55 protein-coding genes, 1 tRNA gene and 1 pseudogene are annotated in these 57,671 nt (G+C 37.7%); 41 read left to right on the top strand and 16 right to left on the bottom strand.

The window, feature by feature from the left end; translation table 11 throughout:
* Positions 1-413: 413 nt before the first annotated feature.
* From CBF29_RS10345 to pgmB, 12 genes are all read left to right on the top strand, one after another.
* Positions 414-857, top strand: coding sequence for a transposase (locus CBF29_RS10345; protein WP_126809651.1), 444 nt, complete (start codon positions 414-416; stop codon positions 855-857).
* Positions 858-1,105: 248 nt separating this feature from the next.
* Positions 1,106-1,762: a deoxyribose-phosphate aldolase gene (gene deoC, locus CBF29_RS10340; RefSeq protein WP_245987351.1), complete on the top strand. Its 657-nt coding sequence runs from the start codon at positions 1,106-1,108 to the stop codon at positions 1,760-1,762.
* A 255-nt stretch (positions 1,763-2,017) separates the two neighbouring features.
* Positions 2,018-2,299 (top strand): hypothetical protein, encoded by a 282-nt coding sequence (locus tag CBF29_RS10335; protein WP_126809649.1) that lies wholly within the window; start codon positions 2,018-2,020, stop codon positions 2,297-2,299.
* Positions 2,300-2,805: 506 nt separating this feature from the next.
* Positions 2,806-3,723, top strand: a complete 918-nt coding sequence (trxB, locus tag CBF29_RS10330; protein WP_126809648.1) for a thioredoxin-disulfide reductase — start codon at positions 2,806-2,808, stop codon at positions 3,721-3,723.
* A gap of 123 nt (positions 3,724-3,846) precedes the next feature.
* Complete coding sequence (locus CBF29_RS10325) at positions 3,847-5,016, top strand: nucleotidyltransferase (protein WP_126809647.1); 1,170 nt, start codon at positions 3,847-3,849, stop codon at positions 5,014-5,016.
* Between the two features lie 18 nt (positions 5,017-5,034).
* Positions 5,035-5,376: a thioredoxin family protein gene (locus CBF29_RS10320; RefSeq protein WP_126809646.1), complete on the top strand. Its 342-nt coding sequence runs from the start codon at positions 5,035-5,037 to the stop codon at positions 5,374-5,376.
* 176 nt (positions 5,377-5,552) lie between these two features.
* Entirely contained in the window at positions 5,553-7,328 is a 1,776-nt protein-coding gene (locus CBF29_RS10315; protein WP_126809645.1) for a glycoside hydrolase family 13 protein, read from the top strand.
* A gap of 106 nt (positions 7,329-7,434) precedes the next feature.
* Positions 7,435-8,730, top strand: coding sequence for an ABC transporter substrate-binding protein (locus tag CBF29_RS10310; protein WP_126809644.1), 1,296 nt, complete (start codon positions 7,435-7,437; stop codon positions 8,728-8,730).
* Between the two features lie 65 nt (positions 8,731-8,795).
* A complete protein-coding gene (locus CBF29_RS10305; RefSeq protein ID WP_126809643.1) occupies positions 8,796-9,656 on the top strand; it encodes a carbohydrate ABC transporter permease in 861 nt (286 codons plus the stop codon).
* Complete coding sequence (locus tag CBF29_RS10300; RefSeq protein ID WP_126809642.1) at positions 9,656-10,471, top strand: carbohydrate ABC transporter permease; 816 nt, start codon at positions 9,656-9,658, stop codon at positions 10,469-10,471. The genes CBF29_RS10305 and CBF29_RS10300 overlap by 1 nt, the downstream gene beginning before the upstream one ends.
* A gap of 21 nt (positions 10,472-10,492) precedes the next feature.
* Positions 10,493-12,814 (top strand): glycoside hydrolase family 65 protein, encoded by a 2,322-nt coding sequence (locus CBF29_RS10295; RefSeq protein WP_126809641.1) that lies wholly within the window; start codon positions 10,493-10,495, stop codon positions 12,812-12,814.
* Complete coding sequence (pgmB, locus tag CBF29_RS10290; protein ID WP_211334277.1) at positions 12,814-13,473, top strand: beta-phosphoglucomutase; 660 nt, start codon at positions 12,814-12,816, stop codon at positions 13,471-13,473. The genes CBF29_RS10295 and pgmB overlap by 1 nt, the downstream gene beginning before the upstream one ends.
* A 103-nt stretch (positions 13,474-13,576) precedes the next feature.
* Here the strand turns inward: pgmB and CBF29_RS10285 are convergent, their stop codons facing one another.
* Positions 13,577-15,193: a sulfatase family protein gene (locus CBF29_RS10285; RefSeq protein WP_126809640.1), complete on the bottom strand. Its 1,617-nt coding sequence runs from the start codon at positions 15,191-15,193 to the stop codon at positions 13,577-13,579.
* Positions 15,194-15,491: 298 nt separating this feature from the next.
* On the opposite strand from CBF29_RS10285, the gene CBF29_RS10280 reads away from it, so the two are divergent.
* The 3 genes from CBF29_RS10280 to CBF29_RS10270 all read left to right on the top strand — a co-directional run bounded on the left by CBF29_RS10280 (position 15,492) and on the right by CBF29_RS10270 (position 18,803).
* On the top strand, positions 15,492-16,259 hold the full coding sequence (locus CBF29_RS10280) for an ABC transporter ATP-binding protein (protein ID WP_126809639.1): 768 nt from the start codon (positions 15,492-15,494) through the stop codon (positions 16,257-16,259).
* Between the two features lie 3 nt (positions 16,260-16,262).
* Positions 16,263-18,095 (top strand): FtsX-like permease family protein, encoded by a 1,833-nt coding sequence (locus CBF29_RS10275; protein WP_126809638.1) that lies wholly within the window; start codon positions 16,263-16,265, stop codon positions 18,093-18,095.
* A 180-nt stretch (positions 18,096-18,275) separates the two neighbouring features.
* The gene (locus tag CBF29_RS10270; protein ID WP_126809637.1) at positions 18,276-18,803 is read left to right on the top strand and encodes a hypothetical protein; all 528 of its coding nucleotides are present in this window, start codon (positions 18,276-18,278) and stop codon (positions 18,801-18,803) included.
* 88 nt (positions 18,804-18,891) lie between these two features.
* Here CBF29_RS10270 and CBF29_RS10265 read toward each other — a convergent pair whose 3' ends face one another.
* Positions 18,892-19,518: an NAD(P)-dependent oxidoreductase gene (locus CBF29_RS10265; RefSeq protein WP_126809636.1), complete on the bottom strand. Its 627-nt coding sequence runs from the start codon at positions 19,516-19,518 to the stop codon at positions 18,892-18,894.
* 383 nt (positions 19,519-19,901) lie between these two features.
* Here CBF29_RS10265 and CBF29_RS10260 point away from each other — a divergent pair, with 383 nt between their 5' ends.
* Both CBF29_RS10260 and CBF29_RS10255 read left to right on the top strand, forming a co-directional pair.
* On the top strand, positions 19,902-20,345 hold the full coding sequence (locus tag CBF29_RS10260) for a MarR family winged helix-turn-helix transcriptional regulator (RefSeq protein ID WP_170170046.1): 444 nt from the start codon (positions 19,902-19,904) through the stop codon (positions 20,343-20,345).
* 118 nt (positions 20,346-20,463) lie between these two features.
* Positions 20,464-21,582 carry a VanZ family protein gene (locus tag CBF29_RS10255; protein ID WP_126809634.1) on the top strand — a complete coding sequence of 373 codons (1,119 nt, stop codon included), beginning with the start codon at positions 20,464-20,466 and terminating at the stop codon, positions 21,580-21,582.
* 126 nt (positions 21,583-21,708) lie between these two features.
* On the opposite strand, the gene CBF29_RS10250 is transcribed toward CBF29_RS10255, so the two are convergent.
* On the bottom strand, positions 21,709-22,485 hold the full coding sequence (locus tag CBF29_RS10250) for a glycyl-radical enzyme activating protein (RefSeq protein WP_126809633.1): 777 nt from the start codon (positions 22,483-22,485) through the stop codon (positions 21,709-21,711).
* A gap of 134 nt (positions 22,486-22,619) precedes the next feature.
* Between CBF29_RS10250 and CBF29_RS10245 the strand changes: the two genes are divergently transcribed.
* The 5 genes from CBF29_RS10245 to CBF29_RS10225 all read left to right on the top strand — a co-directional run bounded on the left by CBF29_RS10245 (position 22,620) and on the right by CBF29_RS10225 (position 26,819).
* A complete protein-coding gene (locus CBF29_RS10245; protein ID WP_126809632.1) occupies positions 22,620-23,363 on the top strand; it encodes a DeoR/GlpR family DNA-binding transcription regulator in 744 nt (247 codons plus the stop codon).
* A 182-nt stretch (positions 23,364-23,545) separates the two neighbouring features.
* Positions 23,546-24,535: a sugar-binding transcriptional regulator gene (locus tag CBF29_RS10240; protein WP_126809631.1), complete on the top strand. Its 990-nt coding sequence runs from the start codon at positions 23,546-23,548 to the stop codon at positions 24,533-24,535.
* 369 nt (positions 24,536-24,904) lie between these two features.
* Positions 24,905-25,369 (top strand): PTS sugar transporter subunit IIA, encoded by a 465-nt coding sequence (locus CBF29_RS10235; RefSeq protein WP_126809630.1) that lies wholly within the window; start codon positions 24,905-24,907, stop codon positions 25,367-25,369.
* Positions 25,370-25,387: 18 nt separating this feature from the next.
* A complete protein-coding gene (locus CBF29_RS10230) occupies positions 25,388-25,696 on the top strand; it encodes a PTS fructose-like transporter subunit IIB (protein ID WP_126809629.1) in 309 nt (102 codons plus the stop codon).
* Positions 25,697-25,721: 25 nt separating this feature from the next.
* A complete protein-coding gene (locus CBF29_RS10225; RefSeq protein WP_126809628.1) occupies positions 25,722-26,819 on the top strand; it encodes a PTS fructose transporter subunit EIIC in 1,098 nt (365 codons plus the stop codon).
* 76 nt (positions 26,820-26,895) lie between these two features.
* On the opposite strand, the gene CBF29_RS10220 is transcribed toward CBF29_RS10225, so the two are convergent.
* The gene (locus tag CBF29_RS10220) at positions 26,896-27,660 is read right to left on the bottom strand and encodes a DeoR/GlpR family DNA-binding transcription regulator (protein WP_126809627.1); all 765 of its coding nucleotides are present in this window, start codon (positions 27,658-27,660) and stop codon (positions 26,896-26,898) included.
* Positions 27,661-27,853: 193 nt separating this feature from the next.
* Here CBF29_RS10220 and CBF29_RS10215 point away from each other — a divergent pair, with 193 nt between their 5' ends.
* The 4 genes from CBF29_RS10215 (at position 27,854) to CBF29_RS10200 (ending at position 33,052) form a co-directional block, all read left to right on the top strand.
* Entirely contained in the window at positions 27,854-30,202 is a 2,349-nt protein-coding gene (locus CBF29_RS10215; RefSeq protein WP_126809626.1) for a formate C-acetyltransferase, read from the top strand.
* Positions 30,203-30,218: 16 nt separating this feature from the next.
* Positions 30,219-31,001 (top strand): glycyl-radical enzyme activating protein, encoded by a 783-nt coding sequence (locus tag CBF29_RS10210; RefSeq protein WP_126809625.1) that lies wholly within the window; start codon positions 30,219-30,221, stop codon positions 30,999-31,001.
* A 172-nt stretch (positions 31,002-31,173) separates the two neighbouring features.
* Positions 31,174-31,854 carry a fructose-6-phosphate aldolase gene (locus CBF29_RS10205; protein WP_126809624.1) on the top strand — a complete coding sequence of 227 codons (681 nt, stop codon included), beginning with the start codon at positions 31,174-31,176 and terminating at the stop codon, positions 31,852-31,854.
* A gap of 103 nt (positions 31,855-31,957) precedes the next feature.
* Positions 31,958-33,052 carry a glycerol dehydrogenase gene (locus CBF29_RS10200; RefSeq protein ID WP_126809623.1) on the top strand — a complete coding sequence of 365 codons (1,095 nt, stop codon included), beginning with the start codon at positions 31,958-31,960 and terminating at the stop codon, positions 33,050-33,052.
* Between the two features lie 61 nt (positions 33,053-33,113).
* On the opposite strand, the gene CBF29_RS10195 is transcribed toward CBF29_RS10200, so the two are convergent.
* A complete protein-coding gene (locus CBF29_RS10195; protein ID WP_126809622.1) occupies positions 33,114-33,485 on the bottom strand; it encodes a hypothetical protein in 372 nt (123 codons plus the stop codon).
* Positions 33,482-34,816 (bottom strand): Y-family DNA polymerase, encoded by a 1,335-nt coding sequence (locus tag CBF29_RS10190; RefSeq protein ID WP_126809621.1) that lies wholly within the window; start codon positions 34,814-34,816, stop codon positions 33,482-33,484. Before CBF29_RS10190 ends, CBF29_RS10195 begins: the two co-directional genes overlap by 4 nt.
* Positions 34,817-34,987: 171 nt before the next feature.
* Between CBF29_RS10190 and CBF29_RS14300 the strand changes: the two genes are divergently transcribed.
* A complete protein-coding gene (locus tag CBF29_RS14300) occupies positions 34,988-35,071 on the top strand; it encodes a 23S rRNA methyltransferase attenuation leader peptide (RefSeq protein WP_126809653.1) in 84 nt (27 codons plus the stop codon).
* A 122-nt stretch (positions 35,072-35,193) separates the two neighbouring features.
* On the top strand, positions 35,194-35,970 hold the full coding sequence (gene erm, locus CBF29_RS10180) for a 23S ribosomal RNA methyltransferase Erm (RefSeq protein ID WP_126809620.1): 777 nt from the start codon (positions 35,194-35,196) through the stop codon (positions 35,968-35,970).
* A gap of 150 nt (positions 35,971-36,120) precedes the next feature.
* On the opposite strand, the gene CBF29_RS10175 is transcribed toward erm, so the two are convergent.
* The 9 genes and pseudogenes from CBF29_RS10175 to CBF29_RS13785 all read right to left on the bottom strand — a co-directional run bounded on the left by CBF29_RS10175 (position 36,121) and on the right by CBF29_RS13785 (position 40,544).
* Complete coding sequence (locus tag CBF29_RS10175) at positions 36,121-36,384, bottom strand: hypothetical protein (protein ID WP_126809619.1); 264 nt, start codon at positions 36,382-36,384, stop codon at positions 36,121-36,123.
* 152 nt (positions 36,385-36,536) lie between these two features.
* The gene (locus CBF29_RS10170; RefSeq protein ID WP_170170045.1) at positions 36,537-36,983 is read right to left on the bottom strand and encodes a universal stress protein; all 447 of its coding nucleotides are present in this window, start codon (positions 36,981-36,983) and stop codon (positions 36,537-36,539) included.
* A gap of 177 nt (positions 36,984-37,160) precedes the next feature.
* Positions 37,161-37,340, bottom strand: coding sequence for a hypothetical protein (locus CBF29_RS10165; protein WP_126809617.1), 180 nt, complete (start codon positions 37,338-37,340; stop codon positions 37,161-37,163).
* A 130-nt stretch (positions 37,341-37,470) separates the two neighbouring features.
* Positions 37,471-37,692 carry a hypothetical protein gene (locus CBF29_RS10160; protein ID WP_126809616.1) on the bottom strand — a complete coding sequence of 74 codons (222 nt, stop codon included), beginning with the start codon at positions 37,690-37,692 and terminating at the stop codon, positions 37,471-37,473.
* Between the two features lie 654 nt (positions 37,693-38,346).
* Positions 38,347-38,523 (bottom strand): annotated as a pseudogene (locus tag CBF29_RS14295) (tyrosine-type recombinase/integrase); the annotation flags it as partial.
* A gap of 187 nt (positions 38,524-38,710) precedes the next feature.
* A complete protein-coding gene (locus tag CBF29_RS10150; RefSeq protein WP_126809614.1) occupies positions 38,711-39,229 on the bottom strand; it encodes a hypothetical protein in 519 nt (172 codons plus the stop codon).
* 92 nt (positions 39,230-39,321) lie between these two features.
* The gene (locus CBF29_RS13790; protein WP_170170044.1) at positions 39,322-39,498 is read right to left on the bottom strand and encodes a hypothetical protein; all 177 of its coding nucleotides are present in this window, start codon (positions 39,496-39,498) and stop codon (positions 39,322-39,324) included.
* The gene (locus CBF29_RS10145; protein WP_126809613.1) at positions 39,488-39,925 is read right to left on the bottom strand and encodes a helix-turn-helix domain-containing protein; all 438 of its coding nucleotides are present in this window, start codon (positions 39,923-39,925) and stop codon (positions 39,488-39,490) included. Before CBF29_RS10145 ends, CBF29_RS13790 begins: the two co-directional genes overlap by 11 nt.
* Positions 39,926-40,447: 522 nt before the next feature.
* Positions 40,448-40,544: transfer RNA gene (locus CBF29_RS13785), tRNA-Sec, on the bottom strand.
* 171 nt (positions 40,545-40,715) lie between these two features.
* On the opposite strand from CBF29_RS13785, the gene selB reads away from it, so the two are divergent.
* Both selB and selA read left to right on the top strand, forming a co-directional pair.
* Complete coding sequence (selB, locus tag CBF29_RS10140; RefSeq protein WP_126809612.1) at positions 40,716-42,614, top strand: selenocysteine-specific translation elongation factor; 1,899 nt, start codon at positions 40,716-40,718, stop codon at positions 42,612-42,614.
* A 25-nt stretch (positions 42,615-42,639) separates the two neighbouring features.
* A complete protein-coding gene (selA, locus tag CBF29_RS10135; protein WP_126809611.1) occupies positions 42,640-44,022 on the top strand; it encodes an L-seryl-tRNA(Sec) selenium transferase in 1,383 nt (460 codons plus the stop codon).
* A gap of 96 nt (positions 44,023-44,118) precedes the next feature.
* Here the strand turns inward: selA and CBF29_RS10130 are convergent, their stop codons facing one another.
* Positions 44,119-45,027 carry an acetamidase/formamidase family protein gene (locus CBF29_RS10130; RefSeq protein ID WP_126809610.1) on the bottom strand — a complete coding sequence of 303 codons (909 nt, stop codon included), beginning with the start codon at positions 45,025-45,027 and terminating at the stop codon, positions 44,119-44,121.
* Positions 45,028-45,512: 485 nt separating this feature from the next.
* On the opposite strand from CBF29_RS10130, the gene CBF29_RS10125 reads away from it, so the two are divergent.
* The 11 genes from CBF29_RS10125 to rplS all read left to right on the top strand — a co-directional run bounded on the left by CBF29_RS10125 (position 45,513) and on the right by rplS (position 57,444).
* Complete coding sequence (locus tag CBF29_RS10125) at positions 45,513-45,926, top strand: GNAT family N-acetyltransferase (protein ID WP_170170043.1); 414 nt, start codon at positions 45,513-45,515, stop codon at positions 45,924-45,926.
* 495 nt (positions 45,927-46,421) lie between these two features.
* The gene (gene parE, locus CBF29_RS10120; protein WP_126809608.1) at positions 46,422-48,512 is read left to right on the top strand and encodes a DNA topoisomerase IV subunit B; all 2,091 of its coding nucleotides are present in this window, start codon (positions 46,422-46,424) and stop codon (positions 48,510-48,512) included.
* Between the two features lie 21 nt (positions 48,513-48,533).
* Complete coding sequence (gene parC, locus CBF29_RS10115; RefSeq protein ID WP_126809607.1) at positions 48,534-51,005, top strand: DNA topoisomerase IV subunit A; 2,472 nt, start codon at positions 48,534-48,536, stop codon at positions 51,003-51,005.
* Between the two features lie 406 nt (positions 51,006-51,411).
* On the top strand, positions 51,412-52,581 hold the full coding sequence (locus tag CBF29_RS10110) for a pyridoxal phosphate-dependent aminotransferase (protein WP_126809606.1): 1,170 nt from the start codon (positions 51,412-51,414) through the stop codon (positions 52,579-52,581).
* Between the two features lie 284 nt (positions 52,582-52,865).
* Positions 52,866-53,204: a putative DNA-binding protein gene (locus CBF29_RS10105; protein WP_126809605.1), complete on the top strand. Its 339-nt coding sequence runs from the start codon at positions 52,866-52,868 to the stop codon at positions 53,202-53,204.
* 11 nt (positions 53,205-53,215) lie between these two features.
* A complete protein-coding gene (gene ffh, locus CBF29_RS10100; RefSeq protein WP_126809604.1) occupies positions 53,216-54,655 on the top strand; it encodes a signal recognition particle protein in 1,440 nt (479 codons plus the stop codon).
* A 274-nt stretch (positions 54,656-54,929) separates the two neighbouring features.
* Positions 54,930-55,205, top strand: a complete 276-nt coding sequence (gene rpsP, locus CBF29_RS10095) for a 30S ribosomal protein S16 (RefSeq protein ID WP_126809603.1) — start codon at positions 54,930-54,932, stop codon at positions 55,203-55,205.
* Between the two features lie 13 nt (positions 55,206-55,218).
* Positions 55,219-55,458 carry a KH domain-containing protein gene (locus CBF29_RS10090; protein ID WP_126809602.1) on the top strand — a complete coding sequence of 80 codons (240 nt, stop codon included), beginning with the start codon at positions 55,219-55,221 and terminating at the stop codon, positions 55,456-55,458.
* A gap of 223 nt (positions 55,459-55,681) precedes the next feature.
* Positions 55,682-56,206 carry a ribosome maturation factor RimM gene (gene rimM / locus CBF29_RS10085; protein WP_126809601.1) on the top strand — a complete coding sequence of 175 codons (525 nt, stop codon included), beginning with the start codon at positions 55,682-55,684 and terminating at the stop codon, positions 56,204-56,206.
* Positions 56,196-56,963: a tRNA (guanosine(37)-N1)-methyltransferase TrmD gene (gene trmD, locus CBF29_RS10080; RefSeq protein ID WP_126809652.1), complete on the top strand. Its 768-nt coding sequence runs from the start codon at positions 56,196-56,198 to the stop codon at positions 56,961-56,963. The genes rimM and trmD overlap by 11 nt, the downstream gene beginning before the upstream one ends.
* Positions 56,964-57,096: 133 nt before the next feature.
* A complete protein-coding gene (rplS, locus tag CBF29_RS10075) occupies positions 57,097-57,444 on the top strand; it encodes a 50S ribosomal protein L19 (protein WP_126809600.1) in 348 nt (115 codons plus the stop codon).
* The last annotated feature ends 227 nt before the right edge of the window (positions 57,445-57,671 follow it).

Below are 57,671 nucleotides of genomic sequence, written 5' to 3'. Positions count from 1 at the left end.
TTCAACCACAAAAATAATTAGTTCAACGTCAGTTTTATACCGTACAAATGATTTAAAACGAGTAAAATGGGCACCTAAAACATTCCGTTTGAAGAGTTAACGACATTATCGTCATGATAAAGACAGATGATATATAGCTAGGTGAGCTAATTTCATAATTATTAGCCCGTGCTGTATCAACGTTTTAAAAACCATAAAAAAAAGAACCTCCCCATCTGTTACAATTAGGTTGTCGGACAGACAAGTAAACAGAAAAGGAGATTCCTATGTCTATCATACAACAACCCACTTTATTTGACATCCAAATTTTACAAGAACTTGAGATTGAAGACCGATATCAAGAAATTTTCTCCCCATGGATCTTTTACCTTTAGTCACTCTCTTCCAAAAAGAAAAAAACGGTCGGTGCTTCTATTACGGTGAACTATGAAGCGGCTATTCGCGCACTGATGATTCATTTTTTAGAGGAGATTCCTACCATCAAGGCTCTTGTGACGAGAATTAAACAAGATATTCGCTTCAAGCTTAGCTTGGGATTTCTTTATGGAGACAGAGATCCCTCAGAAGCGACTTTTTCCCGTATTCTACAAACATTAAGCGAGAATATTGAGACGCTTGAACGCCAAAATATTCTTCTCTTAAAGGCGATTGATCAAGAGTTTGGTATTTTGGAAGAGCCAGTGGTCATTGATGCTAAGGCTGTCGAACGAATTAATGATTATTTGAAAGAACACATGAAACTAAATAATAGCACTCACTATAAAGCCAACATCGTTCAAACAGAAATGTTACTCATACAACTGACCTATAATTTAAAAACATACGCTGCACAACGATTGAATCAAAGAAACTTCTAAAAGAAATAGTCGCATAATTTCAAAAAACAAATCCTTTGAAATTGGTCGAGTGTTTGCTTTTATAAAAAGTGAATTATGAAATTAGCTCAGTTATTACGCCATATTGTATTTCAATTGAGAAATAAATTTGAGTATAATTTTTCGTTTAGTTTTGTGAATTGAAAGTATGAGATAATGAAGGCAAAATAGAAGAAAAATAGGAGGGAATTTCATTGACATTTAATTTATCAATAGACGAATTGGCGAACATGATTGATCATACACTTTTGAAAGCCGATGCAACAAAAGAAGGATTTAAGCAGTTATGTCATGAGGCAGATAATTATGGTTTTAAGATAGTGGCTATAAATTCTTCACCGGTCAAATTGTGTGCAAAATTATTAAAAGATAGTTCTGTACATGTTGGGGCAGCCATAGGTTTTCCATTGGGACAAACGACGATTGAAACGAAGGTTTTTGAAGTTGAAGATGCAGCAGCAAATGGAGCAGATGAAATTGACTATGTGATTAACATTGGTGAGTTAAAGGATGGAAATACTGATTATATAAGGGAGGAAATGGAAGCGATTGTCTCAGCTAGTAAAAAACATGGGATGTTAAGTAAAGTAATTTTAGAAAATTGTTATTTGACTGATGATGAAAAAAGAAAAGTATGCGAAATTGCTAGAGAAGTTTTACCGGATTTCGTGAAAACATCTACCGGTTTTGGAACAGGCGGCGCAACAATTGTGGATGTAGCATTGATGAAGGAGGTTGTTGGTGACAAAGTAAAAGTGAAAGCAGCCGGTGGTATCCGTGATTTTGAGACAGCTGAAAAGATGATTGAAGCTGGTGCAGAACGAATAGGTACAAGTTCCGGCATCAAAATTATCGAAGAATATAAGTCGGTGCTAAAAAAGAAGTAATAGCAGTTGAGTTTGGCTGATTAATTTTTCCCAAAATAATCGGAAATCAAACGAATTTAGAAAAATTTTAAAGTTAATCAGTAATTTAGAGCATTACAGGTCAGGTATTTAAATTCCAGAAACACAAGGGGATGTTCGGATTAGTTTCTTATCTGATAAAACAACCTTTGCTTTATCCTCTGTCCAAAAGTATACTTAGTTTGCCTTTAAGCTGCTCTATCTGCTATCCTTAAAATAAAAAAGAGGGATTTTAAAATGATTAAACAAAAAATAGACATGATGACTATTATTTCTTATGTTTTAAGTTTAACCGCATTAATCATTTTTATTTTAAATTGGCAAGAACTGTCGCGAAACCACATGCGTATCATTGTATTATTAGAATTTATTTCGATTATAATTTCTTTTCTTCAAATAAAAAACCGTAAAAACACTAAACTAAACATTTTAAACATCATTATCGCTTTTTCACCTTGGATAATGATGCTCCTGTTTTTGATAGCCTTACTCATTTTCAAACCGCCTTTAGCTCCCTAGAATCCTTTGCATATAAGGGTTCTTTTTCTATTAATAAGCAATTACTCCTGCTCCGCCATTTGAACTGGCAATGAACTCTTGACCCTCCAATCTGCTCATGGACCATTTTTAATATGTGGATGTGCGTCTCGTTCAGCATCTATACCGGTTATTTTAGTATTGTTTATTTTTTTTGAAAGTTTATTGTGGGCCATTCGTACAATTCTTTATCATTTTTAAATGTTTTTGATATTCCTCTTTACTGATTTTATTTAGTTCAGGAATCAATTGTGCCTGAGTGTTAGTTTTTGTCATGCCTATTGGAGAGGAATTCATGAGATTCGTGAATGTCTTTTTTCTCTTATTTTAACTAAATAGCTGCTTTTAAATTAAAAGACTGCAGGATTTATAAAATTATGGATTTCTTTTTTACATCCCTTTTGTCGCAAGCAAAAGGTTGGACAAACGAAGGTGAGATGAGTAAAGTTATATCTAGACAACAAGTTTTAGAAAGAGGGAGTAAATACATGTATGATGTAATCGTAATTGGAGCAGGTCCCGGCGGCATGACTGCGGCACTGTATGCTTCACGTGCTGATTTAAAAGTTTTGGTTTTGGAAAGAGGTATTTATGGCGGTCAAATGCAAAACACTGCTGAAGTTGAAAATTTTCCCGGTGCTGGTTTGATTACTGGGCCTGAGCTTTCCGAAAAGATGTACCAAGATTCAACAAATTTTGGAGCAGAACATGGGTACGGCTATGTGACAAATGTAGAGGACCATGGGGATTATAAGACAGTTATTACCGAAGATACTAGTTATGATACAAAAGTAGTGATCATTGCTACAGGTGCAGAGCATCGCAAGTTAGACATTCCTGGAGAAGAAGAGTATGCCGGCCGAGGCGTTTCTTATTGTGCCGTATGTGACGGAGCTTTCTTCAGAAATCAGCCGCTGGTAGTGGTAGGTGGAGGAGATTCTGCCGTAGAGGAAGGAATTTATTTATCACAATTAGCTGAATCTGTTACGATTATCCATAGACGTGACGAATTGAGATGTCAGAAAGTGGTGGCTGGTCGAGCATTCAATAATGAAAAAATTAATTTCTTATGGAATAAAGTAGTAGAAGAAATTGAAGGCGACGATCAAAAGGTTCGCACGCTTAAATTGAAAGACACCAAAACAGGTGAGATCTCTACGCTGGAAACAGGCGGTGTTTTCATCTATATCGGTGTGATTCCGATCACTGAAGCTTTTTCTTCTCTCGATATTTTAGACGGGGAAGGGTGGGTCGTGACTAATGAAAAAATGGAAACGTCCGTCCCGGGAATTTATGCCGTCGGAGATGTCCGACAGACAGTGTTGCGTCAGATCACCACAGCTGTTGGAGATGGAAGTATTGCTGGACTGGAAGCTTACAAGTATATCGAATCATTAAAAGATTAATAGGATGATAAAGATTGCGGGAAGGCAGAAACTGTCCTCGCAATCTTTTTCTATCGCGACTTTTAGTGTAAAATGGAGATAGAGAAAGAAAATTACAGGGGAAGAATGGAAAGGAGAAACAGCATGAGAAGTTGCGGTATTGTAGCAGAGTATAATCCTTTCCATAATGGTCACCGCTATCAGATTAGTAAAGCGAAGCAGCTGAGTCAGGCAGAGGTGATGGTCGCAGTAATGAGCGGGAATTTTCTGCAACGGGGAGAGCCGGCAATCATCGATAAGTGGGTGCGGGCTGAATTAGCTTTACACCATGGCATTGACTTGGTGATTGAATTACCCTTTGCTTACGCTGTTCAGTCTGCGGACTACTTTTCAAAAGGCAGTATTAAACTACTACAAAATTTAGGGACAGAAGCTTTATCTTTTGGGACGGATTATTCTGGCGAGATAGATTATCAGGAGTTTGCAAAATTTCAGCTTGAAAATCAGAGAGAAATCGATGACGCGTTTAAAAAAATCCAGAATAACGGCATGAGCTATCCGCAACAGATGACAGAAGTTTATCGCCGTCTATATCCTGAAATGACTTTGGATTTTAACTCGCCCAATCATATTTTAGGCATGGGCTATGCGAAAGAGAACATTTTGCATGCTCGGCCAATGGAATTATTCCCGATTCCCCGCAAGGAAAGTGAACATCATCAGACAGAAATCACACAGGGGAATTTTGCCAGTGGAACGAGTATCCGGCAACACGTGAAAGAAAAAAAATGGCGTGAAATAAAGTCGGTGCTCCCGGAAGAAACTTTCAGACAGTTAAAGGAGCACCAGACGATTGATTGGGAATTATTTTGGCCGTTGTTAAAATATCAGCTGACGGTACAGTCAACAACACAACTTAGGCATATTTACCAGATGACTCAAGGGATTGAAAACCGCTTAAAAAAGTATGTCAACGAAGCAGATAGTTTTAAAGATTTTATTGAAAAAGTCAAAACAAAACGTTTTACATGGACACGTCTCCAGCGTCTGTGCTTATACGTTCTTTTACAAGTGACACAAGAGGAGGTCACAAATGTCTGGAACAATAGTTATCTTCGCATTCTTGCTTTCAACGAAAAAGGGCAAAAATATCTGAACGTACGGAAAAACAAGCTGACGTTGCCTGTCATCACGAATGTAAACAGTCAAAATGAATCGCTGTTGTCACTGGATATCCGGGCGGGACAATTATTTCAGCTGGTGAAAGCGGAGAAAAAAGAGCAAGATTATTATACAAAACCAATCATGATATAAAATAAAGGAGTGATAAATATGGGGTTTGTTTCATATGATAATTTAGAAGAAATTTTGGAGGAAATCGACCATCAGCCGATAGCATTTTTATATATTGTGACCACAGGCTGCAGTGTGTGCCATGGGCTGCAACCTCAAGTGGAAGCCATATTTGAAAAGTTTCCCGAGGTTCACGGCATGGTTGTCGATAGTCTGGAAGTCCCCGAAGTGGCTAGGGAGTTTCAAGCATTGACAGCGCCTGTCCTGCTTTTATTTGTAGAAGGAAAAGAATACTTGAGAAAAGCCCGAATGATTAACACGAAGGATTTCGAAGAAGATGTGAAAAAAATCGTCCATGGATACATTGAATCGCAAGCATAGATAAAATTATTAAACAAAGAGCCTTTGGTGAACTGTTTTAAGACAACGGTTTGCCAAAGGTTTTTTACGCTTTTTGATACCGGTAACAGCAGGCTAAGTGTTGAAAATAAAAATCAGCTTATGTATGCTTGAAAGTGTCAACAAACGTCAGTAAGTGAATAAAAGGGGAGATTAATTTGGAAAAGTCGGCAGTCTATCATCGACCAGAAAGTGAATATGCTTACCTTTATCAACAGGACAGTGTCCATCTTCGATTGAGAACTAAAAAAGAAGATGTACAAGAAGTGGCTTTGCTTCATGGTGATCCCTACCTTGTTATGGAAGATAAGTGGTATCAGTCGCCTATAAAAATGAAAAAAATATTTACAACCGATATTTTTGATTATTGGTTTGTTGAGGTTTCAGCAGCTCACAGACGATTAAGCTATGGTTTTCATCTGATTGGCAAAGATGGTGAAAATGTCTTTTACGGAGATCGTGGAATAAAAAGTTTTTCCCTCGACACTTTAGAAGTAAACGAAAATTATTTTCGTCTGCCCTATTTCCATGAATCGGACCGAGTGAAAACGCCAGAGTGGGTGAAACAAACCGTCTGGTATCAAATTTTTCCAGAAAGATTTGATAATGGCGATCCGTCTAATGATCCAACAGGCACGTTGCCTTGGGGAAGTAAAGAACATCCCGACCGGACCGATTTTTTTGGAGGGGATTTGCAAGGTGTGCTGAATCATTTAGATTACTTGGTGGATTTAGGCATCAACGGCATTTATTTTTGTCCTATCTTTAAAGCGTACTCCAACCATAAATACGATACGATTGATTATTTTGAAGTGGACCCTCATTTTGGCGACAAAGCACTTTTTAAAAAATTGGTGGAGGAAGCTCACAAACGGGGTATCAGAATCATGCTGGATGCTGTTTTTAATCATATGGGCTATTTTTCTGAACAATGGCAAGATGTGTTAGAAAAACAAGAACAATCGGCATTTGTAGATTGGTTTCATATTCGTCAATTTCCAGTAGCACCTGTAGATAAGGACCGAATGGAAGAGGCTGAAAAGCTAAATTATGACACATTTTCATTTACACCTAGCATGCCTAAATTAAACACAGCTAATCTAGAGGTTCAGGAATATTTGTTGAAAATTGCAGCGTATTGGATTGAAGAATTTGATATAGATGCTTGGCGTTTAGATGTAGCTAACGAGGTAGATCATCAATTTTGGAAAAAGTTCTATCAAGTTGTAACTGGTATTAAAGAAGATTTTTATATCTTAGGTGAAATTTGGCACTCCTCTCAGAATTGGCTGAATGGTGATGAATTTCATGGGGTGATGAATTATGCCTATACAGAAACAATCTTAAATTTTTTTGTTAAAAATAATATTACCGTCTCGATGTTGTCGGATGGTCTCATTGACCAGCTGATGCTTTATCGTCAACAGACGAATGAAGTCATGTTCAATGTGTTAGATTCCCATGATACGGCAAGGCTGCTGACCGTGGCCAAAGAAGATAAAGATGTGGCAAAGATGACGCTGGCCTTTACATTTTTACAACACGGGTCTCCTTGTCTCTACTACGGAACAGAAATCGGTATGACCGGAGAAAATGATCCGGACTGTCGGAAATGTATGATATGGGACAAAGAAAAGCAAGAGTTGGATTTATTGTACTTTGTAAAAAAATTAATAACCTTGCGCAAATACTTTCATCCTGTTTTATCCTACGGAGAACTTATTTTTGAGGAGCTGGATGATGAAAATAAGTGTCTTCATTTTAGTCGTAAAACAGACGAGGAACAGCTGAACGCATGGTTCAATAAAGGGGAAGAAATCCAAACTGCCGAGTTATTTAATCAAGAAGTATTGATGTCTTTAAATACAGAAATTGTGGAAGGTAAAGCACAAATAGCTCAAAATGGCTTTATCATCACTAAAGTTTCCCAATAAAAATTCTGTTATCGGTAACAATGATAAATCGCTTGCAAATTATCTCCACAGGAACAATAATGTGGTTAGTGAATCAAATAACACAAAAATTTTAGGGGGCTTAACAATGAAAAAAAGTTGGAAAAGAGTAGGATTAGGTTTATTGACTGCCGGTATTGCTTTGTCACTTGTAGCATGTGGCGGGGGCAATGATAAGAAAGAAAGCAAAGGTGACGAAGTAACGGTAGACATTTTCCAATTTAAAGTAGAGTTTAACGAACAGTTTAAAGCAGTTGCCAAACAGTATGAAGAATTGAATCCAGGAATAAAAATCAATATTTCAACCGTCGGCGGCGGAGATGACTATGGTGCAGCACTAAAAACTAAATTTGCTTCCGGTGAAGAGCCAGATATTTTCAATATCGGCGGTCCAGAAGATTTGACAACTTGGGAAAAATCATTAGCAGACGTCAGCGACACTCAAGCGGCTGAAAATGCACTTGAAGGAACCACTAATGCGGTAACAAGAGATGATAAAATCTTAGGACTTCCTTACAATATGGAAGGTTACGGCTTGCTTTACAATAAAAAAGTATTTGAAGATGCTGGAATTAAAGTAGAAGATATCGTGACTCAGGAAGATTTGAGAAAAGCAACTGAGACAATAGACAGCAAAAAGGAAGAATTAGGTTTGGAAGCTGTTTTTGCTCTACCAGCGAAAGAAACTTGGATTACCGGTCTTCATGCTTCCAACACATTTATTGCACCAGAATTTGACAATGACGTTAACAAAACTTATGAATCAAAAGCATTAGATTTTACTTATAACAAAGAATTTAAAGAATACATTGACTTGATGCAGGAGTATTCAGTTCAACCAACCAATAGCTTAGATTACTCTAAACAAATGGAAGAATTATTCTCAAATGGATTGATTGCTATGACACAACAAGGAAACTGGGTTTATGGCACAATTGAAGAAATCGATCCAGAATTTGCTGAAAACAATGTAGGTATTTTGCCAATTCCGGTTGATGGTGTGGCAGAAAATAAAATTCCAGTTGGCGTACCAAACTACTGGGCTGTAAACAATAATTCAGACGATAAAGATCAGCAAGCAGCTAAAGACTTCTTAGACTGGTTATACACTTCAGAAGAAGGTAAAAAAGTAGTGCTTGAAGAATTCAAATTTATTCCAGCATACTCTGGCTTTGACACTGAAAAAATCGTTGACCCATTGTCAAAACAGGTTTATGAGTACTCAAATGCCGGCGATGCAACTGGCTGGGTGTTCATGGGTTATCCAACTGACTGGGGTATGAACGTTTTAGGCGCAGGCATCCAAAAATATGTCAGCGGTGAAGGCTCTTGGGAAGAATTGATGGATGACGTTAAAACATCTTGGGAAGATTCTAGAAAATAATTGTTTCACTAGGGATAGAGCTCTAAAGCGAGTCTCTATCCTTTTACATTGAGGAGGTTAAAAAAATGAGTGCAAAAAAAAGCTGGTTTTACGCTTTCACTGCTCCGGTAGTTGTTGCCCTATTCTGTGTGGTCATCCTTCCACTTCTTTACGGATTGTATTTCTCTTTCACTGATTGGGACGGCGTGACTGTTAACGCATTTGTAGGGATTCAAAATTATTTCGATGTATTTAAAGATGAGGGGTTTCGCTCGGCCCTCTGGTTTACGACTAAATTTTCAGTTGTTGCTATTATTTTGATTAATGTGATCGGCTTGGGTTTGGCATTGCTTGTCACACAAAAATTTAAAGGAAGCAACTTTTTAAGGACAATCTTTTTCATGCCAAACTTGATTGGCGGATTGATTCTTGGGTTTATTTGGCAGTTCGTATTTACTAAAGCTTTTGCCAGTATCGGTTCTGCCCTTGGCATAGAATCGTTACAGATATGGCTGTCCACCACACAAACAGGCTTTTGGGCATTAGTCATCGTCATGTGCTGGCAAATGTCGGGGTATATCATGATTATTTATATTTCTTATTTACAAAGTGTCGATGAATCATTGTTGGAAGCTGCCAGCCTAGACGGCGCTACCAGCTGGCAAAAATTTTGGCGGGTAAAATTTCCGATGATTATGCCAGGATTTACTGTAAGTTTGTTTATGACGCTATCCAATTGTTTCAAACTTTACGATCAAAACTTATCTTTGACTGCTGGAGGACCATATAATTCGACACAAATGGTTGCAATGAATATTTTTAACACAGCATTTGCGCAAAATAAAATGGGATATGCTCAAGCGAAAGCTATTATTTTCTTTGTGATTATTGCGGTGATTTCGTTGACTCAAGTTTATTTGACTAAGAAGAGGGAGATTGAAGTATGATGACTAAAAAGAAAAAATGGGTTTTTGGGATTTTCGGTTTAGTTTTAGTATTGGCTTGGCTATTCCCTTTCTATCTAATGATCGTCAATTCTTTAAAACCTAAGAGAGAAATTTTTACGAATACTTTGGGACTGCCCAAAGATGGAACATTTGATAACTACATACAAGCATTTCAAGATTTAGATTTTGTTAAGACACTATTTAATTCTTTAATCATTACCGTTGGCAGTGTGGTTTTTATCATTTTCTTTTCTGCCTTGGCTGCCTATGCCTTGCAACGGGTTAAAACAAAATTAAGCGGGGCCGTCTTCATGATGTTCGTTGCGGCTATGTTGATTCCTTTTCAATCGGTGATGATTCCATTGGTCAGTATTTTCGGGAAAATCGATCAGCTGAACCGCGGAGGCTTGATTTTCATGTACATCGGTTTTGGTGCCAGTATGTCGATTTTTCTTTACCACGGGGCAATGAAAGCTATCCCTGTTGCGCTGGATGAAGCAGCAGTGATTGACGGGGCAACACGCTGGCAAATTTTCAGGCATGTGATCTTCCCAATCCTCAAACCAACGACTGTAACAGTCGCATTGCTGAATACCATGTGGATTTGGAATGACTATTTGCTTCCTTCTCTGGTTATCAATAAAGAGGGGAAACAAACGATTCCCTTAAAGATGTTTTTCTTCTTCGGAGAATATACAAAGCAGTGGCATTTAGCCTTAGCAGGTTTGGTCATAGCCATTGTTCCTGTTATCATTTTCTATTTCTTCATGCAGAAACAAATCATTGCTGGTGTCGCTGACGGCGCAGTGAAATAAAGGGAAAGTAGGGAGGAGAACATGTATAAACGATTATTTGATATCCATCCGTGGAAACTGACCACTACTTGCTTTGATAAGGAAAACAAACGGCTCCAAGAGAGTTTGACTTCTATTGGCAACAGCTACATGGGTATGCGGGGGAATTTTGAAGAAACTTATTCTGGTGATACACATCAGGGAACCTATATCGCCGGAGTCTGGTTTCCAGATAAAACGAGAGTCGGCTGGTGGAAAAATGGTTATCCGGAATACTTTGGCAAAGTAATCAATGCCGCTAATTTTATCGGGATGACGATCAAAATCAATGATGAAATCGTTGATTTAAATAAAATCAAGTATCGAGATTTTTATTTAGAATTAGACATGAAAACCGGGATTTTGTCCCGACGTTACGTGGTGGAGCAAGGAGAAAACGAAATAGCATTAAACTTTAAACGTTTTGTCAGTATTGCCACCCCTGAATTAGCAGTTGTTCGTCTAACGATGGAAGTGTTATCCGGGTCAGCAGAGGTGACAGTGACTTCCTATCTGGATGGTAACGTGACAAACGAAGACAGTAACTATGAAGAACAGTTCTGGCTAGAAAAGGCTGTAAAAGCTGATGAAGACGGCAGTTATTTGACAATGGAGACGAAAGAAAATCCTTTCGGGACTCCTAGATTTAGTGTGACGTCCTTAATGAAAAATCAGTTCACAGTTTCCAGTAAAAGTTCTGGAGAAAATACTTCAATGACTAGTGAGAAAAACCAGTCAGTGAAATATGCAGGTGAAACTGTTCAAGCCAACGTGGCTTCAGGAGATATTTTTTCAGTTGAAAAAAGAGTGGCAGTAATCAATACTCGTAATGTTCCAGAAGAGCAACATGTGGAAAAAGCGAAAGAAGTTTTAACGGACTTAGAAAAATATATTTTTGAAGAATTAGAAGAACAACATCGCGCGGCATGGGAAAAGCGTTGGGACAAGGCAGACGTGGTCATTGAAGGAGACGATGAAGCCCAGCAGGGAATCCGTTTCAATATATTCCAGTTGTTTTCTACCTATTACGGAGAAGATGCTCGTTTGAATGTTGGTCCTAAAGGCTTTACCGGAGAAAAATATGGTGGGGCCACTTACTGGGATACAGAAGCCTACATTGTTCCGATGTACTTGTCTGTGGCAGAGCCAAAAGTAACAGAACAATTACTTAAATACCGCCACCAGCAGCTTCCCGGAGCCAAGCATAATGCCAAGCAGCAAGGGCTAAAAGGTGCTCTCTATCCAATGGTGACCTTTAACGGTATCGAATGTCATAATGAGTGGGAAATCACCTTTGAGGAAATCCATCGTAATGCTGCCATCGCCCACGCCATTTTCAATTATTCTACCTATACCGGTGATGAAAGTTATTTATTAAATGAAGGCATTGAGGTTCTTGTTGAAATTTCACGTTTCTGGGAAGACCGTGTTCATTATTCTAAACGGAATGATAAATACATGATTCATGGCGTGACAGGACCTAATGAGTATGAAAATAATGTCAACAACAACTGGTACACAAATAGAATGGCCGCTTGGGTATTACGCTATACTTTAGACACCCTAGCCAAAATTTCTGATAAAAAACGTGAAGAACTTCAAATCAGTGAACAAGAAATGGAAAAATGGCTGGATATTATTAATAAAATGTATTATCCTTATGACGAAGATTTGGATATTTTCGTTCAACACGACACGTTCTTAGACAAAGATTTAACACCTGTGGCACAGCTGGACAAAAAACATTTGCCGTTAAATCAAAACTGGTCTTGGGACCGGGTCTTACGTTCGCCATATATCAAACAAGCAGATACGCTGCAAGCCATGTATTTCTTAAATCATCAGTTCTCAAAAGAAGAAAAGAAACGTCATTTTGACTTTTATGAGCCTTTGACAGTCCATGAATCCTCTTTATCTCCTTGCGTTCACAGTATTCTAGCTGCTGAACTTGGGATGGAAGAGAAAGCTGTGGAATTCTATGCCCGCACGGCTCGTCTCGACTTGGATAATTACAACAATGATACAGAAGACGGCTTGCATATTACATCGATGAGCGGTAGCTGGTTAGCGATAGTTCATGGTTTTGCAGGTATGCGGACATTGACAGGTAAATTGTCATTTGCGCCATTTATTCCAAATAACTGGCAAAACTATCGTTTCAAAATCAATTATCGTGGACGTCTTTTGGAATTGTCTGTCAGTCACGAAGATGTAGAAATAGAACTGCTGGCTGGGGACAGCTTGCCGCTTGAGATATTTGATGAAAAAATGGTGTTGGACGGTCATCTTCGAGTAAAATTATCTAGGAATGAGGGAGAAAATTAGTGATAAAAGGCTTTCTGTTTGATTTAGATGGAGTAATTACAGATAGTGCAGAGTACCACTACCGAGCTTGGAAAAAATTGGCAGAAAAAATCGATATCAAAATCGATCGAGAGTTCAACGAACAGCTGAAAGGCGTTGATCGGATGAACTCACTGGAGCGCATACTAAAGTATGGCAACAAGGAAAACGATTTTACCGAGCAGGAAAAAGCAGCACTTGCTGTGGAGAAAAATGATGACTACTTGACACTGATTCAGTTGATTACTCCAGAAGATATTCTTCCAGGAATAATGGAGCTGATGAATAAAATCAAAGAACATGACTTAAAAATGGGTCTGACTTCAGCCAGCAAAAACGCACCGTTTATTTTGGAAAAATTAGGGATTTCTGAGATGTTTGACATCGTGGTTGATCCTGCAACTCTAAGCAAAAGCAAACCGGATCCCGAAATATTTTTAAAAGGGGCACAACTTCTAGGGTTGGAACCTTCCCAGTGTATCGGGGTAGAGGATGCTGAAGCGGGAATTGAAAGTATCAGAAAAGCGGGCATGTTTTCTGTCGGGGTTGGAGATGAAGTCTCCATGAGAGATGCTGATTATCGCGTAGAGACAACGGCACAGCTGGATTTTGATAAGATTATGGCTGCAGCCGGAAAATAATTGTGTTTTAAAAATAAATGAACCCACTATAAAACCTGATGAAAAACCCACTGTTAACAGTGGGATTCTCATCAGGTTTATTGTTTATGCGAAAGCATGATTTTTAGTCAGTCAGTGTTTTTATGTATTCAGGATAGTCTGGTATCCAACTGATGGCTTCCCACTGACCGGTAGGGTTATTCCGTGCATTTTTTTGTTTTTGTCCAGTTGTAGACCGGCCTTCTTTGATATATTTTTCTAGACGGATCATCAACTCATCGACCACTTCTGGATACTCTTCGATAACATTATTTTTTTCTTCTATATCTTCATCGATTTTAAATAACTCAAAAGGACCAAAAGATTGTTCAGCATTTCTGCCCAGACTTCCTCCGCCATTTTTTACTAAATTTAATTTCCATTCATGGGTTCTAAGTGCCAGACCGCCGTTAGCACAGCTCACGACGATATCTTCTCTTATTTCTTGTCTGTCGCCTTTCAATAAAGGAAGAAGAGACACTGAATCTTCTGCTGTTTCATCCTCATATACCACACCAAACATTTCTGCAAATGTCGCAAAAATATCTGAATGAGAGACTAGCTGATGGGAAAAACTATTGGCTTTGACGTGACCGGGGTATGAAATAATCGTAGGTTCGGTATGTCCGCCTTCCCAAATATCCATTTTTTTCCCGCGATAGATGCCGCTGGGGTTATGTCCCTGAGCTAAAAGACTCGGGAAATCAGCGACGCCAGAAGCCCCATTATCACTAGTAAAAATAAAGATTGTATGTTCATCAAGATTTTTTTCTTTTAATGTTTGGCTGATCTCGCCTACATAATGATCAAGTTGAAGAACGAAATCACCGTAAGGTCCCAGCCCGGATTTTCCTTGAAATTCTTCTTCTGGCACAATAGGCCCATGAACAAGGTGGCAAGGATAATACAAGAAGAAAGGCTCTTCTTTTTCAGCTTGCTGCTCGATGATTTCTATGACTTTCTGCTGCATAACTTTAGGACATTCTTGATGTTTGTAATTATCTGCGATGACTCCCAACTGCCATTTTTGCTGCTGAGATGCCCCCATTCTGTCCAGAGGGGCGGTGCCAGTGACTTTTGTTGGAATTTCTGTTACAGTATCATTCTCTATATAGACAAAAGGTGGTTGGTCCAAAGAAGCAGGCGTGCCAAAGAAATAATCAAACCCGTATTGATTTGGCCCATACTTTATTTTTTTGGTGAAGTCTATATCAATCCCTTCAATCAGATGTGTAGGGTAGTCGTTGTCAAAATTACCTAAACGACCATATTGTTTATCTGGCACAACTTCTGCTTCAGGATAATCTGCCGGGTCGATGCCGTAAGCCTGATAGTCGATGTGCTTCTTGTAGTGCCAGTCCATGCCTAAATGCCATTTCCCGACTGCGGCCGTGTGATAGCCTTGAGATTTGAACAGCTGAGGCAAGGTCGTCCGATTTTTTTCAATCAACGTTTCAGAATCCCCATGCAATACGACTGATTTCAATCTTGAACGCCAGTTGTATCTTCCAGTCAACAGGCTATATCTTGAGGGTGTGCAAAGGCTACTGGTAGCATGAGAATTTCCAAAACGCATGCCGCTTTCGGCTAATCGATCAAGATGAGAAGTTTTTATTTTACCTTCAGTGTTAAAACAAGAAACATCGCCGACCCCTAAATCATCCACCAGCATGAGGATGACGTTTGGTTTATTTTTTATCAATTAAAGTCGTCCTTTCTTTTGATTTATTTATTCTTCCTTATTTATTGTAACACGATAAAGTTGAAGCGGTGTGCTGGATAGGTTAAAATATTTTATTAAGTGTCAATCTTTTAAATTTTTAAGAAGTTGGAATATAATAGGAGCTGACAGAAGAATTAATTGAAAAGTTAATGAAAACTTAATAAAGTTAATGAAAACTTTCAACTAATGTTGGACTTAGGACTGATTTTTTTTGTGATAAAAGTGTGTTAACCTTAGAATGCAAATCAAATGTTAATGAGAAACAGGAGGAAATCTAATGAACCATTCAGTGGTGAGTGTTAGAAACTTAAAAAAAGTTTACGGTAAAAAAGGTGAAAAACAATATGAAGCGTTGAAAAACATTTCATTTGAAGTTGAAGAAGGTGAATTTGTCGGTATTATGGGTCCCTCAGGCTCTGGGAAGACCACGTTGTTGAATATGCTATCTGCGCTGGATTCACCTACACAAGGAGAAGTGACGATTGCTGGTAATAATATTACCGGATTAAATGAGCAGCAGCTGTCTGACTTTCGTGCGACAAATATCGGATTTATTTTTCAGGATTTTAATTTGCTGGAAAATTTAACGATGAGTCAAAATATTGGACTGCCTTTGTCTTTACAAGGCGTATCATCAAGAAAAATTGACAAAAAAATTAAGACTATTGCAGAAATACTTGATATCACACAAATTTTATCTAACTATCCGACAGAAGTTTCTGGCGGACAAAAACAGCGGGTAGCGGCAGCCCGGGCATTAGTTCACCAGCCCCAACTGCTTTTAGGTGATGAACCGACAGGAGCATTAGACTCGAAAAATGCTAAAAATTTATTGGAAGCTTTGCGCGGATTAAACCGGGATTATCAAACCACTATCTTGATGGTGACCCATGACCCGATGAGTGCAAGTTATTGTAAAAGAATCTTGTTTATCCAAGATGGGATGATTTTCAAAGAATTGCGCAGAGAGGGCAGTCAGCAAGAATTTTATCAAAACATTTTGGCTAACTTGTCCCATGTGGATTTTTCGGAAAGCCAGGTGTAACTTATGACTTGGAAATTAGCTTTGATCAATGTAAAAAAACGTTGGCAGGATTATTTGGTTTTGATGATGGGGCTGATAATATCTGTATCCATTTTTTATATGTTTCAAACATTGTCTTTAAACGTTAAGTTTCTCGAAGAAGTGATTCCAACCATTTCCATGGTCGCCTTTATTTTTCAACTGGGAGCTGTGTTGCTTGGAATCATAACGGTTGTGTATATATTTTATGCAAACTCTTTTTTATTGTCCATGCGCAAAAAAGAATATGGTATGTACATGATGCTTGGAGCCAAGAAGAAAAAAATCAAACAGATGATGACGATTGAAACGTTATTTATCGGCTTTTTATCAATGGTGGTAGGGATCATGTTGGGAGTCGTTTTTTCAACCATCATGAGCCAAGTGCTTTTGAATCAGCTGCGAGTATCTTCTAATCAATATAATGCTTTCTCTTTCAGTGCAGTCGTTGTCACATTTATTTTCTTTTTGATTTTGTTTGTATTGACAGCAATCACTAATGCTTCAAAATTTTCAAAAACCAAATTGCTGGATTTGCTCCATGAAGACCAGCAGTCAGAAAAACACCGCCCGAATAAACTAAAAACCATCAGTCTGACGATTGTGTCTGTCATTCTGATAATGATTGGCTATTTTTCTTTATGGCATGTGAAGGAGTTAGCTCTAGCAGGGCTAGTCATTGCTTTATTTACCATTACTTTCGGGACATTTTTATTTTTTGCTGCGTTGCTTCCGGCAGTTATCAGTGCTTTTAAGAATAATGAAAAATTCAGCAGAAAAGGTATAAGGATTTTCACGTTATCTCAACTGAGTTTTAAATCTAGTTCTTTAAGCAAGGTTTTAGGAATGGTTACCATGTTGCTGGCACTTTCTTTAGGGGCTATCACTGTGGGAGATGCTTTTAACAACTATAAAGAAGCCCTTATCAAACAGGCACCGTATGACGCCGTTATTTTCAATCCAGACGAAGCGGTGTCCAAGGAAATGGCGAAGCTAGAAGGAAAAGAGGAAAGGTTATACCATATAAAGCAGAACAACGAAGAATTTTACTTTCTGTACGATGAGCTTAGAGAACAACCAATCACAATGAACAATCAAACAGGCTTTACTTTGAAAGCAAAACCATTCACTGAGTTTAATGAAGGGGATAGCTTTTCTACTAACAACGGGACAGAGTTTTCAATCATGAGTGCCTTTGGGCAGATAATGAATCCTTATACTTCTTATTTAAATGCCCCAGTTTATCATGTGGTTTCTCAAAGTGAATTTGATCAGGCACAAGGGGAATCTGGCGTTATCCATGTGTTGATGGTGGATGACTTTGAAGGACAATTAGATATTTTTGAAAGAATTGATACATTAGAAATGGCTAGATTTGACCTTGAGGATGCTGAGACTTCCAACAGCAAGTTTGCTTTGTACTCGATGATTAGTATGATGGTCAGCGGCTTTATGTTTATGGGAGCCTTTCTTGGGATAGCTTTCTTAGCAATGCTTGCCAGTTCGTTAATGTTTAAAATATTATCCGGAGCTTATCAGGACATCGGGCGCTACGACATGCTGAGAAAGATCGGTGTCGGAAAGAAAAAATTATTAGCTTCGATTTATAAAGAAATTTTAGTCGTTTTTGCGGTGCCGGGAATTTTAGGGACGATTCATGTGCTGTTCGGCTTGAAGATGTTTGAGCTGCTGATGCCAGAACCGTACAGCCACATCTGGCTGCCATTTGTCATTTTCGCAGCCATCTACCTTCTTTACTATTTTATTACGGTGAAATTGTATCAAAATATTGTTTTAAAAAGTGAAAAAAATCAATAGGATTTGATAATAAAAGTATCGTTTATTTTAGAAGTTGGTGTTATAATACGAAGTGAAAAAACACTTGCTTGACAGACTCTGACAGTGAAAGAAGGGAATAGCTGACAAAAAACTGTTGAATTTATACCTTGCCAAACAAATGTCAAAAAAATAGTAAATTTTATTGAAGGAGTTAAAAAAGTGGGCAAGAATCATCTGGAAAAAGTACGAGTCAATGGCGACGTTTTGGAACAACACTCTGTTTACCAAATCAAAAAGAATTGGCAGGATTTTTCAAAGTGGACACCTTCTGGAGAAGTAATCAAGGTCAGCGAGTATGAGACGATGACTGATGAAATCAGGGATAATAATGCTAAACTGCTTGAGTCTTTCGGAGAGTATTTAGAAGCTAAGGAAAAGTTAAGTCAAAGGGTAATCAAAAGGCATCAGGAAAATGCCAGCTTGTTTATTGATGACTATTTACTGTATTATGGCATCAAGACATTAACAACGGATGCACTAGAGGTTGGGGCATTTATTTCTGACTGGTATGTTGAAAAGTTTTTACAAGTAAATTTATTAAATGTCAGCCAGTTAGGAACATCCATGAAAAAGTTTTTTAAATTTCTGGAAGAAGCAAATGAAATACCATCTTCAGACGCTGAGGGCATAAGACTGATGATAAAAAATGCCGTCAAACAAGGACAGCTGAGACTTGAAAATTCTTAAAAAAGTTCGTGCTGCTCCTTTTAAACTAAAAATAATAAAGTAAAAAATAGAAGCTGACCCGTAATTTGGGACAGCTTCTATTTCATTATCAAGAATAAACGGAAATCCGTTCATTTTTATAGTTGCCGCTTTCTATAATATCTAGCATGGCTGAGGCATAGTCTTGGTAGCTAAGATAGCTTTTACCATTCTCGTCGTAGGAGATGACTTCCCCGCCGATTTTATATTGACCCGTTTTTGGACCGTTAAAATCAAAATGAGCTGCCGGGCTGACGTAAGTCCAAGTGGTCCCAGTTGAATTTTCCAGTTCTTTGAGGGATTTTGCCATATTTTCTGCTGTTAAGTGAAAAGACTTGGGGAATCCTTCTTGCTCAAAAAGCATAGTAGTTTTTGAATCATCTGTATACAGACTGCCAGCACCACCCACGACATAAAGTCTCACCGGTGTTTGTTTTAAAATCTTGGTAATGTGCCTCAAAGAAGATTGATGAAGCTGAGGCATGTTTGGCGGAGCATTGAAAGCATTGACTACCACATCTAAAGGTTCGATTTCTTCAGTGGTCAAGTCATAGAGCTCTTTTTCGATATAAGGGACCTCTTGAGTAAGTTTATCCTTATTTCTCACACAAGCGAGCACTTCGTGACCACGATTCAGAGCTTCTTGTAAAATTAAATTTCCTTGTTTTCCTGTTGCACCAATAATTCCTATTTTCATACATACCGTCCTTTCTGATTATAAATCTTCCCATAATTCTATCGTAATCTTTTAAAGTCAAATGGTCAATGTTTAGCTACACTTATTTGCTGTATTTCGTATGGATATGCAAATTAAGAAATGATGAAAAAAAGGTAAGGTGTTATATTATTGCTAATGTTAGTATCTTGGTACTTTTGCTTATTTTTTCATCCTAAACTGGCGAACGGAGGCAACCGTTCGCTTATTTTTTTGATACTGGCTTATTTTGCTTAAAAATTTAAAATTTTTAGTGGAAGGAAGCATGGATTTAAGGTTTTCTGATTGTGTTTGGCTCTTTTTTTTCGTATCATAGAGTATATAGGTATTGGAATCGCGATTCAGCGAGGATAGAGGTGATGCAAATGTCCAAGGAACAAGATGGCAAGCAGATTAGTTCTTTCATTCGTATTTTTTCTAATTATCTAAACACCATTGAAAAGAAAATGTCCAATCAGCAATTGAGTTTCAATGAGATAAAAGTGATGCTGGAGTTAAATGAATCTGATCAATTAACAGCCAGAGACATTGAAGTTCGACTAGACTTGGATAAAAGTTATACCAGCCGCATCTTGAAAAATCTTGGGGAACTAGATTTGATCGAAAAAACTCAGTCCGGCGAAGACAAACGTCTCTATTTTTTATTGCTCACAGAAAACGGCAAAAAATTGGCAAAAGAACTACACGACCAATATTTAGAGATTTTAGAGGGAGATTTGGATTTGCTGAAAAGTAACGGCAAAGATAGATTGATCGAATCAATGAAAATTTTGGAAGATCATTACCAGCGAGAAATTGAAGAAGATTAAAGTATAAACCCATGACTATCATCTCTGTATTGGATGATAGTTGTTTTTAAATTTGTGCTTCAAAAAAAGAGCCTATGAAATTTATTTTAAAGAAAATTTTGTCAAATGAGGGAAAAAAATGAGTGCTTACATTGAACCAGTAAAAATTGCGATCATCAGCTTTCCGTTTGTTGCGTTGCTGCTGTCACTACCGATATTAGTTTATCATTATCATAAATATGGTATTTTTCTTAAATGGTTTGCTGTTGTCATTTACAGTTTTATTTTATATTTGCTGGCAGCTTATTTTTTAGTGATTTTACCTTTACCAGATATCAAGCAAGTGGCCCAGTCAACGTTGCCGACTTATAATATCCAACCATTTGCTTTTGTCAGGGAATTCATTGCTCATACGGTTTGGCGGCCATTTGATTTAAGCACTTATTTTTCAGCTTTAAAACAGCCAGTGGTTATCCAGCCTTTGTTTAATGTCTTTTTAACGCTTCCTTTTGGTGTTTACTTACGCTACGGATTTAAAAGGAATTTAAAGCAAACGGTAATTTTATCTTTCTTACTTTCCTTATTTTTCGAATTGACACAATTAAGCGGACTTTATGGGATTTATCCTCGACCTTACCGGTTGTTTGACGTAGATGATTTATTTTTAAATACACTAGGGGGAGTTATCGGTTATTGGCTGACACCATTCTTCAGACTCTTCTTCCCGAGTGATTCTAAGATAGAGATGACGCTCAAAGATAAGTCAAAGCATCAAGTGACTTATTTGCGCCGCTTGGTGGCCTTTATTGTAGATTGGGTGCTGATGAGTTGGATACTTGATTTGGCCCACTCACTTTTTGGTTTTTTCTTTTCTAACAATCTCATGACAGTATTATTTGTGATTGTTTATTATTATTTTGTGCCATTGACACTCTTTAAAGGTCAAACCATCGGGAAGAAAATCGTTAACCTTAAAATCATCTCCGAGGATGGTCAGGAGATTTCCAAAACAGCGTTATTAAAGCGCCAATCTTTATTTGGTGTTAATTGTTTCCTTCTTTTTTATCTATTGCCACGGATTTTAAGTGCGACTGGAACAGTTCCTGACGAACAGTTGGACACCTATTATTATTTGGCACTGCTTTTTATGAGTTATGCCTTGCTGTTTACTGTTCATATTATTGTGAATATGCTTTTTAAGAAAAAACAGCTTATTTATGAAAAAGTCTCTCACACTTATCAAATCAGCACTAAATGAGTTAATTAAAATACCCCGTCCTTTGTTTTAAAGGTCGGGGCAATTTATTATAATGGTATAGAATCATGCACCAGTTATCAATTTATCCTAGAGGTCAATGAGGTTTGCCTTCAAAGCAGTATGAACTTACTGAACTTTACAGTCAATGGTTGAGGATAAAAAGACGTCTCGAAACCCATCTAAGTCTTCTGTATGGAGCTGAGGGATGTCTTGTAATTTGTAATCACGATTGAGATAGGAATATTTCTTTTCGCCAAACTGATGAAAAGGTAACAGTTCGACCGATGTAATTCCCATGTCATTAAATAATTTTGCAAAACCTTTAGCATCTTCTAAGCTATCATTGTAAAAAGGGATGATAGGGACACGCACGACAACGTTTGGGTGTTCAGAAAGGGCGGCCTTCAGATTGTCTAAGATTAATTCATTAGGCACACCTGTACCGTCACGATGCCTTTTCGAATCATAATGTTTCACATCAAAGAAAATCAAGTCAAGATGTTTGATAAATTCTTGAAATATTTCTTTTTTGGCAAATCCTGTTGTTTCACAAGCAGTATGGATGCCTTTTTTTTGCAATTCTTTTAAAAGTTCAATTGCAAACTCGGCTTGATAAAGGACTTCTCCGCCTGATAAAGTAACACCGCCACCTGACTCCTCGTAAAAAGGTTCGTCTTTCATTACTTCAGCGACGATTTCATCAACTGTTTTAAACTCGCCGACGACCGTATTTTTTTTCTTTTGATTGTCCCACATTTCTTCAGGTGTTCTCAGTTGTGATTCTGGATTTGAACACCAGTAGCATCTTAAAGGGCATCCTTTAAAAAAAATCACTGTACGAATTCCGGGTCCATCATGGATACTGAATTTTTGAATATTAAAAATACATGCTTTTTTAGTCATTGTCGTTAACCCCCTCAAAAATAATTATAGCATATTTTGTTTCAAACGCAATATAAAAACTTACGAAAGAAACCATCCTGTAGATTGAGTTGCTATGAAAATTATGATAAAATATTGAGTGTAAGGAGGTTATCATGTCAAGAGAAGAAGAAATCATTTCATTAGTGAGCAAAGAAAAAAAGATAGAAGTGAATCAATTAGCAGAACTCTTAAAAGTTTCGAAAGTAACGATTAGGAAAGATTTAGATAAATTAGAAGCCCGTGGTATCCTTCATCGTGAGCATGGCTATGCGTTGTTGAATAATGAAGCGGATATCAATTACCGTCTAGCAAAAAATTATGATTTGAAATCAAAAATCGCAAGAAAAGCTGCTGAAAGCATTTCTGATGGGGAAGTTGTAATGATCGAGTCAGGGTCTACCTGTGCACTTTTGGCAGAAGAATTGGCTTTCAATAAAGCGGACGTGACGATTATCACTAACTCCAGTTTTATAGCATCTTATATCCGCAAATCTGAGAGTGTTAAAATCATTCTTTTAGGCGGGGAACATCAAAAAGATTCCCAAGTCAATGTGGGACCGTTGATCAAAAAAGTTATTGAAAATTTCCATGTAAATAAATTATTTGTGGGTGTGGACGGGTTTGATTTGAAGCGGGGGTTTACTGGAAGCGATATTACCAGATGTGATACAGCAAGAGTCATGGCGGAACATGCGGATAATACCATTTTGTTGACTGACTCCAGCAAATTTCATAAAAAAGGAGTCATTACTGAGTTTGAATTTGATGAAGTTGCCCAAGTCTATACGGATAAGGCTATCCCAGCAACTGCCAAAAAATTTCTTGAGGAAAAAAATATTAGTGTGATTACAGTGTAAGGCTGTTTTTAACTTTAAGAAGATTGTGCGTAGGAAATCAATAGAACAGATTTTATGTTTATATAAAAGGACAGGATTTCATTAGAGACGTTAAGTCAAGTGATTCCTGTCCTTTTAGACTTTAGAACATCTTTTTCTGATAGATGGTAAAATTATAGTGAAGAAAAAATTGGAGGATAATCATGTTTGATGAAAAAAGGAAACAACTGGCAAAAGTGTCCTATCTTTACTTTATCGAAGAAAAAACACAAGCAGAGATTGCAAAGATATTAGGGATTTATCGAACGACAGTGAGTAGAATGATTTCTCAGGCGAAAAAAGAAGGCATTGTGCAAATTAAAATAGTTGATTATGGGGAAGATTTATTTTTGCTGGAGTCTTACATAAAAAATAAATATGGTTTAAAGCAAGTTGAATTAGTCCCATCTGAACTATCTGATTCTAATGAGGAAAAAGAAGAAAAACTAGCGTTGGCGGCCGGCGAGTTTATGAAAAAAAACATCAAAGCGGACGATATTGTTGGGATGTCTTGGGGAGCTACTCTGTGGCGGGCGATTGATAAAATCAATGGGAAATTTGATAAAAATGCTACTATTGTCCCCATCGTTGGCGGTCCTAGTCACATCAATGCCAACTTCCATGTAAACACGCTGGTCTATGAGTTGTCTAGAAGATTTGAAGGGGAAAGTTTATTTATCAATGCTACTGTGGTTCAAGAGACGAAACTGCTGAAAGAGGGGATTGTGGGTTCTAAATATTTTAGTGAATTAAAAGATAAATGGAGAGAATTAGATGTAGCATTTGTTGGTATAGGCGGGCAGTTAAGCTATAAAAAAAGTCAGTGGCGGGATTTGTTGACTTCTAAAGATTTTGAAGATTTAAAGTTGAGAGAGGCAGTAGGGGATTGTTGTTGCCGTTTTTTCGACAAAGATGGAAAAATTTTAAGAGGGGACCTGGATGATCGAACCATTGGGCTACCTTTGGAGGAATTGGCAAATGTTCCCTTATCTGTTGGTATTGCAAGAGGTAAAGTCAAGGCAAGGGCGATTGCTTCGGTACTAAAAGGAAAGTATGTTAATTGTCTCATTTCAGATCAAGAGACGATGTTAGAGTTGTTAAGGCTGGAAAAAGATACTGGTTATGCTGAATTGCTTAATCAGCAGTCCAGTTGACTGTGAAAACTCTGAGTTAAAAAAAGTATATTTAATTATTTTCATATACCATTCCAAATTCCCAGTTGAAAAACTTGGAATTTGAGTGGTTTATTTATTTTTAAAACAGCACAAATGTGCTTTTTTTTTGGAATCGTTTTTTTAAAATAGCTTAATAACCTTGATAAATAAGCATTGATAACGTTATTATTTTTTTAAGCTCAAAAACATATTGTGGAAATTCATAAAAGTTGAGAAGATTAATTCAGAAATAATCAACTAAATACGACTGATTCCAATAAAAAGTTGGAATGTATGGATAACTAATGAGCGGGAGTCTATTTTGACTATTAGTTGGTAGAATATTATTTTGAAAAAGGAGCGTTGACAATGGAAGTAATTACAAGAGAGTTGGTGGACCTAAATCTTGAAGCAACAAGTGTAAAAGAAGTTGTCTTAAGTTTAGGTGAAAGGATTGAGAGTATTGGAAGGCTTTCAAATTTCGACGGATATATAGACAGTGTCATGGAAAGGGAAGAACTGACGTCTACAGGTATTGGTTTTGGAATTGCAATCCCCCATGGCAAGTCTGAGCACGTAACCTCATGCACAGTTGCATTTGCAAGATTGACATCGCCAATTGAGTGGGAGAGTCTTGATGAGCAACCGGTAAAAATCGTGTTTCTCTTAGCAGTACCCGAAGCTTGTAAAGGAGATGAACATTTGAAAATTATTGCCGCCCTTTCGAGAAAGTTGATTCATGAAGATTTTAGACAACAGCTGGAAACACTAGAAGATGAGCAGGAACTCGTTGAAATGATCAATGAAACACTAGCAAACGCCATAACAAAATAAAAAAAAGGAGAGAGTTAAATGAAATTAGCAGCAGTAACGGCTTGTCCGTCAGGGGTAGCACACACCTATTTGGCAGCAGAAAGTTTAGAGGTAGCAGCCAAAAAAAATAATGTAGAAATTAAGGTTGAAACACAAGGATCGATTGGGATTGAAAATGAATTGACACCTGAGTGGATTAAAGAAGTTGATGCAATTATTTTAACTAATAATATTGGAATTAAAAATGAAGAAAGATTTAAAGGGAAACCAATTGTAAGAATCAGTGCAGGGGATTGTATAAATAAAGCAGACGCTATAATAAAAAAATTGATGGAAAAGTTGGGTTGATCATCAGAAAGGAAAGGTAATCAAAATGATAGATTTATTAAAAGATACAAGGAAACATTTGATGACAGGTGTCTCTTATATGATTCCTTTTGTAGTGGCTGGAGGAATTCTATTAGCCTTGAGCGTGTTATTCTCAGGGACTGCTTCAGTACCTGAAGGAGGAATTTTAGGTGGTATGGCCACGGTTGGTATCACAGGTTTAGGTCTGATGGTACCAATTCTTTCAGGCTATATTGCCTTTTCCATGGCTGACAGACCAGGGCTTGCTCCCGGAATCATCGGTGGGATGATTGCCAACAGTATTGGAGCAGGATTTATCGGCGGGATCATTTCTGGTATCTTAGCAGGTATCGTTGTCAGTTATATCAAAAAAATAAAATTGCCTTCTAGTTTGCGTTCTTTAATGCCGATATTTGTTCTTCCTCTTCTGGGGACGACGATCGTGGGCGGAATTATGTATTTTGTCATAGGCCAGCCTATCGCATCCTTAATGAATGTTATGACCAATGCTTTAGAGTCAATGGGTACAGGGAATTTAGTTTTGTTGGGACTGATTCTAGGCGCTATGATCGGATCAGATATGGGAGGACCAATCAACAAAGTTGCCTTTGGTTTTGGGTCAGCAATGGTTGGGACTATTGATCCGGCAACTGGAATGCCTTCAGCGACTGCTTTGGCAATCATGGGCGGCATAGGTGTTGCCATTTGTGTCCCTCCACTTGCTATGGGACTAGCAACAATTATTGCACCTAAAAAATTTACCGTTGAGGAGAAAAACTCTGGAAAGGCAGCTATAGTGATGGGGCTAGTAGGTATTTCAGAAGGAGCCATTCCTTTTGCTGCGGCTGACCCGATTCGGGTAATCCCTGCTAACATTATAGGAAGTGCGATTGGTTCAGCGGCTGCAATTTTACTTGGTGCTGGTAATCCTGCACCATGGGGAGGATGGATCGTTGCTCCTGTTGCTCAAAATCCTATTATGTACATAATTGCAACCCTGATTGGTTCAGCTGTCACTGCGTTAATTGTGGTTTTTCTGAAGAAAAATATCAAGGAAAAAATTGATATGGATGCAGAACAAACTGATGAAATGGATTTTGATTTAGATATTGAAATTTTATAGTTATAGGGGATAAAACAAATATGAGCACGTAAAACTTGTGGGAAAGCTTATCAGCCATTTGTTTTACGTGCTTCTATTATACTAGTAACAATTTGGTTTGAGCGCGAATCATTTTCTCGTAATCAACAGGGATTCCTTTGTTGCTGATGACCAGGTCTATTTCATGCCAGCCGGCAACCTCTACCAATGAACTGGAATCAAATTTTGTTTTGTCAAGGACGACGATTTTTTTCGTCGACTTATTCAATAACTTTCTTTTTATTTCTGCGTCAACTAGGGAAGAGGTACAAAAACCTTTTCTATTTTTTACGCCGCTGGATCCCAAAAAACATAAATCTAATTGGATATCAGGGAAAATTTCCGCAGTAGTATTGTTTTGAAAAGACATATCATTATCAGAATATTTTCCTCCAAAGCAATAAAGATTATGCTCGCTGTGGACTAATTCCAAAATGGCTGCAAGGGAACTGGTAAAAATTTCTTTTTGAGAAAAACTATTCAAATGGTTTGCCAATAAAGCCATGGTACTTCCTTGGTCGATACCGATACTAGATATCTGTTCATCCACTAGTTGAGTGGCTGCACTGATCAAAGGAGACTTTAACTCAAGATTATCAGGTGTGCGGTAAAGAACGGGTGTCAGTTCTTTTTGGCTAATCAATTCCGCCCCGCCATATTTTTTCTTAAGGATTCCTTCCTTTTCCAGGTGAGTCAAATCTTTGCGGACTGTTTCATCAGAGACCCCAAAGAGACTGACCAGTTCGCTAACTTTGACACTTTTCTGTTGATGGATGATATTAGAAATTTCATTTCGGCGTTTAATAATTTCATCAGCTTTCATTAGTTCTTCCTTTTGATTACGATAATAAGTATTGCTTTTTGGTTTATTCTAACATAAACTCCAACATCAAGTCTAATTTATTTGGGACTTATAGTCTAAAAACGTTTAATTTGTATCAAATCAATAAAAAAGATGGAATTACTTTTTTATTACAATTATAATAAAGATGGATATAAAAGAAAGGATGAGTGAAATGGCAATAGCTACCACGGATAAAACTCAGGGTTCGGTCAACACAATGTCTAAAGTAAATCCAAGAATTCAAATAATGAAAGATAACTTGTTTAAGGATAAAAGGCAAATTTCTATTGAAAGAGCACTTTTATATACCGAAAGCCATAAACAAACGGTGGGAGAACCTGTCATTATTCGCAGGGCTAAGGCTGTGGCTTATATTTTGGAAAATGTAACAATCAGTATTCGAGAAGGGGAGCTACTGGCAGGCAATCGAACCGTCCGCCCTCGTTCCGGTATTTTGTCTCCGGAAATGGATCCTTACTGGATTATTGAAGAGATGGATACTATAGATTCTCGTCCTCAAGACCAGTTCGAGTTTACGGAAGAAGATAAAAAAATATATTTGGAAGAGCTTTACCCTTACTGGGAAAATCAATCCATGAAAGATTTTATCGTTGGGCAACTGACCGATGAGATAAATGATGCTTTAAAAGATGAAGTCTTTAAATTGAATCAAACTGATAAAGGTCAAGGACACATTATAATGGATTTTCCGGCAATTTTAGAAAAAGGTGTTCAATATTATATCGATTTATTACAAGACCTAGCAGAGGAGCAGCCGGAAAATGACTTTTTCCTAGCAGGTTTGATTGTTTTTAAAGCAATGAAAGCACATTTCTTACGCTATGCTGGATTAGCCGAGAAAATGGCAGAAACAGAACCGGTCGAACAACGTGTCACCGAATTAAAAAAAATTAAGCAAATGTGTGAAAAACTAAGCACTGAGAAACCTGACACTTTTTACGAAGCACTTCAGCTGCTATGGATGACTAGTATCGTTGGTCAATATGAATCAAATGCTTCTTCCTTGTCCTTGGGACGTATGGATCAATACTTGTATCCTTTCTATAAGAAGTCTCAAGATGAAGGTGTGCCAGAGGAATTTCTTTATGAAGTTCTTGGTGATTTTTACATTAAAACCAATGACGTGGTTTTGTTAAGAAGTGAAAGCAGTGCCAAGTGTTTTGCAGGTTTCCCAACGGGTTATACCGTCGTGTTGGGAGGGATTGATAGTTTTGGAAGAGACTCAGTCAATTCACTTTCTTACATGATGCTGGAATTGTATCACGAGATTTTACTGCCTCAACCCAATCTCTCAGTGCGTATGAATGAGTTGATTCCAAGAAAATTTTTACTAAAAACATGTGAAACGATTCGTTTAGGGACAGGTATCCCGCAACTATTCAATGATGAAGTGATTATACCGGGGTTTTTGAGCAAAGGTGTTTCACTAGATGACGCAAGGGATTTTGCGACCGTTGGATGTGTAGAAGTTAGTATCCCAGGGAAGACATATGGTTTGCACGACATAGCATTATTTAATTTATTACGAATCGTGGAATTGAGCATGTATGAACTAAGGGGAACTAAGGGCATGACCTATGAACGATTACTGGAAAACATCCAGCAAAAAATTCAATATTATGTCGGCCTAGTTGCTGAAGGTTCTGATATCGTTGATTTAGGGCATCGCCACTATGCGCCAACACCATTTTTATCTGTATTGATTGAGGACTGCATCAAAAACGGAAAAGATGTGACTGAAGGCGGAGCCAGATATAATTTTTCAGGGGTCCAAGGGATCGGTGAAGCTAATTTAAGCGATTCTCTTTATGTTGTGAAAAAAATGGTTTTTGAAAATAAAGAAATGACCTTTGACGAATTAGTTGATGCGATGGAATCTAATTATTCTGGGAAATATGCTTCATTACAAGAACATGTCATTCAAGATTTTGATAAATATGGTAATGATAATGATGAAGTCGACGATATTGCGGCAGAAATTTTCAGATTTTATGCTAAAGAATTAGAAAAGTATCAGAACGTCCGTCAAGGACAATTTATTCCAGGTGCGTATACGGTTTCTGCCCATATTCCGCTAGGAGAAGCAGTGGGTGCGACACCAGATGGCAGAAAAGCAGGAGAACAGCTAGCAGATGGCGGATTATCACCAATGGTCGGACGTGATCGGTTAGGACCTACGGCAGTTTTGAAATCTGTCAGCAAACTTGATAACTATCTAACGGTCAACGGCAGCTTGCTAAATCTGAAATTTCAACCTAATACTCTAAAAGGACACCAAGGATTGAATAAATTTGCTGATTTTTTGATGGCATTTACGAAATTGAAAATTCAGCATGTACAATTCAATGTCCAATCAAAGGAAACTTTGTTAGATGCTCAGAAACATCCAGAAAAATACTCGGGTTTGTTGGTACGAGTGGCAGGCTATAGTGCATTCTTTGTCGATTTAAATAAAAAAATCCAAGATGACATCATTGCCCGTGTAGAACATGAATTATAAAAGGAAGATGACATATATGCAAAAAGGATTGGTATTCAATATTCAGCGCTATTCCATCCATGATGGCGGGGGGATTCGAACGATTGTGTTTTTAAAAGGCTGTCCTTTAGCCTGTCCTTGGTGTTCCAATCCAGAATCTAGAAAAGCAGTAGAACCTGTACAATGGATCAAAAATGGAAAAAAAGAAATCATTGGTGAGTGGAAAACTTCAGCAGAAGTAATCGATGAGGTGTTGAAAGATGAAATTTTTTATCGAACCTCTGGTGGAGGAGTGACATTGTCTGGCGGAGAAGTATTGATGCAACATCTTTTTGCAAAGGAAGTGTTATCTGAATTACACTATCTTGGCATCAACACAGCTATTGAAACGACTGGATGCTTTGAAAAAGAACGTTTGGAAAGTTTATTGCCCTTTACTGATGAAGTATTGTTTGATATAAAAATACTAGATATGACTCAGGCAAAAAAAGTGATTGGTATCAATCTGAAAAATATGAAGGAAAATTTTGAAATGGCTTTGCAGTTTCCGGGGGTGAAAGTCACCCCAAGGATTCCTTTAATTCCAGATTATACCGCTACAGAGGAAAATATTGAAATGATTATCAACTATTTCAAAAATTTTGATATCAAAGAAGTTCATTTGTTGCCTTTCCATCAGTATGGTTCCTCAAAATATGACTATCTAGGATGGGAATATCTGTTAAAAGACATGGAAACTCTGTCTGATACAGAAATAGATCAAATCAAAAAAAGATTTGAGTCTCATGGGTTCTATGCGAATATCGAAGGGCTTGAATAAAACAAATGTTGTATTTTATAAAAAAAAGCACATTTGTGCTTTTTTTTATAACTATTCGTTTCAAACGCGCTCATATCAAGGATTAAGACATTTTACGTATAGAGGATAAAGAATTCCTTTCTAGAATTTGGTATAGTGTTAATGGAACATATTACAGAAAGCAGGGATACGGATGGAGTTTATGTTAGATACAGCTAACCTTGAAGAAATCAAAAAATATGAAAAAATTATCCCATTGGCAGGGGTGACGTCAAATCCAAGTATCATTAAAAAAGAAGGGAAAATTGACTTTTTTAATCATATGAAGAAGATAAGAGAAGTGATTGGGCCTGAAAAATCTCTCCATGTTCAAGTAGTGGCGACAGATTTTGCTGGGATGATGGCTGATGCGCAAACCATTTTGGAAAAAATAGATACGAATGTTTTTATCAAAATACCAGTAAATGAAGAAGGTTTAAAAGCAATTAAAGCTTTGAAAGAAAAAAATATCCGGGTAACTGCTACGGCTATTTATACTAAATTTCAAGCATATCTGGCTATTGCAGCAGGGGCGGATTATATTGCACCGTATTTTAACCGTATGGAAAACTTAAATATCGATCCAAGAGAAGCGATTAAAGAGATGACAAATCAAATCAGCTTGACAAATAGCAAAACTAAAATACTGGCTGCTAGTTTCAAGAACGTGGGACAGGTGACAGCAGCGTTTGAAAATGGGGCGCAATCTGCCACTATGGGGACAGATATTATTCAACAAGCACTTGCTATGCCGTCAATCGGAAAAGCAGTTGCTGACTTTACTTCAGATTGGGAATCGATTTATGATGAAGGAACGAAAATAGCTGATTTATAATAAAAAATCAATAAAATTACACAGCTTGTTTTATTTAAAACTTTAAAAACTCTGTGATACACTAAAAGTGCATCAAGACTTAATCAAGAAGGGAAGAAAAATCATGGAAAAAGTATTTGCGAGTCCATCACGTTATGTTCAAGGAAAAGGTGTTTTAAAAACAGGGATTCACCATATTGAAAAATTAGGGAAGAAACCATTATTGCTATGTGATGACGTGGTATGGGGAATCGTTGGAGAATCTTTTACCAATGATTTGAAAGCTAATGGTTTTGAAGTGACGTATGTACCATTTAATGGTGAAGCTTCTATTCAGGAAATCGATCGGGTTAGTAAAATCGGTTCTGAAAATCACTGTAATGTCGTCCTCGGTCTTGGCGGCGGTAAAGCTATTGATGCAGCAAAAGCAATTAGTGATAACTTAGAAGTCCCGGTGGGTATCTTGCCTACCATTGCTTCTACAGATGCACCAACGTCAGCCCTGTCTGTTATTTATTCGGAAGAGGGAGCGTTTGAAAAATATTTATTTTACAAGAAAAACCCTGAGCTTGTTTTAGTTGACACACAGGTGATTAGCAAAGCACCTGTCAGATTATTGGCGTCCGGTATTGCTGACGCATTGGCAACCCAAGTGGAAGTGAGTGCTGTTTTGAAAAAGAATGGAACGACTATGGCTGGCGGCGTGCCGACGTTGGCAGCAGAAGCTATCGCGGAAAAATGTGAAGCGACGTTGTTTGAATTTGGTATGCAGGCCATCGAAGCCAACCGTGCAAAAGTTGTCACAGAAGCTTTAGAAGCTGTAGTGGAAGCTAACACCTTACTTAGCGGTATTGGCTTCGAAAGCGGTGGTCTAGCAGCGGCTCATGCCATCCATAATGGTTTCACCGCATTACATGGTGAAATTCATGACATGACACATGGTGAAAAAGTTGCCTACGGGACGTTGACACAGCTGTTTTTGGAAAACCAACCAAAAGCAATACTTGATAAATATATTCGTTTCTACCAAAGTTTAGGATTACCGACAACATTGGAAGAATTGAAGCTGGGTGATGCCAGTTATGAGGATCTTTTAAAGGTTGGAAAACAGGCAACCATTGAAGGAGAAACGATGCATCAAATGCCATTTGAAGTAACTGCAGAAGCAGTTACTGATGCGCTGTTTGCAGTCGATGCTTACGTCAAAGCGTTAGGATAATATAGGAAATCCGATAAAATCTTTAAAGGTTTTATCGGATTTTTTTAATTTGGGAATCCAATTAAAGTGAAGACCATTTCTTGTGGTCAATAATTTCCACATGTTTGATTTGATCGTAGCCGACTTTTTGGTCGTTGATAAAAATATTGGATTCGTCAGAACCGCTGATTTTTCCTTCAATATCAGAAAGATAAGAGTTCTCTAAATTTATTTCTTCTTTTTGGATAGATACAGTTAATCCTTTGATTTTTGCTTGGGCAAGAATCTTATTTATTTCACTTTCGCTCAAACGCTCTTTTTTAATAGACACAGGCTGTTGTTCTATCCTGTCTTTGTCAATTTGCGCCGTATGATCAGACAGATAAAATCCCATCCATTTCATTTTCTTTCTGTCTTGATAATGGCGCAGAATATGTTGATACTCTAGTTTCATAGTCCGTCAAGACCTCCTGCTCCACCGCCATGGTGTCCGCTGACCAAATCACTTCTAGCGATGCTTCTGGCTCCATCACTTAAACTATTGGCGTGAACAATGGCAGTAAAGCCGTATTTTCTTCTGATGTTATCGATGATTTTGTCAAGATTTTCATTTTTTACTAATTCTTCGTAAGGTTCAAATAAATTCATCTGTACTTGGTTGATATCAGTTAATTTTGAGTAAGTCACTCCGATATGTCTCACAGCTTCCCCCTGATAATGTTTGCGGAATAAAATAATCAGAGATTTTGACAGTTCTTTAGTGGAATCTGTTGCAGGAATTTTCATTTGATGGGAAAATCCTGTTTTTTTTTCATGGTATGAAAAGCCGATGTAAAGGTTGACACAGCTTGTCTGGAAACCATGTCTTCGAATACGGGCAGCTACTTGTTCAGCCATTTCCTTGACCACAGTTTCTATTTCAGATTGGACATAATAATTACGGTGCAGCACTTGGCTATTGCCATAGGATTTTTCTTTTACGGTAGGAGCAGTATCAGACAAAATCGTTCGGTCGACTCCGTTGGCATGGTGATAATATTGCAATCCCATGATGCCAAGTTTTTCATTTAGTACGTTGGGGTCAGCATTTGCCAACTCCTTGATACTAGAGATTCCCATTTTTGAAAAGCGTTTTTCCATTTTTCTCCCGATACCCCAGAAGTCAGTCATAGGGTGAATGTGCCAGACTTTATTTTTCACATCTTCATAACGCCACTCAGATATAAACGTTTTTGAATGCTTGCTTTCGTTATCCAAGGCGAGTTTGGCAAGAAGGGGATTATCGCCTATACCAACGGTTAAATAAATCCCAGTTTTATTTTTTACAGCTAATTGGATCATCCGGGCAAATTTCCAGCGTTTTTGGCGTCTAGTCAAAGTTTTATCTGGAAAAAATAAATTGAGTGTTCTAGTGATATCTAAAATAGATTCGTCAATACTGTAGATAAATAAATCTTCATCGGCAACATACTTTCTGAAAATATTGTTGATTTTGATATTTTCTTCAATGTAATAGTTCATGCGGGGAGTTACTCTTATCAAGTCCGGGTGATCTGGGACATCATCGGCTCGTGTCACATTGGAAATGCCTAATATTTTTTTGGCTAGGGGAGAGGCTGCCAAAACTAAACCATTTCCTGTGTTGTCGGTAGTTGACATAACGACAAGCATGGTTTTGAGAGGATGTTTTCCTCTGGCAACACATTCACAAGAGGCGTAAAAAGATTTAGCATCGATTAACAAGACGTCTCGTAAAGGTTCCAATGAGTAGTCAAAATTACTCATAAAACTCACTTCCTTGAAACTATTATACGAACATTTGTTCTTGTTGTAAAGTAAAATTATCAAGTAAAGTGTAGATATATTGATGGCATATCGTTTGAAATTTTAGTATACTGGGTGGCGAAGTTGGAGTTGAAATCAAAAATAGTTGTAATTTAGAAGGAGGAATTCGTCATGCTAGTATTCCAAATGCGTAATGTAGATAAAATGTCTGCTGTTTTTCAGTATATCAAAAACGGTGATTACGCAGATAAATAAATAATTTTGTTAACTACCGTTAATTAAGAATCTCATTCTAAATCTATTAGATAAATAAAATTACAAATAATTCATTCAGCTTCTTATTTGTTTATCGATGTAATCACCTTAGGAGTGGTTACATGGAGAGAAAAATCAAATATTCACAAAATTTTTTAACAAGTGATAGAATACTCAACCAAGTCATTAAAAAAATGGCACTAAAAAAGTCTGACATGGTCTATGAAATTGGAACAGGGAAGGGACATTTGACATTAAAGTTAGCTGAACATTGCAAAAGTGTTCACTCTGTAGAATTAGATAATACATTGTTTAATTTCTCTTCAAAAAAGTTGCAAGACAATAAAAATATTAGGCTAATCAATCAGGATATTCTCAAGTTTAAATTTTCTGACAGCACTGATTATAAAATAGTTGGCAATATTCCATATAATTTGAGCACTAAAATCGTTAAGAAAACGGTATTTGAAAGTAGAGCCTCGGAGATATTTTTGGTGGTGGAAGAGGGATTCTACAAACGTATGCTGGATATTCATCGCACATTAGGATTGCTTTTGCGTACTCAAGTCTCGATTCAGCTATTACTAAAAATTCCCTCTAAATATTTTCACCCAAAGCCCAAGGTGAGCAGTGTATTGATAAAATTAACCAGGCATAAGTCTAATATAAAGTCTGAAGATTGGACTCAATATCTGTATTTTGTTTCAAAGTGGGTCAATCAGGAGTATAGAATTCTATTTACTAAAAATCAGTTTCATCAAGCGATTAAACATGCCAAAATAAAGGATTTAACGATTGTTAATTATGAACAGGTGCTATCTGTTTATCATAGCTACCTGCTTTTTAATCGAAAAAATAGCAAAAAAACATATAACAAACGCAGCATATTTAAAAGTTGAATTTTTAGCGGAGTGGAGAAATCTGCTCCTTTTTTATTTAGATTCTTCATGCCTGCGTGTTTGAATTTATCCCAAATAAAAAAGTACCAACCTGAGCAAGTTGCTCAAGTTGACACTTGATTTCGTTTATTAATCTAGCTTCTACTAACCTTAATTAGCAAAACGTTGTTTAAAATATCTATACACCAGAAGGAAATGTAAAAAAATATTAGTTAAAGCAGCCGTAAATGCGGACATTAGATAAAAGAAGCCACCCCAATCGTTTACATATACCCATACTAGATAGACTGTTAAAAGTGGAAACACCCACAAGGCTAGCGATAACAAAATATTATTAGTGACAAACTTTTTTAAAATTTTGTAGGTCCAATAACTAACAAATATGCCTATGCCCAAAAATAAAATAGTTGCCATAGCACTGCCTCCCTTGTTTGCTTTCATTAGAGAGGATATAACTTGTCCCTCTTGATTATAGGTCACATTATTGAACGGAAAATCAATAGGCACAAGTAATCATTCTCTGGAAAATCTGGCTGCTAAAGTACTAGAATAAATGCTTATAAAAATTATTTTATCATTAAAACGTTACAAGTTGCACGACTCATGACATAAGAAGTAGTAGATCCTATGAAAACTTTTTGAACACCATGTTTGCCTGTTGCTCCCATCACAATAAGATCAATTCCATTGTTTTTAGCAAAATCAACAATACAATTTTTGGGTGTGTCTCTCATGACAATGACATCTATGGCGTTTTTTCGAGCATAGTCCGATTGGAGAATCTTGCTTTCCAATTCTTTTCGAAGTTTTTCTTCAATTTCTATCTGCCCATCAACAAAATCACGAAGGACAAATGCATCTGGAATTAAGTAATCAGTGACAGGAATTAAGACTTGGAGTAGTGTGATATGACTACCGTATTTATCGGCTAGGGATTTTGCGTATTCAAATGCTCTTTTGGCTGGCTCGGACTCATCAAATGCCACGAGAATTTTTTTAAACTCTACACTCATTTTAAACGCCTCCTTACCCATATTTTATCATATAGCGGTGTGTATATATAGTAATTGTATTTTCAGATATTTTTTACAGATCCTATTTATTTCAATAAAAAGAACTCCTCATTTATTTGTGAGAAGTTCTTTGGGTCATTTGAAAAAATTTTACGGTTGCAACTCTTAAAAGTTTGGTTATACTAGATTCAATACTTTTTCATATGCTTCGATTTCACTTTCTAGACGTTGAATGCGAATTTCATTTTCCACATAGTTGATAGAATTACCTAAAGCGGTCGAACGGCGTGCTTCTAAACGATCGATTTCTTTCTTTGCTTCATTAATAAGTCTAGTGATATCTTCTTTTTGAATCATTTTAAAAAACCACCTTTCCTGTACCTCAATTCTAGTACATAAAGATGATTTTTTAAAGAAAACACTCTTGATTGGAAAAAATTTAAACTTTGTGTGATTTGGATGATTTTAGTGAGATAAGTTTAGAAAGCTATTCGATTACTTTTTTCACAAAATATTTTCGTGTCTTTTCTGAAGGATGTTCACTGTCTGATAAGTCAAATAATACGAGTTCGCCATTTTCAGAGTCTTCGACGATGATAAGTTTTCCTTTTCTTTTGTCATATTCTACTTGAGCCGTTCTCATAAGTTCTTTCGTGTCTTTTTTAGAGGCAAGGGCATTTCCTAGATTGAAAAAGATAGTTTCTTCCATTTTCGTCACTCCTAAAAGTTTTTGTTAACTAAAGTATATAAAAGAAAACCTGTGAAGTAAAAGAATACACCATAACAGACAAGCTTATCGATTTTAACTTTCAAAATGGGGTGGATTTAAGAGAAAGTTGCTTTCTTTTTTGTCTTTTCTTCAACTGATAGAAAACGCTTGCAAAAAACCTCCGAATATGGTATAAAATAGATGTAAGGGATGATATAAATTCCCGTTAATGCTGAGAGCAGTTAGCAGCAGAATAGTGAACCGATTGGCGAGTAAGTCAATCATGGAAAGGATTGTGGGGATTTGAGAAATTCCTTACTAATGGAAAAGGTCTAGCAGGTGTTTAGAATGAAGATTGAGAGCTATCAGAGTCTCAAATCGATTCAACTAAACGAAAAAGCCTGCTAGACTATTTTTTTGCGTTTTTGTGGTTCGGAAATGATAAGGTAGTTTAAATTGAATAATTAAATTAGAATCTCCAGTGTATATTGGAAGTTTTAACGAGCAAATAAAAAACCATTCACTTGAATGGTTTAAATTTTTATATATTCATACAACAGTAGTCTTTTGAAATGTTAAAAGCAGCAATTTAAATATAATTTTAAAATAGCTTAAAACCAATTAAAGACTAATGATGGATTAATGACATACCCGCTATTTTGCATTCATGAAATCTAAAAATTGCGAAGCTGTTTTAGATTTCACTTTTTTGGTTACATCAGTATATATTCATTGTTGTTTGGATGTAGTATGTCCAAGCCTTTCTTTGATTCATTCAATCGGGACACCAGCTTCAAAGAGTAGGCTGCAATGTGTATGGCGCAATCCATTTTACGCATGCCTGAAAAGGCAAGAAGACGGAATAAAACGTAAATATAAGGTCGATCATTATCTTTAGAACATTCAAGAAACGTTAGCAGCTTATCCTTATCTAGAAAATTGTCTTTGATTTTTGGTTTCTTAGAGCGGTTCATAGGTTTAACTGTTTTGTCCATACTTAATCTATGGAAGCCATAGATTAAGGAGCCTCTTCCACGACATTGTCTACAGGTGGCTGAGCATCATCAGTTTCCACAGGTGGCACAGACGTTAAATTGTTTACCGATAGCCAATATGCATCAGTTATTTTTTGGGCCTCTATCGTGTAGACTTCGGTCAGTTTTCCTGCCCATTCTTCATATTCTTCGTACCTGATAGATTCAGACTCGTGTACTAAGGTTGCCATTTTATTAATACCATCATTTGATATTATTGCGAGATCGTCAATTTTTCTATTTGATAATTCTTCGAGACCTTCAATTCCATTTTCGACACTAGGGTATTCAGCATTATATTCTTCAACAAGGTTAGATGCTACCTCTACGATTAAATTTGTATATTCGTTTAGTATATCTTCAAGTGTTAGTTCAGGTTTTTTTTCAGTGGATTCCACAGTAGATTCTTTGGCTTCTTTTTTGATGTCTTTATCTTTCGAGCCGCAACCGGAAATAAAAAGAAGTAAACAACTAGTTATCAGTACAAAACTTTTTTTAAACATTTAAAATCCTCCCTCAATATATATAAATTAATTTACAAATCCCGCAAAATGAGTTGGCAATCCATAACATTCCAATATGTCATATTTACTTATCAACTCAGTATCGTTGTGGCTGCCATCAATAAAAAGTCGGGTTGCAAAATAGTTTGCTTCTTTCTCAATTTTGAAATATTTTTTTTAGATGGTGTAGGCATATTTTCATCAGGATGGTAAACTGCGTGTCCTAATTCCTGTCCACACGTTAAAAGCTTATCATTTTCATCCTCCATGTTCATCCCTATACTTTTTAGGTGTACATTTATTTTCAGCTTCAATTTTAGCGATTCGCAAAGAATTTTCTAAAGATGCAATGAGCAACTCCCTTGTTTCTTTATCCACCTCATTAGAATCTTTTGAAAATGCTAATGCCCCCCCAGCGGATAAATCTTCTATTATTTTCTCTAATACTTTTTGAATATCTCTTTCGTCTTTGTCAGTTAGTGAATAATAATGTTTCTTTTTCGTTCTTCCTAAAAGAAAATCTATGCTGACATCAAAATAATCGGCAAGTTTTTCTAACACTTTTGTAGTGGGCTGACTTTTATCCCATTTGTTTATTGTTCCATTTGCAATATCAAGTTTCCTTTCCAATTCTGCAATAGAACTTATAGTTGAGTCTTCAGCGATTAGCCTCTTTACAATTTCTTTTGTGTTCATAATTTCTCCTTTAGAAACGCTCTAAAAAATGGATTTTATAGTTGAAAAATAGATCATAATCCATTGTTATTAGAGTATAGTCGTAAGTCGGGAATAAAATTGCAGATTATATTTTTTTAGGCAGTAAATAAATGTAGTGGGGACTAAATTTATTTATAAAAATATTCATATATTTATGATAGATTACAATCTATTGTTAGTCAATAGCTTTGGTCTGAAATTTTATATCTCTGTCTATTCAATAAGGGGTGAGATAATGCTATATAAAAAAATTAAAGAAATTGAAGAATTGTCAAATTAAGTACAACATATATAAAAACACTCAAAAATATGAGTGTTTTAAATGTATATTATTCAAATGTATAATTATACATTTGAATACGTAGAAAAATAGTTTTACATGAAAATGACATACCTTTTGACATACCCAAAATCTAAATAATTGAAACAAAATCAAAATGCCTTTTTGTGTTTTGTTGATATGTTAAGTTCTCAAACGAATTAAAACCAATTAAAATCATTTGGCGGGAATGTGTGGGAATCGAACCCACCCAAGAAGCTCTTAACTCCTCATACTGGTTTTGAAGACCAGAGGGAACACCAGAACCCATCCACTCCCGAAAGTAGTATATCATAGAAAAAAGTAGAGGTCTATTAAATCAAGGAAATGTCTGCCGTTTAAAATCAGTAAAAAATGCGGGATACGACTACTTTATGTTATGATTATGAATAGAAAACAGATTCTCTGAGTCGAATATATCTAAGCTTTTGAGATAAAGAGGGGATTTAGATGGAACATATTATCATTGGGACTGCAGGACACGTTGATCATGGAAAATCGACGTTGATTAAAAGGTTAACTGGTATCGAAACAGATACGACAAAAGAAGAAAAACAACGGGGATTATCTATCAATTTAGGCTTTGCGTATTTTGATTTACCCAGCGGCAATCGGGCAGGGATCATTGATGTGCCCGGTCACGAACGGTTTATAAAAAATATGATGGCGGGACTGTCAGGCATCAATTTGGTGTTGCTAGTTATTGACAGCACTGAAGGAGTCATGCCGCAAACTAAGGAACATGCTAATATTTTGCAGTTGATGGGAATCGAAGATTATATCATCGTGATGACCAAAATTTCTTTAGTTGATGATGACGTGATGGAATTGGTGGAAGAGGATATACGTGAGCAATTTAATGGCACGTTATTAGAAGAGGCACCGCTAGTTAAAGTTGATGCGGTGGATAATATCGGTATAACGGCTCTGATTGAATTAATTGATAAGAAAAGAAAAAAGATAGAAAAAAAAGAAACGGCTATCAATATGCCGAGGATGCACGTTGATCGGGTTTTCACTGTGAAAGGTTTCGGGACTGTTGTGACAGGCACTTTGATGGACGGACAGTTGACCGTAGGGGACGAAGTGTTAGTGTATCCTTCAGGCAAAAGAACAAAGATTCGAAATATTCAAGTTCACGAACAAAATGTGTCCCGGGTCTATCCCCATATGCGGACAGCTTTAAATCTGGCTAATATTAAAGTGGGTGAAATAAAACGTGGAGATACGTTAGCTTTTCCTGATACATTGAAAAAAACTTGGATGCTTGATGTCAAGGTTTCATTGCTGGAAAATTTTTCACTGGAATTATGGGATCGTGTCAGACTTCATCTAGGGACTAGAGAAATTATGTGCCGGGTAGTACCTATTGGGGTCGAGGAAGTTTCAGCCGGCTCAGAAGCCTATCTCCAGTTGAGGCTTGAAGAGGAAGTCGTTGCGAAAAAAGGAGACAGGTTTATCTTGCGATCTTATTCTCCAATGACGACCATAGGCGGAGGGAGAGTTTTAGATGAACTTCCTGATAAACACAGACGCTTTAGTGAAGAAGTTATTGAAAAATTAAAAATGAAAGAAAAAAACTCAATGGAAAATCTAATCAGCGATTACATGATGTCCTATTCAGCAGTGCTGATATCGAGTGGAGAAATCTCTTCCTATTTCGGCACGAGTCAAGAAGAAATCACTCATGTGTTGGAAAAGATGGTTGATAATCACTTGATTTATCCATTTGGAAAAAAATACCTTCATGCAGAATACTATGAGCACTTTCAAGATTTGGTTGTTCTTCAATTAACGGATTACCACAAAAAATACCGTTTGCGAGAGGGAATGACCAAAGAGGAGCTCAGGACGAAAATCGGTCTGGAAATGAAGCAAAAAGATTTTGATATTTTGCTGACAAAAATGGCTGAAGATGAACTAGTCAAATTGACGCCGCTGGTTTCTTTGACAGGATTTAAAATCGTTTATAATGCTTATCAGCAAAAGGACAGAGAAGATATCGAACAGAAGTTGCTGAATGCAGGCTTTTTAGCGATGAAACAGGATGAATTGACTGAGGGGAATAAACAAAGAAAAGAAGTGTTGGATTCTCTGATTGGAAAAACAGTGGTTCAATTAGATTCTGAAACTGTCCTCCATGTCGATAATATTAATCAAGCTGTGAGCTTGGTTAAGACACATATTCAGACTCATGGCAAACTGACTTTGGCAGAATTCAGAGATTTGATTGGTGCCAGCAGGAAATATGCAGTGTTGATATTGGATTATCTTGATAAATGTCGTATTACAGAAAGAGTGGACGATTACAGAATATTAACAGTTGAACATCATCAAGATGAAAAATAATGACTCAGGAAAAGGGGGTAGAGAGATGACTAAAAAAGTGTCTGTGCCGTCGATGACAGAAATGCTTCAAACACACATGGTAAAAGAATTGCTTGCTGACTATCCTAGAGAACTTGTAGTAGACTGCTTTAGAAAAGTGACAGCGGCCAGTCGAAAACAGCAGCTGGAAAGTGGAGACAAGGCGAAAACATTGGACTGTTTGTTGTCAGAAGCAAAAAAAATGATTGCGAAAGCGTATCAGCCTACGCTCAAAAAAGTAGTCAATGCCACTGGAACGATTTTACATACAAACTTAGGGCGTTCGAAACTTCCGTCTGATTTAAAAGAACAGTTGCTGAATGTTGCCTTTCATTTCACTAATGTGGAATACGATTTGGAAACAGGGCAACGAGGGTCCCGTTATGAACATTTAGAAAAATTATTAATCACGTTGACTGGTGCGGAAGCGGCGCTGGTAGTGAATAACAATGCGGCAGCAGTGTTGCTGAGTCTATCTGCCCTTGCTTCGGGAAAAGAAGTCATCGTTTCAAGGGGAGAGTTGGTGGAGATTGGCGGGTCTTTTAGAATTCCGGAAATCATGAAGTTAAGCGGCTGTGACCTTAAAGAAGTGGGGACGACCAATAAAACTTACGCCTCGGATTATGAAAGAGCAATTGATGAGGAGCAGACAGGTTTGCTGATGAAAGTTCACCGAAGCAATTTTACTATTAGCGGCTTTACGGAAAGTATTTCATTGAAAGAACTGAAAACAGTTGCCGATGCTGCAGAACTTCCGTTGATCTATGACATGGGCAGCGGGACATTGATAGAATTAGACAAGTACGGATTGAGAAAAGAAGAAACGGTCAGCGGCGCCCTTCGTGACGGTGCGGATATTGTGACATTCAGCGGAGATAAATTATTAGGTGGTCCTCAGGCGGGTATCATCGTTGGTAAAAAAGAATTTATTGACCAAATGAAACAACATCAGCTGACCCGTGCTTTGAGGATAGATAAGCTGACAATAGCCATGTTAGAAGGTACTCTTCGTCAATACCTCGATGAAGAAAAAGCGATTCAGACAATTCCTGCACTGCACATGCTGACTGTGTCGGAAAGTGTGTTAAAGGAAAAAGCTGAGACATTATTCAACAGCCTTTCTCACTTGAACGAGGCGGACATAACATTAACAAGAGGAAAATCACAAGTCGGCGGCGGGTCTATGCCGGAACAGGAATTATCTACATGGATAGTTTCTGTCAAACCTAAAAAGATAAGTGTCACTGAATTTGCTTTTCGTTTGCGTCAAGGAGAGAGCCCGGTAATTGGTAGGATTCATTCTGACAGATACTTGTTAGATGTCCGCACGATTGAGAAGGAAGAAATAGAACTGATTTCTGAAAAGGTAACAGAAATTTTAGCTTTTTGAGCGATGGACAGCAGATGTTTTAACTGAACTAACACATTAAGTAACCCAAGGGGCAACATCAGCTGCTCCTTGGGTTCTACATCGTTTAAAAAATGGTTATCTTTTTTCCAACAACTCGTCCATGGTCAAAATATATTTTGGTATTTCAGCACGAATTGTTTTCCTCGGGTTGACGACTTGAGAAATTCTTAAATCCATCGCTTGGCTTGCCATGACGTAGGCTTGCGGCCAGGAAACGTTGAGAGTGTCGCTGATATAGGCAACAGCATCACTGGAGGCTGCTTTCATTGCAACTTCTAAAGTTTCTCCTGAACCGATGATATTGATTGTCTCTTCAGTTTCTAAAATCGGCCAGTCCAACAAACGTTTTTCTTTCAAGACTGATACTCGCAAGCGGACATTACTGGCGATTTCTAATCCTGTAAAACACAATTCGCCATCTCCCATTGCAGCATGGCAATCACCAAGGGCCAGCATACCGCCAGATTGATTGACATTAAAATAAAGAGTGGAACCTGTACCTATTACTTTAGAGTCCATATTGCCGCCATGTTTCCAAGGAGTGTGTGTACCCCAGACACCATCTTCTTTTGCTGGCGCCACACCGATCACACCAATCATCGGATGAACAGGGATTTCTTTTCCTAAATAGTGTGCTTTGCCCTCTTTAATTTCAATGATCTGCACGATAGGTGTGGTTGATTCTTCAGGTAATCCTCCTTCGCCGGGAACTGCCGCTGCCACACTATGGTCGGGCAGTGTAATATCAAGTATATCAACTTTTAAAATATCACCCGGTTCAGCATTTTCGATATAAATGGGTCCTGTTGCCGGGTTGACAATGTCCATATCGATTTCCATCAATAACTGTTCTTCATTGGTAATTTGCTGATGGAAGCAGTCATTGGTTTCGACGACAAAAGTGTCGCCGGATTTTACACGATAGCGTTCCTTTACACCGTATTCAAAGTTGTAAATCACATGATCTCTTGAAAAAATTTTCATAGAATCCGTCCTTTCACAATTTTTTGTGTATTTCTCCGTTGGCTAAATTGTAACACAGATGTCCGTTTTATTTTATTTATCTTATCAGATAAAACTTGTATTTTAAGTAAATAAAACGCTTGCAATTAAACGCCAAATATGGTATAAATAATGTGTAAGGGGCGTATGAATTCCCGGTAAGAAAGTAGAAGAAGATAGTATCTACGTGTGAAGAGAATTTGTATGAGCTTTAAAGAAACTGTAAAAAGGAAGTGGGAATTTGAGTACTCCTTACCAATTGAATATGGTCTAGCAAGTGTTTAATATAGAGGGTTGGGTTGTGATACAAAAACCTGATTCGGATGTGTTTGGATGTAAAGAAAATTCCACTTGCTAGACTATTTTTTTTGCCTTTAAACAGGGTTTGCTGCTCAAAGAAAAAATTATCTCTTTATCCATGGACATGGCAGTTTTCCGTGGATGATGTAAATGAAAGATGTGATAAAATGATTCAGTATAAAAGAACAAAAGAAATTTCAGATGCAGATTTAAGAGTATTATATACTTCTGTGAACTGGCTTTCTTATACAGATAAGGTGGAAAATCTGTCACTACTGATAACAAACAGTCAGACTGTTGTGTCAGCGTGGGAAGACGACCGGTTAATAGGTCTGATTCGTACAGTAGGAGACGGACTCTCGATTCAATACGTGCAGGATATTTTGATTATGCCGGAGTACCAGAAACAAGGAATCGGCACAGCACTTATCAAACAGATTTTAGATGAATCAAAGCACATTCGTCAGCTTGTGTTGATTACCGATGGGTCGAAGGAGAATCAAGGAATCATTAAGTGGTATAAAAAGATGGGGCTAAGTGTATTTGAAGATATTGGATTGATTGGCCTTTATCGGAGATGAGATTTTAAGCATGTTGAACGCTTTATGATGGTTGGATAAGCACGATAGATGTGATAGAAGTATTTTTAATTGTTGTATTCTGATAAGATTAAAGCAGAGGCCTTAGGGATTTTTCCAAAAGGCTTTTTATTTTGGTATTGGGTGAGACCATGCAATAATCGAAGGCGGCTATGGTCCCAGTAAACTGAGTATTTTTACGAATACCTGAAAGGGCATCAGAGCTATTTTTTATAGATGTTGTAAATGTTGTTGGTGTTGTGTCAGGTGTTTTATTTCGTTTAAACTGGGAAACAAACAGAAAATTTTCACAAGTTGAAAAATTTTGTTTTAAATTTACATAATTATGACGTATGATAAGAAAGAACTGATTTGATAAAATGAGAAATGCCTCAATTGTTTTCTCATTTTAAAAACTTAATGTTATAATGGAAAAGCTGTATTGCTGAGTATATTAGCATTCTAATGAATACAGGGTAATAAGGAGTTTGACAGAGAATGGTTAAAAAAGTACAAAATGACTATAATGATTCGTCCATTCAAGTGCTGGAAGGTCTTGATGCTGTTAGAAAAAGACCTGGGATGTATATCGGGTCCAATGATTCCAAAGGCTTGCATCATTTAGTTTTTGAAATTGTTGATAATTCAGTAGACGAAGCATTGGCAGGTTACGGAAACGAAATAAAAGTCACGCTTTTCAAAGACGGAAGCATTGGTGTTGAAGACTTTGGACGGGGAGTCCCTATTGGCATGCATAAATCTGGTGTACCCACCGTTCAAGTAATCTTCACTGTACTCCATGCAGGAGGAAAGTTTGGTCAAGGAGGTTACCGGAGTTCCGGGGGACTTCACGGTGTTGGAGCCAGTGTGGTCAATGCACTTTCAGAGTGGTTGATTGTGCGAGTCGTTCGCGATGGTGTGGAGTACGAACAGAAATTTCGCAACGGCGGCAGACCAGATAAAAAATTTAAAAAGCTTGGTAAAACTTCCAAAAAGAAAAATGGCACGTTCATACAATTCATGCCGGATAAGTCGATTTTTATTACGACGGATTTTTCTTTTCAAATATTGACTGAGCGCCTGCGTGAATCAGCGTTCTTGCTTAAAAACTTAAAAATCACTGTCAGGGATGAACGCCCGGAAGAACCAGTGGAAGAAGTTTTTCACTATGAGGAAGGTATCAAAGAGTTTATCGACTATTTGAACGAAGAAAAAGATGATTTGACACCTGTAGTTTATTTTTCAGGGGAAAAAGATGAAATAGAAACAGAATTTGCGTTTCAGTATAATGACGGCTATTCAGAAAACGTTCTGTCTTTTGTGAACAATGTAAGGACAAAAGATGGTGGGACTCACGAAACTGGTATGCGGACAGCGTTGACCAAAGGGTTTAATGACTATGCCCGAAAAGTGGGGCTGCTTAAAGAAAAGGATAGAAATTTGGACGGCAGTGATATAAGGGAAGGGCTGACGGCGATTGTTTCTGTTAGGATTCCTGAAAATCTACTCCAGTTTGAAAGTCAAACGAAAGTAAAATTAGTCACAGTCTCTGCAAGAACTGTGGTCGAAACGATTATCTCTGAGCAACTGGGTTTTTATTTGCAAGAAAATAATGAGATTAGTCAAATGCTGGTACGGAAAGCTTTGAAGGCCCGCGAGGCACGTGAAGCTGCTCGTAAGGCACGTGAAGATAGCCGCAATGGGAAAAAGAGACGGAAAAAAGATTCTCTGCTTTCCGGCAAATTAACACCGGCTCAGTCCCGAAATCCTAAGAAAAACGAGTTGTATCTTGTAGAGGGGGATTCAGCTGGCGGTTCTGCCAAACAAGGACGGGATCGCAAGTTTCAAGCAATCCTGCCACTGCGGGGGAAAGTTTTAAATACAGAAAAAGCTAAGCTAGAAGATGTTTTGAAAAATGAAGAAATAAATACGATGATTTATACGATTGGTGCAGGATATGGCTCTGACTTTACTCTTGAAGATTGTAATTATGATAAAGTCATTATCATGACAGATGCTGATACAGATGGGGCTCACATCCAAACGCTCTTGCTGACGTTTTTCTATCGTTTTATGACACCGCTGGTTGAAGCAGGCAAAGTGTACCTTGCTATGCCGCCCCTGTATAAAGTGTCCAAAGGGACTGGAAAGAAAGAAATTGTTGAGTACGCTTGGACCGATGAAGAATTGACAGAAGTTACCCAAAAAATTGGTCGAGGATATATGCTGCAACGCTATAAAGGTCTCGGGGAAATGAATGCCGATCAACTGTGGGAGACTACAATGAATCCAGAGAGCCGAACGCTGATTCGTGTCACACTTTCAGAAGAGGACGGAGAATCGGGCAGTAATGAAAAAATCGTGTCCACTTTGATGGGGAATAAGGTAGACAAACGCCGCCGCTGGATTGAAAATAATGTGGCGTTCACCCTTGAAGAGGAAGGGAGCATCCTAGAAACTAAACATCATGAACTTGCTCAAACCACGGTTGAAAAATCAGAGGAAGAGCTAGCAAGCGGCAAAATTGCTGAGTCAGATGGAACAAGTGATGAGGATTTTAAAGAAATAGATTTATTTGCAGATTTTTAGAGAGTGAAGGAAGTGGAAAGAATGCAGCAACGAAATGATATTCAGGAAATGGCACTGAAAGATGTCATGGGAGATCGTTTTGGCCGTTATTCAAAATATATTATTCAGGAACGTGCATTGCCGGACATCCGTGATGGACTCAAACCGGTTCAAAGACGGATTCTATTTGCCATGGCTGAAGATGGCAACACCCATGACAAGGCCTTTAGGAAGTCTGCAAAGAGCGTGGGAAATATCATGGGGAACTATCACCCCCATGGCGATAGCAGTATCTACGAGGCTATGGTGCGAATGAGCCAAGATTGGAAGCTGCGAGATGTATTAATTGAGATGCATGGTAATAACGGGAGTATGGACGGGGACCCGGCAGCTGCCATGCGTTATACTGAGGCACGCTTGTCTGAGTTGAGCGGCGAGTTGCTGGCAGATATCGAAAAAGAAACAGTGGACTTAGTTTGGAATTTTGATGATACTGAAAAAGAACCGACAGTACTGCCGGCTCGTTACCCAAACTTGCTGGTAAACGGCTCCACAGGGATTTCTGCGGGATATGCAACTGAAATCCCGACTCATAATCTGGGAGAAGTTATTGACGGAACGATATATTTAATCGATCACCCCAATGCTAAACTGAAAAAAATCATGGAATTTATTCCGGGACCTGATTTTCCAACAGGCGCTATCCTACAAGGCGAGGACGAAATAAAGAATGCGTACACTGAAGGAAAAGGCCGAGTGGTGCTTCGTTCAAAAGTTGAGATTCAAAAAGTAAAGGCTGGACGGGAACAAATAGTAGTTTCCGAACTTCCTTATGAAGTCAATAAAGCAAACTTAGTCAAAAAAATAGATGAAGTCCGTTTGATGAAAAAAATAGACGGTATCACAGAAGTCCGTGATGAAACAGACCGGACAGGGTTGCAGATCGTGGTTGAGTTGCGAAAAGATGCCAACGCCGAAGGGATTTTAAATTACCTTTATAAAAATACCGATTTGCAAGTTAATTATAATTTCAACATGGTGGCAATAGACGAACAACGTCCTAAACAAGTTGGATTGATTCGAATTTTGGAAGCTTATATCGCACACCGTAAAGATGTGATCAAACGCCGCAGCCGTTTCGAATTGACTCGCTCTGAAAAACGCCAGCATATCGTTGAGGGTTTGATGAAAGCTCTATCTATTTTGGATCAGGTGATTCAAACAATTCGTAGGAGCAAAGATAAAAAAGATGCCAAAAACAATCTTGTCCAAGCCTTTGATTTTTCAGAGGCACAGGCAGAAGCAATTGTTTCTTTACAACTCTATCGTTTAACGAACACAGATATCACTGCGTTGAAAAAAGAAGCCCAAGAATTAGCGGGAAATATTGCCTTTTTAAATCTAATTTTAAGTGATGAAACAGAATTATTAAAATTGATGAAAAAAGAACTGAGAGAAGTGAAGAAAAAATACGCCACACCTCGTAAAACTCATATTCAGCGGGAGATTGAAGAGATTGTCGTCGAAACTGAAGTATTGGTGGCGCAAGAAGACGTGGTCGTGTCAGTGACAAGGGAAGGTTATATTAAACGCAGCAGTCTGCGTTCTTATAGTGCCTCTGTCCCTGAAGAAATTGGTATGAAGGAAACGGACTACTTGATTTTTGCCGAGAAGCTGCATACCTTACAACATCTTTTGATTGTTACCAGCAAGGGAAATATGATTTACCGCCCAGTTCACGAATTAAGTGATATTCGCTGGAAAGATGTTGGAGAACATTTGTCGCAGATGATAACTAATTTTGAAAAAGACGAAAAAATCATCCATGTTTATCCTTATGAAAATCTGGACGAAAATAAAGTGTTTGTGTTTATTTCAAAAGAAGGAATGATCAAACAAACTGAAATGACAGAGTTTGACGTCTGGCGGACGTATAAAAGCCGGGGGACTTTGTGTATGAACCTAAAAGGCGATGATGAAATCGTCAACGCTTATTTGGTTGATAAGAATGCCGACCTGGATGTGTTTTTGGTCAGTCGTCGGAATTTTGGTTTACGTTACTCACTGGATGAGGTGAGCGTGGTAGGGGCAAGAGCTGCCGGTGTGATTTCAATGAATCTTAAAGCAGGAGATCATGTTGTTAACGGGATTTTGGTTTGGTCAGAAGGAGATACGCCAATTACAATAGTGACACAACGGGGCGCAGTGAAAAGAATGCTGGCACAGGAAATTTCTTCATTGAGCCGGGCAAAACGGGGGATATTGGTTCTTCGTGAGTTGAAGAATAATCCTCACCGAGTGGTTTATATGGCAGAATCTGAAGATGATGACGAAATTCAGGTCATAACTGAAAAAGGAAACGTAAAAACCTTTAGCTCTAAAGATTATCCAATCAGTGACCGTACCTCTAATGGTTCATTCTTGACTGATGAAAAAGTTGACGGTCTGGTGGTGGCAGCTTCGCAAGTTGCTAAGACAGACATCACGAAAGATGACACAGATAACGATGAATAAAACTGGACAAGTCCTTCTATCAGCTGACCCATTTGGGAGATAGATGGTCTTGTCCGTTAAATTTATAGTGAAAAAATCAACTATATTATTGATGGTGGAGATTTCCAGAAGAACATTGGGGTTATGTCATTTGTAAAAACCAAGTGAAGAAAGAAGATGTAAAAAAATTTTCAACTACTGATCTTGCTAGTTTTATATTGGGAAGTTCAATTCTTTTACGCCTACAGTTTTGGTGGACGAGGGTTAAAGCATGGAACGTCCTTTACTCAGCCTTTCTTTTTTGATGATTTATAAGGACTGAGTAAATTAAAAACAAAAAAGTTATTGGGTTTTGTTTCTAATTGTATTATAATGTAAGACAATTGTTGATAAAACATTGGTCAACATTTTAAAGGAGGACGTTACAATGAGTCGTTTTAATAAACGATTAGGCAGCATCAAGCCATCGCCTATTAGAGCTTTTGACGAAGAAGTCGGTCAATTAGAAAATATTATTAAATTGACGTTGGGAGAACCAGATTTTGATACTCCTGAAAAAGTAAAACAAGCTGGGATACAAGCAATAAAGGATAACTTTTCCCATTATTCTCAAAATCCCGGATTATTAGAATTAAGAGAAGCTATCGCTGGTTTTATGAAAGAAAAGTATCATGTGGTTTATGATCCCGTCAATGAAATCACTGTGTCTGTCGGTGCCACAGAAGCCTATGCTTCCAGTCTTTTGGCGATTCTTAATCCCGGCGATGTGGTATTGATACCTTCACCGGCTTTTCCGGGCTACCAACCTGTGATTAGCATGGCGGGTGCTGAAATAGTTCACATGGATACTTCTGCCACAGATTTTATTCTAAAAAAAGAACAGTTGGAAGAAAATTTGGAAAAATACGGTGATAGGGTCAAAGTTGTTTTACTGAATTATCCGACTAATCCCACTGGTGTCACCTATGATCGGGAAGCAGTCAAGGAAATTGCTGACGTGATAAAGCAACATGATATCTTTGTTTTATCGGATGAGATTTATAGTGAACTAGTTTATGAAGAGGAGCACGTGTCGATTGCTGAATATTTGCCTGAACAAACTATTTTGATTCACGGTGTGTCAAAGTCCCATGCAATGACGGGCTGGCGTATCGGTTTTTCGCTGGCACCTGCAGAAATCACTCAAGAAATTCGAAAGGTTCACCAGTTTATCGTCACCGCCGCATCTACTATTTCTCAAAAAGCAGCTGCCACAGCTTTAACAGAAAGTAAAGATGAAGGGTTAGTCATGCGGCAAGCGTATAAAGAACGTCGAGACTTTATGATTAGCTCGCTAAATGAATTAGGGTTTGAATGTGCGAAACCGTCAGGAGCGTTTTATATTTTTGCTAAAATCCCATCTGATTTTGGGTTGACCTCCATGGAGTTTTGCCGGGAGTTAGCCTATAACAATAGAGTAGCCGTTATTCCGGGGCATGCTTTCGGCCCTGGTGGAGAAGGATACGTACGTATCAGTTATGCGGCTAGCATGGAAAATTTGCAGGAAGCAGTCAAACGTATTTCTGATTATGTAGAAAATAAAAAACAGCAAGGGTAATATACCTTTGCTGTTTTTTTACGACTTTACCCACTCTCCACAAAGTGTTATTGGTAAAGCTGAACTCATAAATCGAGTTCTGTCGCCTCATCGCATGTGAACAGTCTACCACATTATTTTCATATATGCCAACATTTTTTACAAACACTGTGCAAGAATATGCTATAATATAAAGGAGTTTTTCCGTTCTCTAGTAATGATTCATGTGTTAAAAAGGGTAATTGCAGGATAAAACGAGTGCCTTTAAAAAGAGACGCGATAAATTGTTTAGGAGGAGGAAGCTTATGTCAATTGAAAAGACTAATCGGATGAATGCTTTGTTTGAATTCTATTCCACACTTTTGACAGAAAAACAGATGAATTATATTGAACTGTATTATGCAGATGACTATTCATTGGCTGAAATTGCTGATGAATATGATGTCAGCAGACAGGCGGTTTATGATAATATTAAGCGGACAGAGAAAATTTTAGAAAACTATGAAAGAAAATTACATTTATACTCTAATTATGTCGTTCGCAAAGAAATTATCGAAAAAATTAAAGGAAAACTAATGAAGGAGTATCCGGAAGAAACCGAAATATTCGAATGGGTGCAGACTATCCAAGAAATTGAAGAATAGGAGTTTTGTAGATGGCTTTTGAAAGTTTAACTGAGCGATTACAAGATGCAATGAAGAAATTGCGTCGTAAAGGAAAAATTACGGAATCTGATGTCAGAGAGATGATGCGGGAAATCCGCTTAGCGTTGCTTGAAGCAGACGTAAACTTTAATGTGGTAAAAGATTTCACGAAACGGGTAAGTGATCGGGCGGTCGGCAGTGAAGTCCTAGACACTTTAACGTCAGCTCAACAGATTGTAAAAATAGTGGATGAGGAATTAACAGCAACTTTGGGACAGGAAGCTGTTCCGTTAAATAAATCTCCCAAAATCCCGACTGTGATTATGGTATCAGGCTTGCAAGGTGCTGGTAAAACGACATTCGTTGGGAAATTAGCTAACTTCTTAAAGAAAAATAATGATGCCCGGCCTTTGCTGATTGCTGGAGACGTTTATCGTCCAGCGGCTATTGAACAGTTGAAGGTTATCGGACAACAAATAGATGTGCCTGTGTTTGACATGGGAACAGATGTGAGTCCTGTGGAAATCGTCCGTCAGGGAATGGCTCTGGCACAAGAACAAAAAAATGATTATGTCTTTATCGATACCGCCGGCCGACTGCATATAGATGATGTTTTGATGAATGAATTGAAGGAAATTAAAGAATTGGCTACGCCAGATGAAATTTTGCTGGTGGTTGATGCTATGACAGGGCAAGATGCCGTCAATGTAGCAGAAAGCTTTAATGAACAGTTGTCTATCACAGGGGTTGTCGTCACGAAACTTGATGGGGATACTCGTGGCGGTGCGGCACTGTCTATCCGTGCGGTGACAGGAAAACCGATCAAATTTGTGGGGACAGGCGAAAAACTGACAGACATAGAAGTCTTCCACCCGGACCGAATGTCAGGTCGGATCCTCGGCATGGGGGACATGCTGACATTAATCGAAAAAGCCCAGCAGGATTATGATGAGCAGAAGGCTGAAGAACTTGCCTTGAAAATGCAAGAAAACACCTTTGATTTCAATGACTTTATCGAACAATTTGATCAACTTCAAAACATGGGGTCATTCGAGGATATCATCAAGATGATTCCAGGGATGAATAATATTCCGGGAATGGACAAGGTGCAAATAGATCCTAAAGATATCGAACGTAAAAAGGCAATGGTTTATTCCATGACGCCGGAAGAAAGAGTAAATCCGGATTTACTGAACCCAAGCCGACGTCGCAGAATCGCCGCAGGGTCTGGAAATAGTGTGGTTCAAGTGAACCAGATGATTAAACAATTTAAAGAAAGCAAAAAAATGATGCAGCAGATGAGCAGCGGCAAGATGCCGGCGGGTATGGACCAAATGTTCGGTGGCGGTGTCAAAGGGAAAATGGGTAAAATGGCTTTCAACCAAATGGCACGTAAACAACAAAATGCCAAGAAGAAAGCTTTGCGAAAAAAACGGAAAAAGAAGAGATAATAAAGAGATAACTTTGAAGATCGGCTAAAGCCAGGAAAATATTAATCAATCATTAACATAAATTCAGCTGATTTTCGTGACAGGTGATTGAATGGTCATCAATGACAGTCAATGACAGTTATCGTCCGGTAGAGCCAGCTAAATGTTTGGTTTATTTTTTGAAACATCTTTTTCTGATGAAAAAAATCAGGCTGTAAAGAAAAAACACTTTACATCTATTTGTTAACATGTTAAACTAGTTTTTGTGATTAAGAAACATGGAGGTGACAGATAGATGGCAGTGAAAATCCGTTTGAAACGTATGGGATCTAAAAAGAATCCTTTTTACCGTATGGTAGTAGCAGACTCACGTTTTCCTCGTGATGGACGTTATATTGAAGTAGTAGGTACATACTCTCCAGTTGAAGAGCCTGCAAAAGTATCGATTAATGAAGAATTAGTCCTAGATTGGTTGGCAAAAGGTGCACAACCTTCAGATACAGTTCGCAATATCCTTTCTAAAGAAGGAATCATGAAGAAACATCATGAAGCGAAATACGAAAAGAAATAAGGTGGCATAAGAGATGACAGATGTGAAAGAATTGGTATTAACAATTGTCCGTCCGTTAGTCAGTTATCCTGAAGAAATTTCTTTGACAATTGAAGAGTCAGACGATTTTATGGAATATAATTTAAGCGTTCATCCTGATGATATCGGTCGTGTAATCGGTAAACAGGGAAGAGTGGCTAAAGCAATTCGTACGATTGTCTACTCCGTGAGGACAAAAGGTCCGAAAAAAATTCGCTTGAATATTGTCGATTAAAAAAGCTGTGAGATGATTTGCTTGGTCAAATCATTTCATGGCTTTTTAGTTTTGACATTTTTAGAATGGGAATATGATTGTTATCGTTGGTCAATTCTTAAAGAAGATATTTCTTACTTCTCAAAAATTGTAAAAATGACAGCTTGCTTTCGTTAGAAAAGCTAGTCAGTTATACCTTGTAATGTTACAATATGAAAGGATAAAACAAGAAAGATGTGACGTAATGACAGAATTTTTAAATGTGGGAAAAATAGTGAATACCCAAGGGATTAAAGGTGAGGTACGGGTAATATCTGTGACAGATTTTGTTGAGGATAGATATAAAAAGGGGACACAACTTTATTTATTCCAAGATGACAAAGAGCCGGTACCTTTGATAATCAATAGTTACCGAAAACATAAAAACTTTGATGTCATTAGTTTTAAAGACTACGGGAATATCAATGATGTGGAGAAGTTTAGAGACGGTATACTAAAAGTTAGAATCGAAGATACACAACCTTTGGGAGAAAATGAATTTTATTATCATGAGATTATTGGGAGCACGGTTTTCGATGAAAACGGGCAGGAACTGGGAAAAATAAAAGAGATTTTGTCTCCAGGGGCTAATGACGTTTGGGTGGTGCAGCGCACAGGTAAAAAAGATGTGCTCCTTCCTTACATCGAGTCTGTCATAAAAAAAATAGACACCGTTAATAAACGAGTGGATGTGGAGATTCCAGAAGGACTGATAGATGATGAAGATTGATGTGTTGACATTGTTTCCGAGAATGTTTGATGGTGTGTTGACGGAATCGATTTTAGGCAAAGCTGTCCAACGGGAGCTTGTCGACATTGATGTTCATAACTTCCGTGATTTTTCTGATAACAAGCATCAGCAGGTGGATGATTATCCTTATGGCGGGGGAGCAGGAATGCTGCTGAAAGTTCAGCCGATTGATGATGCGTTGATGAGTATTGCTGAAAGCCACCCCGAAACAAAGAAACGTGTAGTTTTACTGGATCCGGCAGGGGTACCGTTCACTCAGCAGGTGGCGGAAGAATTTGCTGAAGAAGAACATCTCGTGTTTATTTGCGGACATTATGAAGGGTATGACGAACGTATTCGTTCCCTTGTAACAGATGAAGTGTCTTTGGGGGATTACGTGTTAACGGGCGGAGAGCTGGGGGCGATGGTGATGATTGACGCCACTGTGAGACTTTTGCCTGAAGTCCTTGGCAATGAGGCCTCTGCTGTGGCTGATTCCCACTCTACTGGTCTGCTTGAACATCCTCACTATACGCGGCCGGCAGATTATAAAGGAATGAAAGTACCAGAAGTGCTGGTGGGAGGGCACCACAAACTTATTGATGAGTGGCGCTTAAAAGAGTCTTTACGCCGTACTTATGAGCGTAGACCCGAAATGCTTGAAAAAATCGAGTTAACTGAGCAAATGAAAAAAATATTGGCAGAGATAGAAAGAGAAACTGTTGATGAAACTGAAAATAATTCTGAAAATATGTGATTAAAAAGTCATTTTACCTTTACTTACAAACTTAGTCATGATAAAATTATTTGGTGAGTCAAAAGGCTCATCTATTACGACATTCCGCTGTGTCAGAGAACATATGAGTGTTTGGAATAAGGAGATGGATGAAATGAATCCAATTATTGAAGCAATCACAAAAGAACAACTACGTTCAGATATTCCTGAATTTCGCCCTGGAGACACTTTGCGTGTACATGCAAAAGTTGTCGAAGGTGAACGCGAACGTATCCAGATTTTTGAAGGTGTTTGTATTAAACGCCAAGGAACTGGTATCAGCGAAACTTATACTGTTCGTAAAATCTCAAATGGTGTTGGAGTGGAGCGTACCTTCCCAGTACATACGCCGCGTGTAGCACAAATCGAAGTCACACGCCTTGGTAAAGTGCGTCGTGCTAAATTGTACTATCTACGTGATAGACACGGTAAGGCTGCAAGAATCAAAGAATTACGAAGATAAACATTTTTTAGAACGTCCAAATTTAAAAATGTTAAACCCCTTGATTATCAAGGGGTTTTTCTTTTCCAACTTAATTTTACAATTCAGGTTATTAAAAAATGGCTCTATAATTTATGGGACTGATGAATCAAAAATTGGTTCATCAGCCCTATTTTCTTGTATTAAATAAAAAAACATATAGTTCTTCTGTTACTATTAAAGCGTCTAAACCTAAAAAGTAAGGAGAA

The organism is Vagococcus elongatus, assembly GCF_003987645.1.
GTDB classification, from domain to species: domain Bacteria; phylum Bacillota; class Bacilli; order Lactobacillales; family Vagococcaceae; genus Vagococcus_A; species Vagococcus_A elongatus.
This window is presented reverse-complemented; position numbering and strand designations above follow the sequence as displayed.

Bases quoted from the DNA above. Each gene is read 5' to 3' on its own strand.
- deoC (WP_245987351.1), top strand. From the start codon at position 1,106: ATGATTGATCATACACTTTTGAAAGCCGATGCAACAAAAGAAGGATTT.
- CBF29_RS10335 (WP_126809649.1), top strand. From the start codon at position 2,018: ATGATTAAACAAAAAATAGACATGATGACTATTATTTCTTATGTTTTA.
- trxB (WP_126809648.1), top strand. From the start codon at position 2,806: ATGTATGATGTAATCGTAATTGGAGCAGGTCCCGGCGGCATGACTGCG.
- CBF29_RS10325 (WP_126809647.1), top strand. From the start codon at position 3,847: ATGAGAAGTTGCGGTATTGTAGCAGAGTATAATCCTTTCCATAATGGT.
- CBF29_RS10320 (WP_126809646.1), top strand. From the start codon at position 5,035: ATGGGGTTTGTTTCATATGATAATTTAGAAGAAATTTTGGAGGAAATC.
- CBF29_RS10310 (WP_126809644.1), top strand. From the start codon at position 7,435: ATGAAAAAAAGTTGGAAAAGAGTAGGATTAGGTTTATTGACTGCCGGT.
- CBF29_RS10305 (WP_126809643.1), top strand. From the start codon at position 8,796: ATGAGTGCAAAAAAAAGCTGGTTTTACGCTTTCACTGCTCCGGTAGTT.
- CBF29_RS10300 (WP_126809642.1), top strand. From the start codon at position 9,656: ATGACTAAAAAGAAAAAATGGGTTTTTGGGATTTTCGGTTTAGTTTTA.
- CBF29_RS10295 (WP_126809641.1), top strand. From the start codon at position 10,493: ATGTATAAACGATTATTTGATATCCATCCGTGGAAACTGACCACTACT.
- CBF29_RS10280 (WP_126809639.1), top strand. From the start codon at position 15,492: ATGAACCATTCAGTGGTGAGTGTTAGAAACTTAAAAAAAGTTTACGGT.
- CBF29_RS10275 (WP_126809638.1), top strand. From the start codon at position 16,263: ATGACTTGGAAATTAGCTTTGATCAATGTAAAAAAACGTTGGCAGGAT.
- CBF29_RS10265 (WP_126809636.1), bottom strand. From the start codon at position 19,518: ATGAAAATAGGAATTATTGGTGCAACAGGAAAACAAGGAAATTTAATT.
- CBF29_RS10260 (WP_170170046.1), top strand. From the start codon at position 19,902: ATGTCCAAGGAACAAGATGGCAAGCAGATTAGTTCTTTCATTCGTATT.
- CBF29_RS10255 (WP_126809634.1), top strand. From the start codon at position 20,464: ATGAGTGCTTACATTGAACCAGTAAAAATTGCGATCATCAGCTTTCCG.
- CBF29_RS10250 (WP_126809633.1), bottom strand. From the start codon at position 22,485: ATGACTAAAAAAGCATGTATTTTTAATATTCAAAAATTCAGTATCCAT.
- CBF29_RS10245 (WP_126809632.1), top strand. From the start codon at position 22,620: ATGTCAAGAGAAGAAGAAATCATTTCATTAGTGAGCAAAGAAAAAAAG.
- CBF29_RS10240 (WP_126809631.1), top strand. From the start codon at position 23,546: ATGTTTGATGAAAAAAGGAAACAACTGGCAAAAGTGTCCTATCTTTAC.
- CBF29_RS10235 (WP_126809630.1), top strand. From the start codon at position 24,905: ATGGAAGTAATTACAAGAGAGTTGGTGGACCTAAATCTTGAAGCAACA.
- CBF29_RS10230 (WP_126809629.1), top strand. From the start codon at position 25,388: ATGAAATTAGCAGCAGTAACGGCTTGTCCGTCAGGGGTAGCACACACC.
- CBF29_RS10225 (WP_126809628.1), top strand. From the start codon at position 25,722: ATGATAGATTTATTAAAAGATACAAGGAAACATTTGATGACAGGTGTC.
- CBF29_RS10220 (WP_126809627.1), bottom strand. From the start codon at position 27,660: ATGAAAGCTGATGAAATTATTAAACGCCGAAATGAAATTTCTAATATC.
- CBF29_RS10215 (WP_126809626.1), top strand. From the start codon at position 27,854: ATGGCAATAGCTACCACGGATAAAACTCAGGGTTCGGTCAACACAATG.
- CBF29_RS10210 (WP_126809625.1), top strand. From the start codon at position 30,219: ATGCAAAAAGGATTGGTATTCAATATTCAGCGCTATTCCATCCATGAT.
- CBF29_RS10205 (WP_126809624.1), top strand. From the start codon at position 31,174: ATGGAGTTTATGTTAGATACAGCTAACCTTGAAGAAATCAAAAAATAT.
- CBF29_RS10200 (WP_126809623.1), top strand. From the start codon at position 31,958: ATGGAAAAAGTATTTGCGAGTCCATCACGTTATGTTCAAGGAAAAGGT.
- CBF29_RS10195 (WP_126809622.1), bottom strand. From the start codon at position 33,485: ATGAAACTAGAGTATCAACATATTCTGCGCCATTATCAAGACAGAAAG.
- CBF29_RS10190 (WP_126809621.1), bottom strand. From the start codon at position 34,816: ATGAGTAATTTTGACTACTCATTGGAACCTTTACGAGACGTCTTGTTA.
- CBF29_RS14300 (WP_126809653.1), top strand. From the start codon at position 34,988: ATGCTAGTATTCCAAATGCGTAATGTAGATAAAATGTCTGCTGTTTTT.
- erm (WP_126809620.1), top strand. From the start codon at position 35,194: ATGGAGAGAAAAATCAAATATTCACAAAATTTTTTAACAAGTGATAGA.
- CBF29_RS10175 (WP_126809619.1), bottom strand. From the start codon at position 36,384: ATGGCAACTATTTTATTTTTGGGCATAGGCATATTTGTTAGTTATTGG.
- CBF29_RS10170 (WP_170170045.1), bottom strand. From the start codon at position 36,983: ATGAGTGTAGAGTTTAAAAAAATTCTCGTGGCATTTGATGAGTCCGAG.
- CBF29_RS10165 (WP_126809617.1), bottom strand. From the start codon at position 37,340: ATGATTCAAAAAGAAGATATCACTAGACTTATTAATGAAGCAAAGAAA.
- CBF29_RS10160 (WP_126809616.1), bottom strand. From the start codon at position 37,692: ATGGAAGAAACTATCTTTTTCAATCTAGGAAATGCCCTTGCCTCTAAA.
- CBF29_RS10150 (WP_126809614.1), bottom strand. From the start codon at position 39,229: ATGTTTAAAAAAAGTTTTGTACTGATAACTAGTTGTTTACTTCTTTTT.
- CBF29_RS13790 (WP_170170044.1), bottom strand. From the start codon at position 39,498: ATGGAGGATGAAAATGATAAGCTTTTAACGTGTGGACAGGAATTAGGA.
- CBF29_RS10145 (WP_126809613.1), bottom strand. From the start codon at position 39,925: ATGAACACAAAAGAAATTGTAAAGAGGCTAATCGCTGAAGACTCAACT.
- selB (WP_126809612.1), top strand. From the start codon at position 40,716: ATGGAACATATTATCATTGGGACTGCAGGACACGTTGATCATGGAAAA.
- selA (WP_126809611.1), top strand. From the start codon at position 42,640: ATGACTAAAAAAGTGTCTGTGCCGTCGATGACAGAAATGCTTCAAACA.
- CBF29_RS10130 (WP_126809610.1), bottom strand. From the start codon at position 45,027: ATGAAAATTTTTTCAAGAGATCATGTGATTTACAACTTTGAATACGGT.
- CBF29_RS10125 (WP_170170043.1), top strand. From the start codon at position 45,513: ATGATTCAGTATAAAAGAACAAAAGAAATTTCAGATGCAGATTTAAGA.
- parE (WP_126809608.1), top strand. From the start codon at position 46,422: ATGGTTAAAAAAGTACAAAATGACTATAATGATTCGTCCATTCAAGTG.
- parC (WP_126809607.1), top strand. From the start codon at position 48,534: ATGCAGCAACGAAATGATATTCAGGAAATGGCACTGAAAGATGTCATG.
- CBF29_RS10110 (WP_126809606.1), top strand. From the start codon at position 51,412: ATGAGTCGTTTTAATAAACGATTAGGCAGCATCAAGCCATCGCCTATT.
- CBF29_RS10105 (WP_126809605.1), top strand. From the start codon at position 52,866: ATGTCAATTGAAAAGACTAATCGGATGAATGCTTTGTTTGAATTCTAT.
- ffh (WP_126809604.1), top strand. From the start codon at position 53,216: ATGGCTTTTGAAAGTTTAACTGAGCGATTACAAGATGCAATGAAGAAA.
- rpsP (WP_126809603.1), top strand. From the start codon at position 54,930: ATGGCAGTGAAAATCCGTTTGAAACGTATGGGATCTAAAAAGAATCCT.
- CBF29_RS10090 (WP_126809602.1), top strand. From the start codon at position 55,219: ATGACAGATGTGAAAGAATTGGTATTAACAATTGTCCGTCCGTTAGTC.
- rimM (WP_126809601.1), top strand. From the start codon at position 55,682: ATGACAGAATTTTTAAATGTGGGAAAAATAGTGAATACCCAAGGGATT.
- trmD (WP_126809652.1), top strand. From the start codon at position 56,196: ATGAAGATTGATGTGTTGACATTGTTTCCGAGAATGTTTGATGGTGTG.
- rplS (WP_126809600.1), top strand. From the start codon at position 57,097: ATGAATCCAATTATTGAAGCAATCACAAAAGAACAACTACGTTCAGAT.